Below are 57,363 nucleotides of genomic sequence, written 5' to 3'. Positions count from 1 at the left end.
ATATCCCTCCGGCTTTTTTACGCTCGCTCACGACCTGGGCGAGGCAATCCTCAACGGCGGAAACGACGATCTCGAGGCCGCCTTACGGCAGCACGGTTTCGTAAGGCCCCGGCACGAACTCGATGTCGAGGCCATGGCCAACGCGATAGCACCGTTTCGTGAACTGTTCCTCTCGCCCGAGGCACGCCTGACCCGGGCCTGGTTCGTCGGTCAAGTGAACAGCCTCACCAAACCTCGACTATCCAACGTCGCCCGGCAAGTGGCGTTGTCCGGGGAACTGATCCCGGCTGCCCGCACCCTCATCCTGCTCCTCGGCACCCTCAGCCAGTTGGAGTGCACAGTGCCGCTTCGCGACGAGCTCGCCATCGGATGGCCCGGGCTGGCCGACGTGCTGCGGCGTTACCGGCAACGCACTGGTTCGCTCGCCCGGTAGCAGTGCGAGGCCTGTTTCATCGGAATGATCGAGCGATTGATCGTCGAGAACTCCCGCATCTCGTTGAGCGCCACGGGGCTCTCGGCTAGCTGCGCCAACGATCACGGAACGCCCCGTTGTGGGCATCGCGGGTCGCCTCAGACTACCGCGAGTTATAGGTGTCGATCCTTCCCGCGAGTCCAAAGTCTCTGCGAGGGAGGTAATCTCATGCACCTTTGCTGATGGCCCTACCGAGCGGGCACCCGAACTCCTGAATATTGTGACGGTCGGCGAGTCGCTCAACCACACATGACCAGAACCTCACTGGCGCTGCGCCGGCAACCGCACCCCCGCCCAGCCGCGTCCAGTCCCCCAAATATGGTGCAGTCCAATGAGGGCCGCGTCCAGTCCCATGGTGAAGATCAGGTCGTGCGCGCGCGTTTGTCGCTCACGCACGGAATTGGCGAATGCCTCATAGACTCGGCCCATCTGCGGCGCGTTGGCCGGGTCATACGGCGCGTACACGTCGCTCGGGCCTGGGGAGTCCACCGCGGCCCCGAAGATGAAGGTCTCGAGGATGCTCATCGAGGCGATGATGCTCTCCTCCGGCCAGCCCGCGGCGGCGAAGCCCGCGGTAACCCGTTGGTACATCACGGATGTGAGCGGTGCCTGCGCCAGCGGGACCTCCACGATCAGCGGCAACAGTTCCGGACGTCGGCGCAGCTGATCGAGGTAACTCCACGCCCACCGGGAAAGCGCCTCACGCAGCGGGACCGTTCCGAAGCCGGAGACGTCCAGACCGGCGGTGAATCGCTCCTGCACTGCCGCAAGCAATCCAGCACGCGACGGGACGTGGTTGTACAGCGCGGCGATAGTCACTTCCAGCCGGGCCGCGACCGCCCGCATGGTCAGTTTGCGCAACCCGGAGGCGCGCAGCTCGGCGAGTGCCGCGTCGACAATCCGGTCACGGCTGAGCACCCCGACAGACGGCCGGCCCCGCCCACGGCTCGCAGTGTCGCGGTCCCTCTGCATCGTGGTTCATCCGTTCATCAGTCGCCCATGCCTATACAGAAAATTAACTATCCGCCCGCTGGCGACAGCCAATCTACCGAGGTAACAGCTTCAGAAAATAAAAATTTGCTTGTTCGGCTAGTCGATCGGCACAGCGAAGTTCCTAGCATTGTGACTCACGCCACCATCGGGGATCGCGTACACCACGGTGTAGTCCCGCCCGTTCCGGCGTCAATTCGAGAGGACACTCCGTGACCGAATTTGTCGTACCCACCACCGCCCGCAGCGGACCGACCATCGAGCGCGACGTGGTGGTCATTGGCGCCGGAATCTCCGGCCTGATGACCGCGCGCAGGCTCGTCCAGGCCGGACACACCGCGGCGGTGCTCGAAGCACGGGACCGGGTTGGCGGGCGTACGTGGTCGCAGACCATCGACGGCGAGTTCTTCGAGCTCGGCGGCCAGTGGATCTCGTCAGACCAAGATGCGCTCAAAGACCTGCTCGCAGAGCTCGGCAAATCGACTTTTCCCCGGTACCGCAGGGGCAACTCGGTCTACATCGGCCAAGACGGTGAACGACGTGAGTTCACAGGCGATTTCCCCGTCCCCGACGCGACCCTGCAGCAGGTGAATCAGTTGGTCCACACGCTGGACGCGCTGGCAGCCGAGATCGACCCCGCGGCCCCGTGGGAGCATCCGCACGCCGCCGACCTCGACGCCATCCCGTTTGCGACCTGGCTGGCATCGAACAGCGACGACGAGGAGGCCCGTCGAATCGTCGGGCATTACATCGCGGCCGGCATGTTCACCAAGCAGTCCCACTCATTCTCTGTGTTGCAGGCCATGCTGATGGTCGCCTCCGCGGGGAAATTCGAGCACCTCATCGATGAGGGCATCCTGCTCGACGAGCGCGTGGTCGGCGGCATGCAATCGGTGTCCGAGCAGATCGCCGACGAACTCGGCCCCGGCGTGGTGCACCTGTCGGCCCCGGTTCGGCAAGTGAACTGGTCCGACGCCGGTGAGGGGATGCCATCGATCGTCACTGCGGTCAGTGACCGGGTGACCGTGCGGGCACGCTTCGCGGTGCTGGCAATACCGCCGAACCTCTACAACACCATCAGCTGCCAGCCGCCGCTACCTCGCATCCGGCAGGTCAGCCACCAGCACCAGTCCATGGGGCTGGTGATCAAGGCCCAAGCCGTCTACGAGACGCCCTTTTGGCGCGAAAACGGGCTCTCCGGCACCGGTTTCGCTTCCCATGAACGGGTCTGCGAGGTCTACGACAACACCGTCGCCGATCACCCGCATGGCACCCTGGTCGGCTTCGTGGTCGGCGTGAAGGCCGAGGAGACCTGGGCGCTGCCCGACGACGCGCGCCAGGGCGCCATTCTGGAGTCGTTCGCCGCATACTTCGGGAAAGAGGCCAAACGCCCGCTCGCCGTCTATCTCTCCGATTGGGGCACAGAGGAATTCACCCGCGGCGCCTACGGGGCCAGCTGGAGCCTCGGCGGTCTCAGCCGCTGGGGGCACCTACAGAACCGGCCGGTCGGCCCCATCTTCTTCGCAAGCTCCGACATCCAGGGCGTCGGCTATATGCACGTCGATGGTGGCGTGCGGATCGGCACCGATACCGCGGGCCGGATCCATGCCGCGCTGCTCGCCCCCTCGAACAGCTAGACCCACAGGGCGCGAGTGTGTGCAAGGCTCGAGGAATACCCGAAAATCCCATCCCTGCAAGGAGAATCCCATGACTGAATACGCCGTCACCGATCCCGCCACCGGCGAGGTCGCAGCCATCTACCCCACCGCCACCGACGCCGAGTTGGATGCCGCCCTGACTGCCGCGTCCGGAAGTAGCCGCACCTGGCCCGCGGACACTACCGTCGCCGACCGGGCTGCCCGGATGCGCCGCGTGGCCGAGCTGCACACCGCAAAACGGGAAATGCTCGCCGACATCATCGTGCGGGAGATGGGCAAGCCCCGCGACGAGGCACTGGGCGAGATCGACTTCTGTGCCGCGATCTACGAGTACTACGCCGACAACGCGGAGAAGTTCCTTGCCGACGAGAGCATCGAGCTCCTGGCCGGGCAGGGCACAGCGGTTATCAAGCGTCTCCCGATCGGGGTGCTGCTGGGCATCATGCCGTGGAACTTCCCCTACTATCAGGTGGCCCGGTTCGCCGGCCCGAACCTGTTGGTGGGCAACACCATTCTGCTCAAGCATGCCCCGCAGTGTCCGGAGTCCGCAGAGGCACTGGCGCTGTTGTTCGCCGAGGCAGGCTTGCCGTCCGGCACGTACCTGAACATTCGCGCCACCAACGAGCAGGTCGCCAACCTGATCGCGGACCCCCGTGTCGCCGGGGTTTCCTTCACGGGCTCCGAGCGTGCCGGCGCCGCGGTCGCCGAGATCGCCGGCCGGAACCTGAAGAAGTGCGTACTGGAACTGGGCGGCTCGGATCCCTTCTTGGTGCTCTCATCCGACGACCTGGACGCCACCGTCGCGGCCGCGGCCACGGCCCGGCTGGACAACACCGGGCAGGCCTGCAACGCCGCCAAACGATTCATCGTCGCGGACGAACTGTACGAGGCGTTCGTGGAGAAGTTCACTGCCACACTGCTCGCCGCCGCCGACGGGATCGCTCCGCTCAGCTCGGTGCGCGCCGCAACGACTTTGGAGGCGCAAGTCGCCGCCGCCAAGGCCGGCGGGGCCACCGTCACCGCTGCCGGCGAGCGCCGCGGCGCCTTCCATCCGCCCGCGGTCATCACCGGCCTCACCGCCGATAACCCGGCCTACCACCAGGAGCTGTTCGGCCCGGTCGCGTCGGTGTACCGCGCCAGCAGCGAGGATGAGGCCGTCGCCATCGCCAACGACACCCCCTTTGGTCTCGGCTCCTATGTCTTCACCACCGACCCCGAGCAGGCGCAGCGGGTGGCGAACCGTATCGAGGCCGGAATGGTGTTCGTGAACGGAGTGGGTGCCGACGGTGCCGAGCTGCCCTTCGGCGGCATCAAGCGCTCCGGCTTCGGCCGCGAGCTGGGCCGGTTCGGCATGGAGGAATTCGTCAACAAGAAGCTCATCCGCACCCTGTGAGCCAGAGTATCGACGCCTCGCGTGTCGGCGGCAAAGGCCTGGCGGGCGGCCAGATCGGCACATTCTCGGGCGCGGTGCTGGGGATATCGTCTGTCGCCCCCGGCTACACCCTGACGGCCAGCGTTGGGCTGCTCGTGGCCGCGGTGGGATTGAAGATGCCGGCCATCCTGATCGCCGGTTTCGTCCCGATGTTCCTCACCGCATACGCCTATCGCGAACTCAACTCGAAGAACCCCGATGCCGGGGCATCGTTCACGTGGTCCAGCCGCGCGTTCGGGCCCTACGTCGGGTGGATGACCGGCTGGGGACAGGTAGTCGCCTGCATCATCGTGCTGTCGAATTTGGCGGCGGTGGCGGTGCAGTTCTTCTACCTGTTCATCGCGCAGATCTCACACCAGCCTGCGATCGCGGACCTGCCCTCGAACAAACTCGTGAACATCGCCACGACGTTGGCGATCATGCTGATCGCGACATACGTTGCGTGCCGGGGCATCACCACCGGCGAGCGCGTCCAGTACGCGCTGGTGGGCTTTCAGATGCTGATGCTGTTCGGCTTCGCGGGGGCCGCTTTGTGGAAGGTCGGGACCGGTGCGGCGCCTGGCCACCTCTCCTTCGATATCGATTGGCTCAATCCATTCACCGGGTTGAGCATCGGCGCCTTCGTGGTCGGTGTGACCGGTTCGGTGTTCGCGTTCTGGGGGTGGGATACCTGCCTGACCCTCGGTGAGGAGAGCAAGGACCCGGACCGGGTGCCCGGGCGTGCGGGCCTGCTGTCCGTGATCTCGATCCTGCTGACGTACTTGTTGGTTGCGGTGGCACTGACGATGTACGCCGGGGTGGGCACAACGGGTCTTGGCCTGGGCAACCCGGCGAACGAAGAGAACATCTTTGGCGCCCTAGCCAATCCGGTGTTGGGGGCCTTCTTCGGTCCGTTCCTTTCCCTGGCGGTGCTGGCCTCTTCGGTTGCGGGCTTGCAGACCACCTTCTTGCCTCTTGCCCGTGTGATGCTCGCGATGGGCGTCTACGGCGCCGTCCCCCGGAAGTTCGCGGAGATCAGCCCCCGCTACCTGGTGCCCCGCTTTTCCACCATCATGTCCAGCACGGTGACGGCGGTGTTCTACACCGTGGTGACGGTGTTGTCTGAGCACACTCTCACCGACACCATCGCCGCGCTCGGCATCATGATCTGTTGGTACTACGGCATCACGGCGTTTGCCTGCATCTGGGAGTTCCGGCGCTCGCTCTTCGTCAGCCTCCGCAACGTGGTGTTCCGGTTCCTCTGCCCGCTACTCGGCGGTGTGATGCTCATCGGCATTTTCGTGATCTCGGTACGCGAATCGATGGACCCCGCGAATGGCAGCGGTTCGTCAATCTGCGGCATCGGCCTGGTCTTCTTCCTCGGCTTCGGCATTCTCGTGCTGGGTGCGGTGCTGATGCTCATCCAACGGGTAACGGCCCCAAGGTTCTTCACCGAGAACACCTTGCACCCGCGAGCAAGGAAGGTGCCCGCCCAGACGCTCGAATCCGGACGCCCTAAGCCCGTCAGGGACCTGGTGTAATCACCAAACCGTATGGTGTGTTCTTGGTATGTCAGAACTGCTTCATCAAACTGACCGAGCGATTGGCCTCCGTGAACCCCAACCCCTCATAAAGGGACACGGCACCCGTAGGGCTGTCCGCGTCCACCTCGAGGATGGCCCGCGCAAACCCTTCGTTTTTGTAGGCGCGCATGGCGTGCGTCAACAACGCCTGCGCAAGTTTGCGCCCGCGCCAGTCACGGCGAACACCTAGCAAGTGGATGAATCCGAACGAGCCGCCGTTGGCCTCCCACTCCTCCTCGTTGACATCACTGAGGAGATAGGCGACGACGGTATCGTGTCCCGTGGCATCGCGTGCGACCGCGACGTACGAGAGATCGGCGCGGAAGGCACCGAGCCTGTGGTCCGATTCCCAGTCCTCACGAGTTTCCGGCTGGCTACCCCAATGGTCACGGAACGCCTCGTTGTGCGCGTCTCGGGTCGGTTCGGACCACTCAGGTCCATAGGTCTCGATCCGCACGCCGGGGGAAAGGCCGATCTCCGGGATGGGTTGACCGAGATCGCGCACCAGCTCATACCACCACCTCACCGATTCAAACCCGTTGCGGTGGAACAAATCGGTCGTCCAGACAGCGTGCTCCTCCGCGAAACCGGCGAGCCATCCGGGCAGGCATTCATCCGATTCCGCGAGATGCTGTAGACCCCGCTGCTCCTGCCAGCGGAGCACGCTGGTCCCGATTCCTTCACGACGGCGATCGGGATGCACGGTGCCGTCGAGCGTCACCCATACGACGGTTTCGTTGCTGGACTTCACCGTTGCCGAACCGAATGCCACGGCCCGCCCCGACGGGTCGAGCGCCATCACCGAGTCGAGTTCCGGATCAAAGTCCTCGTCATCGAATTCTTCTTCGAGCTCGTCCATCATGACCAGACTCGTGGGGTGGTCAACGGCGCCTGCTGCTCGCCAGAGCTCGAAGAGGGCGGGTATGTCCTTCTTGCTTGCCCGGCGCCACGTCAAATCGGTGCCAGCCGAGGGCATTTCCACCATCACAGGGGGGTCGACTCGTTCGCTCAGCCGGACCAGGGCAGCTTGCACCTCGGGGGACGCCATAGGTCCAACCTATTTCCCACCCCGAAAAAACCGCAACGGATTAACGGCTACAACTACGCATGACCAGCCTTCGCGGGCTTGGCCGGCGCACTCGGCTTCTTCGCACCGATGTCGCCGAAGGCCTTCTTGACGGCCCCGCCCAACCCACTCATCAGGTTCGGTTGCTTGGTCTTCGTGGACGTACTCGGGTCGGGTTTCGACGCCAGCACCGGGGGCGAGCCCGGTAGCGACGTCTGCTGCTTCGGCTTTGTGTTCGTCTGAACCGCAGTGGTTTTCACCGGAGCCACGGCTGACTTCACGTCAGGTTTTGCGGCCACCGCCGGCGTGATCGGGATCGGCTTGGTCAGCGCGTCACGGATCGGCGCGATCGATTCGGAGACCGTGGTCGAGACCGCTTGCCCCGCCGCCTGCACGGCCTTCCCGACATTCCCGGTGGCGCCCAGTGCCGTCAGGAAGGCGTTGGGCACTCGGGTGACGATCAGTGTGAGCTGTTCTGTGGCATGGAAAGCCACCGCCCAAAAGACCGCCGTCACGCGCACGGCGGCTGCCTCCAATGGCGTATGTACCGCCGGAAACGGCTCCGGGCCCGTGGGATTGTTCAACGCGGCGAACAGATCAGAACGCGCCTGCCCGAGCGCTCCGGGCAGGCTGCCGGGTTGCGTCAGCGCCGCCTCACCGATTTGCACCAGACCCACCGCGATCACCTCGGTGCCGAATTCGGTACGCGGCACCACTTGATCCAGGTCGGTGCGGATAAGGCCGGTCCACACGTCGTTGGCCGCCCCGCTCACCGTCGCGCCGCCCGCACCGAGCGCCTGCACCACGGGCTGCCCCGCCTGCAGCTGGGTCAGGAAGGTCCCTGGTGCCTGCAACAGCGCCGCCGGCACCTGGACGGCACCCTGCGCGACAAAGGGGCAGATCAGCGAACAATTCTGCGCCTGGTTGGCCAAGAACTGCGTGATCAGCGCACCAGGGGCAGGCTGCACCGCCGCCGCCAGGCCGACGTCCAGCCGCGCGCTGCGCTCGGGCACGCCCGGCGGAGCATTCACTCCGACAGAAGTAGCCAGTACCGCTGTCGCACATGCCGCCGCGATGAGCCTCACGCACTAACCACGAACCAACCCTCCCTTGGGTTCGATCGCGGCGAAAACCGGTTAGGCCCCGGCTTCCTCCGGCACATCGTGGCGCACCACGCGGACCTTGCCGCGCGGCAAGCTGGCCACGTATCCGTGGTACTTGCCATAGATCTCCCACGCCGTGTCGAAGTCGTGATGGGGCACGTCGATCACGTGGTCGTCGGAGAACTCCATGTGCAAATCGCCTTTGTCGTTCCACCTGGCCTCGGTACATGTAGAACCCGAGATACTGAAGAGCGGACGCTCCTCATCCAGGATTGCCTTCGGATCGACGCACACGATTTCCCGTGGCCACTTCCCCGCCGGGGGAAGCGTCAGCCACATCGGCACGGCGATAACCACCTCGTTGTAGTCACCCAGGCTGATGACCAATCCGTCACGGAACATGATCCGCTGGACTGGACAGGCCTCAATCCATGCTTCGGACATATCTTCACTCTGAACCCGCCCCCTCAGCTAGCACAAGGGGTTGACGGCACAAGTTTTATTGTCGAAACTAGTCGAAACGTAAACGTTATTTGTGCTGCCCACGGACCCGCGGGCAGCCCTCAGTTCTGCTTGGCTTTCACACCGTTCCCGGGTTCTCCCGCAGCCTTGTCTGCCTTGGCCGATTTGTGCGGGACGGCTTGCACCACCACCGCTTTCGGGGCCAGCACTGGCTGCGAGATCATCTCGATGGCCTTGTCCGTGTAGACGCGATAGCCGAAGTCCGGTTGGTATCCATGGATTTCCGGGGTGTCCAGCGTCCTGATGAAGCTCAGGATCTCTCGGCTGAACACCTGCCCGGGCACCAGCACGGGGAATCCCGGCGGATAGGGCGTCACAAAGGTCGCCGACACCACATCCCCACCGGCGTCGAGCTTTTCCACGATCTGCGCGTCACTGAGGTACTCGCAATTGGTGTCGGTGTACGAGAGGTAGAAGGCCTTGCGCACATCGCCCTCGGGGGTCTGCCCGGAACCGCTGTGGTCCAGGAACGCGGGGTGAAATCCGCTGAAGTTGGGCATCGCCGCGCTCTTGGCGGTCAGCCGGTGCACGCGCTGCTCAAAGCGGGCCCGCTCCTCGATTCCCATCTCCCCGATGCGCTCGTCGAGCTCGCGCGCGATCTTGACCAACACCTCCACCAGGAAGGCCACCGAACTGCGGGTGGTACCGATGTTCGTCATGAACAGCACGGTGTTTCGTGAGGTCTTGTTGATCTGCACCCCGTGCCGGTCCATCAGCTGATCACGCTTGAACTCGTCACCATCGTAGCCGGTGTGCCCGATTGACAGCGTGATGCGCGACGGGTCCAACACGAATTCATCAGCAGCCCAGGCTGATTCCATGTTCTTCAGGCCGGAGCGCAGCGGTTGGGCGATATGCGACGGACGGAAGTCATCGGGGATCAGGTCCGAGGTCCGCAGGCAGGCCATGTACTTGCTGAGCAGCGGGTGGTTGTCGATGGCGTCACGCAGCTGCATGGCATTCTCAATCTGCCGCTGCACCAACTCAACCCCCTCGAGAGCCACCTGCCGGCGGCCCAGATCCAGCGAGGCCAGAATCTGGTAGTTCGGGGAGGTCGAGGTATGCGCCATGTACGCCTCGTGGAATGCCTCGGAGACCTTCTGGTCGAAGTCCTGGTCGTACACATGGATCATCGATCCCTGTCGCAGCGAGGTCAGGGTCTTGTGGGTGGACTGCGTCGCGTACACCCGCACCCTGGCCTTGGCCGGGTCCGCCATGAGCCGCCGGTTCAGCAAGTCCTCATCGGTCGGCGGTGTAGCGATCTCGGCCTTGAGGTATTCCTCATATCGCTTGCCGTAGTCCTTGTCCTGCAATCTTTCCCGGAGTTTGCGCGCCGACGCCATCGCGGTGCGGTTCCGGTACACGGGGTGGAAACGCGCGAATGCGAACCACGCCTCGTCCCACAGGAACACCAGGTCCGGCTTGATGGCCAGACATTCCTCCATCACCCGTTGCACGTCGTAGACGATGCCGTCGAAGGTGCAGTTCGTCAGGGAGATCATCTTGACCCGGTCGAGCTTGCCGGCCCGTTTGAGCGCCAACAGCTTTGACTTGATCTCACGCAGGGGCACCGCACCGTACATCGAATAGTCGACCAGCGGATAGGCCTCCAGGTAGATGACATTGGCGCCGGCCATCATCATCCCGTAGTGATGCGACTGGTGGCAGTTGCGGTCCAGCAGCACGATATCTCCGGGCGCCACCAGGGACTGCGTGACGATCTTGTTGGCGGTCGAGGTGCCGTTGGTGACGAAGAAACTGTGCCGCGAACCGTACGCCTCGGCGGCCAGCTGCTGCGCCTCGCGCAGCGGTCCGGTCGGTTCCAGCAGCGAGTCCAGCCCGCCGCAGGTCGCCGACGTCTCGGCCATGAACACGTCCAGTCCGTAGAAGCTGACCATGTCTTTGATCCAGTGCGAGTTGACAATTGACTTGCCCTGGGAAATCGGCAGCGCGTGGAAGACACCTGTTGGACGGTGGCTGTACTGCTTGAGCGCACTGAAGAACGGCGTCCGATAACGCGCGGCCACACCTTGCAGAATCGACAGGTGCAGTTCGAGCACGCCTTCACGCGCATGGAACACCCGGCGGAAGTACAGGCCCACGCGGCCGGCGATGTCCTCGACCTCGATCTCGGTCATCAGGTAGAGGTCCATCTCGGGCCGCAGGTCGGCCAGTGAAGTCGCCAGAATCTGGGCACGCTCATCGGGTGACTGGTGATCGGCCAGCTCATCGGAGATGTGGGTGTCCACGAACTCCGACAGGGACGACAGGTCGCGGGCTGAGCGGTGCGAGAACCGGCGACGCACCACCGCGGCCTGCAGGTTGACGTTGAGCCGGGCGGCGATCAGCGCCTCATCCCCACTGGACACCACCACCAGCTCGTACACGAACTCGTCGTCCGGGCGGCGCCAGCTGCGTACCTCGTTGCGCAGCGCCCGTTCCTGCGCCTCGGTGAGCGAAGCGACCACGAGAACTTCGAAGTACAGCTGGTCCCGCTTGCCGATGGGCTGCTGCTCGAGCGTGCGGGGATCCACCGGAAACATGTCGGTGTCGTCCAGCCCCGCGTGATCGACGTCCCCGGTTCGATATGACTCGGTGGTCAGCGCCCGGTTGATCCGCGACACCGCCTGCGCAAACTTGTCGTAGGAGCCATTACTGAACAGCCGTTGCACCTTCGCGAACTGCAACGATCCCGGGTACGCCCAATACGGCTCCAGCGGTGTCAGCTTGTCCAGCAGATCTTTGCAGATCGCTGCGTACTGCTCCTTGAGCGCACCGGTGGTGCTGGTCCGGATCAGCCGGTCTGCGGCCTCCTCCAGCCTGCACCACGAGTCTCCGCGGAGCTGCCACACGCTGTTGTATGCACGCGAATTGTCATTCATCGTGGCCCCTTTCGTCGGGGACAAGCCTTGCAGCGCACGACGAACCCTCAGGTGATCTGTGGACGAATGCTGTGCGTCCATCTGGTGACGGCAATCTTGTTGCCTTAGCATTCGCTGTGAGCTAGCAGCGCAGCTAGCACCGTGGCGAAGGGACACTCATGACAGCGGAGCTATCCGAACCCGTGGGACAGCCGCGAATCACCCCGCGACCGGCCCCCACAGCAAGCCCACAGCTGCCCCGCCGCGGCGATCTGACCCTGCGGGAACGCGCGATGATCGAGACCTCAGCTCTCACCGATATCGCACTGCGTACCGTCGGCGCCTTGTCGGTGATGGGCGTCGTGGCGCCGAGCCTCATCGCGGACCGGGAGTTCGTGGCTCGCGAGCGCGACAACCTGGCCTTCTACGGCGAGCTGGCTGCGATGGGCGACGCGGATCTTTCCTTCCCGGAACCGGAGACCACCCCGGTGGTGTTCTCCCGTCCCGCGGGCCCCGTCGCGCAGGCGCTGGCCAAGGGCACCGTGGAGAACTTGGATTTCGAGAGTCCTTACCAGACACGCAATCCCGCCTTTCGGGACTACTGGAAACGCTTCCCGCACAACAGCGTCGCCCGGGCCCAGCATTGGCGTCACGATGACGGCCCCCGCCCCACGCTCTGCGTCATCCACGGCTTCTTCGGATCGCAGTATCTGTTGAACGGGGTGTTCTTCGCCCTCCCCTGGTTCTTCCGCAATGGCTACGACATCTTGTTGTATACCTTGCCTTTTCATGGACGACGAGCCGAGAAGTACTCGCCGTTCAGCGGGGCCGGGTATTTCAGCCACGGATTCACGGGCTTCTCCGAAGCGATGTGTCAGGCCGTGCATGATTTCCGGATCTTCGTGAATTACCTGCGCGGCACCGGCGTGGAGAGGATCGGCCTCACAGGTCTGTCGTTGGGCGGCTACACCACCGGCCTGATCTCTACCGTGGAGCGCCGCATCGATGTGGCTATCCCCAATGTTCCCGTGGTCGATGTGAAATCGCTTCTGCATAGCTGGGTTCCGGCCGAGCCGACAATCAAGCTTGCCGCTAGGCTCGGGCACCTCGATCAGCGCCAGCTGGACGCAGCGCTGTCCTACTCGTCGCCGCTGACGTATCAGCCGGTAGTACCCAAGGAGCGTCGCCTCATCATCACCGGACTCGGCGACCGTCTAGCGCCCCCGGAACAATCCGAAATGCTTTGGGAGCACTGGGATCGCTGCGCGTTGCACTGGTTCCCCGGAAATCACATCCTGCACGTGAATCAGGGTGACTACCTGCATCACATGACCGACTTCCTGGACCGGTATCTGCGCGGCTAAGCCTTGACGGCCGAAACCAGGCTGATCGAGTTGAACATGTACCACGCCGGCTGACTCGGCGCAGGCAATGCGCGACCCGAGAAATTCAGGTAGTCCAACAGCTCGGTGCGCTCCGAATCCCAACCATGGCAACGGAACCAGGTAGCAGCCTCACTGCGTTGCTCGTTGTAGATCAGCGAGAAGAAGTCTGAGTTTGCCTGGTCGCCGCTTTCGTTGGCTCCGGCCACCAGCATGGCGAACACGACGTCGGCATAGGTCGTCATCTGCTCGATGCCCACGAAGCTGCCCGGCGCCGCTAGCTGATCAATCGACTCGAACAGCCGCTCCTGCGCATCTGCCGGTAGGTAGATCAACAGCCCTTCGACAATCCACGCCGACGGCTTCGAAGGATCGAAGCCCTTGTCCTGCAACGCCTTGCCCCAGTCCTCTCGGAGATCGACGGAAATTTCCTGGCGCGCCGCCTTGGGCTCGGCTCCATGCTCCTCGAGCACCTCACGCTTGAACTGATGCACCAAGGGCTGGTCCAGCTCGAAGATTGTGGTCCCCGGGGCCCAGTCGAGCCGGTAGGCCCGTGAGTCCAGTCCAGAGGCCAGGATCACCACCTGTTTGACTCCGGCCTCGATCGCCCTGCCGAAGTACGCATCGAAGTAGCGGGTGCGAGCACCCTGAAAGCTCACGAAGTACTGACCGAATTCCTCCGAACGCAACGGGTGCCCGGGCACACCACCGGCGACCAGCTCGGACCATTCCCCGCCTGCCGCACGACAAAACACCTCCGCATACTGATCTTCCGCCAGCGGTGCGGGTTTCGTGGCCTCGAGAGCCCGGCTGGCCGCTACGAACAAAGCGGTGGAGCCGACGCTTGTGTTGATGTCCCAGTTGTCGCGATCGGTGCGCATGATCGCGACTTTACCCCGCGACTGTGACAACTAGGTTGACATGCATGGGCGTCGGGATGGCGCGCTAGTACGCTCCGTCGCTGCGCACGACCGCGCGGAAGGTGCGCCACAGGATCGACACGTCGGACACCATGGACCAATTCTCGACGTAGGACAGATCCAGGCGCACGGCCTCGTCCCACGGCAGATCGGAACGTCCACTGACCTGCCACAGACCCGTCATACCGGGCTTGACCAGCAGCCGGCGCTTGATCACCTCGGTGTATTCCTCCACCTCACGGCGCAGCGGTGGCCGCGGGCCCACCAGGCTCATCTCGCCGCGCAGCACATTGAACAGCTGGGGCAACTCATCGAGGCTGGTGCGGCGCAGGAACCTGCCCACCGTGGTGACACGCGGATCTTCACGTATCTTGAAAAGTGGTCCGGCACCGTCATTTTGGGCCATCAGCGCGGCCACCATCTGGTCTGCGCCGACCACCATGGAACGGAACTTGATCATGCGGAAGGGCTTGGATCGCACACCGATGCGGTCGGCCGAGTAGAACACCGGTCCGCGCGTTTCCAGCTTCACCGCCAGGGCGCACGCCAACAGAAGGGGGCTGAATCCGATGATGAGCAGAAGCGCGCCGATCCGGTCGAACAACACCTTGTGCAGCCGTGAGGCGCCCTCGTACTGGGGTTCGGCCAGGTGGATCAGCGGCATCGATCCGGCGGGGCGAACCCGCACCCGAGGCTGGTCGACGTCGAATACGCCGGGCGAGACCAGTAAATCGACCCCGATCTCACTGAGGCGCCACGCCAGTTCACGCATCTTCTCCGGACCGAGCTGTTCGGTAGCGGTCACCGCGACGGTGTCGGCGCCGGCCTCCATCACCCCGGCGACGATGCGCTCCTCCGAACCCAGGATGGGAATCACCCGATCGACGACTTCGATGTTCTGTCCCGGCGCCCCCAGATAGCCCGGAACGCAGACGCCGACAACGCGATACCCGAGCGCGGTGTCCCGCCCGAACGCCTCCGCCAGGTTCAGCGCCGCGGTGTCGCCGCCGAGCACCACCACCTTGAAGATCTGCTTTCCACGGGCGCGCTGCCTGTTGAGCCACAGCCGACTGAGCTTTCGGTTGAGCAGCAGGAACACGATTCCGACGATGAGGGACATTCCCAACGCGAAACGCGAGACATTGAACTTGAACAGCACGCTCACGATGGCGAACAGACCGAACATGTGGAAGGTCGCGCGCAGCACCCGCTGGTACTCCTCGCCGCCGCTGCCCATCAGATGGGGATCACGGCTGCGATAGACGCCCAACAGCAGAGCCCAGTAGCCAAAGAAGACGACTCTGACCCAGAGCTCAGCGGGCGTCATCGGGTTCGTGGCGTTACGCAGCTCAATCCACGTCCAGCCGGCGGCTGCCACGATCGTTGAGTCCGTGATCAGTAGCCACCGACCGTAAAGATCTCCCCAGTGGGTCGCGCGGTGTCCTGCCGACATCTGTCCGACCGCGGTGTGCGATCTGCGTGATCGCCGGATGCTGCCAACGCGGCCCCGCAACCGAGTGGGCGCTGAGGATCCCTCATCCACCGCGACCACAGGCACGTCCTCCATCACCAAACAACATCAGCAAATCAGCAGAACAGCTCGTGTCATGGCGTTCAGGACGCGGAAGACTCTGCGCAGTCCTGCTATGACAACCCTCGCGCGAACACTCCGGACGAGCGGCGACGTCAAAGATGTAACGCCCGTTACCCAGTTTGTTCGAAAGGGAATCTATCCAGAGAATCATCGACTGGCAACACGAGAATCCCAACGGCCTGCAATTGTGACCAGACTCACGGAGGCGGTGGGTAAATGTACAGATTGTTCTTAACTGGCGACGACCCCACGCCCACTTCAATGCCTTTGAACTGCATAAACAGTGCAAGGGCCGCGAACGCAACAAAACTTCACCCTGTACAAATTAGCTACTACAGGCGTCGTGCTGCGATCTTCCAGCAATGGAAATACCTACGGATGGACGCATCCGTGCAACATCCTCGACACAATGGGGCTGGCCTCAACCGACGACCGGAACACCAGCAGACGGCCAGCACGTGGTTCAAGCAGGTTTTGCCCAGAAGTGGCAGATGATTCCAATACGTCTGGTAACACACATTAATCACATGGTCACAGATGGAATGTGGACTGTGTCACACCGCTAACTGGATACGTTTGTTAGCCCAATATGGCTCAGACCAGCGGGCGGCCGGTGCGGATACGCCAGTCGAGATCGAGCATCAAGGCGTTGAACGGGAAGCGGCGCAAACCGTTGGGCAGCAGACGGCTGGCCAACCCGAGCAGCGCGACGAGTCCCCGGAACATTCGCTCGCGAGCAGGGCTCCACGGCAGTCTCATCTCGTCCCGGAACCGTTGCGGCAAGAATCCCGTGGAGATCAACCGCGAGAAGGCACCCACCGGCCGACGCATGAACTTCGGCACCGCGATGGATGCCGAGATGATCCGATACAGGTACGGCCGCACATGATCGTCGATGTGCACCAGTTCCAATGACTGCTGCCAATACTCGTCGAACTCGGTACACGACTTCGGCCACATCGCCAGCGGCATCTGCAAGGTGGTGCCCATAACGGCCCCGTCCTGTAAGCACCGTTCGGCCATCTCGCCGGTCAACGGTCCCACGAATGCCTCGTACACGTCGACGAATCCCTTGTAGAGGCAGATCGCCACCCACTTCTGCAGCTCCGGATCAAAGGCGTTGTACTGCACCTTGTCCCCCCGCTCCGAATGCACCCGCGCATGAGAGCGATTGGTCGCCTTTCGGAACGCCGCCTTCTGCTCTGGACTGCCCAGTGCCGACACCGCCAAGAAGGTGAAGGTGGTCCTGGCTCGCTTGATGGGATGCACATCGGCACGGCCACTTTCCACCTTGCTATCGACCACGCCGTATCCGACACCCGGACGTGCCAGCTGCATGACGATATTGGCCGGGCCCGCCAATAGGGCCAAGCCCATCAGGTTGTCGCCCATGGTGGGCTGCCGTCGCCAGGACCACCAGGGCGACAAACCCGCCGCGGGCGGGACCGGCTCGTTACGACGGCTCCGCGTGCCGGGACCCCCGTCGTCCGATAGCTGCCCTTCGACTCCCGGCACCTGCTCGATAGTCACCATTGACCCCTTGTATTTGCGAACGCTTGTTCTCAAATATCGTTCAACGGACGGCTACCTGTCAAGATGTTCTGGTGACGTCATCGCGGGTATACGGAGGCGTCCAGGCCCCTGACCGCCAGGCAGAACGGCGGAATCGACTCCTGGACGCCGGCCTGGACCTGCTCACCTCTGGTCCGGCACCTAATCTGACGGTCCGCGGCCTGTGCAAGCACGCGGGCGTGGTCGCCCGATACTTCTACGAGAGCTTCACCGATCTCGATCAGCTCAGCGCCGAGGTATTCGACAGGGCCATCGGCCACGTCGCGTCGACCACCCAGCAGGCTGTCGACACCGCACCCCTGCGCGACAAGACCGCGGCCGGTATCGCCAACCTCGTCCACATCATCGAAGCGGACCCGCGCATCGGGTCGCTGATGTTCGGCCACAATCCGGCCAATTCGGTGATTGCCGACAGGCGCTACGCGGCCTGGGACCTCTTCGCAGGCCTGTCGGGGCAGCACATGAACAAGACCTATCAGGCGGCCGCGGATGAATCCCTGCGGGCCGCTTCCTACTTCACAGTCGGCGGTGTGGGGCACACGCTTGCCGCCTGGGTCTCCGGGCAGCTCAAGCTCACCAGCACCGAACTCGTCCGGGTCCTCACCGAGCTGCTGGAGCCAGTCAGGCGGTAGCCACCTCGCGCGGGCTGCGCTCCGCCGCGGTCTTCGGCGCAACGCTTACGTCCGCTGCCGTAAACTCCTTTGTCCAACAAGCAAACTCGAGGGTAATTCCATCGGGGTCCAGGAAGTAGAACGAGCGCACGTACACGCCCGGGTGCAGTTCCCTCGATACCTGAAACTCACTCTCGTCATGATTGAGGATGGGCCCCACCCGCACGCCCTTGGCCTTGAGCTTGACGCGGTACTCGTCGAACTTCTCAGCAGGTACGTGCAGCGAGATGTGGTTCATGGAGCTCACAGCGCTCACAATGTCGCCGATCCCCGGAATCGCCTCCGGGGCCGATATCCCGGGCACACCGTCCGGAGCATCCTTGAACCAGAAGAAGGCCAAGCAGTCGCCGCCGCCGGCATCGAAGAAGAAGTGCTGCCCCTGCCCCATCGGCAGATCGAGCGACTTGATGAGCGGCATGCCCAGCACGTTGGAGTAGAAGTCCACAGTGCGTGCCATATCCGAACACACAAGCGCCACATGGTTAAACCCGCCGAACTCAAATTCAGAGTTGGGGTTGTTCGGCTTGATCATCGTCATGGGGAGCCTCCTTGATCCGACCGCATGACTACCTTGCGTTGTACGCTAATCTGAATCTAACATCAGATTCAGAAACGGGTCAATACCCATCGGCAACGTGAGCGCGAGCATGCTCGCCAGAGGGAGGTGAGCGTGGTCCAACCCACCGTGCGGGGCCGTCAAACCCAGGCCGCCATCGACGAAGCCGCACGAACGGTGATCGCCCGCAAAGGAATTCTTGCCACCACCGTCGCCGATATCGCCGCCGAAGCAGGCCGGTCCACGGCGTCGTTCTACAACTACTACGACTCAAAAGAGGCGATGGTCGCGCAATGGGCCATGCGATTTCGCACCGAGGCGCAGGAGCGCGTCTCTTCGCTGGTCGCGGAGCCACGAGCCCAGACGGATAAGCAGCGCGCACGCGATATCGCCACCGCGCACTGGCTCACCTGGCGCCATCAACTGGCCGAGATGATCAGCGTGTCGCAGATGGCCATGATCAGTGCCGAGTTCGCTGATTTCTGGAACCAAATATGTTCCGAACCAATCGATTTCCTCACCACCACCATCAAACGTGCACAACGTGACGGATACAGCCCCGGCAATGATCCGCACCTCATGGCGACCGCGATCGTCTCGATGATGAACCAATTCGCCTACAACCAGCTCAGCCAGGGCAATGCCGCCACCGTCGACGACGATGCCTGCATCGACACCCTGGCCGGAATCTGTTACCGCGCCATCTATTCCAAGGAGGTCTGCTGAATGCCCACCGAAGTGACCGTCGAGCGAGAGTTCATCGGACTGCCCTCGCCGACCGCGGGGCGTAACGGCGCCGGCGGGCATCCATGCCAGGGCCTGTATCACCGGGCCGCAGGCACCAAACCCAAGATCGCCTTCATCGCCACCCACTACCAAATCGACTTCTCCGAGCACTACATCGCCGAATACCTGGCCCGGCACGGGTATGGATTCCTGGGCTGGAACACCCGATTCCGGGGATTCGAAAGCCAGTTCCTGCTCGATCACGCCCTAGTCGACGTCGGCGCCGGTGTGCGTTGGCTGCACGAACGAGCCGGAGTGGAAACCGTACTCCTGCTGGGTAATTCGGGAGGAGGGTCACTCATGGCGGCCTATCAGTCTCAAGCGTCCGCACCCAAGGTGACACCGCTGGACGGCATGCGCCCCGCGGAGGGGCTGGACAGCCTGCCCGCCGCCGCCGGGTACGTCGCCACGGCCGCGCACCTGGGACGCCCCGACGTACTCACGGACTGGATGGACGCCTCGGTGATCGACGAAAGCGATCCGGCCTCCACCGACCCCGCCCTCGATCTGTTCAACGAGGCGAACGGACCGGCCTACTCCCCCGAATTCGTCGCCAAATACCGTGCGGGACAGGCGGCACGCAATCACCGGATCACCGCGTGGGCGCTCGACGAGCTCGCACGCGTACGCGCGGCGGGGTTCAGCGACCGGGCCTTCACCGTGCACCGCACCTGGGCCGACCCACGCATGGTCGACCCCACGCTGGAGCCCACCAAGCGTCCCGCGAACCTGTGCTACGCCGGTGTTCCGGTGAAGGCCAACCGCTCCACGTTCGGGATCGGTTGCGCCACCACGCTGAAGAACTGGCTCGGCATGTGGAGCCTGTCGCACGCACAGACCCGTGCCGAACCACACCTGGCCGACGTCACCGTCCCGGCACTGGTCATCAACGCCGACGGTGACACCGGGGTCTTCCCCTCGGACGCACGGCGGATCTACGACGCACTGGGCTCGGCCGACAAGTCTCAGGCGACCGTCGATGCCGACCACTACTTCCAGAACCCCGGGGCCCGCCAGGAGCAGGCCGATACCATCGCGGAATGGGCAAGCACACGGTGGTGAGAGTTCTCGCCCATTTTCCCGGCGGTCCTCGGGTCCGTGAACAGCTTGCACCGCATGCCGATTGGCTCGACGTGCACTTTTGCGCCGAAGATGACGACGACACCTTCTACGCCGAACTGCCGCAGGCCGAGGTGCTGTGGCATGTGCTGCGTCCGCTGTCCGCGGACGACGTGGCGCGGGGCGAACGGCTACGGCTGATCCACAAGTTCGGCGCGGGGGTCAACACCATCGCCCTGGAGGCCGCAGGGGAGCACGGGGTGGCCGTCGCCAACATGCCGGGCGCCAACGCGCCCTCGGTCGCCGAGGGCGCACTGCTGCTGATGTTGGCGGCACTGCGGCAGCTGCCACGACTGGACCGCGAGATTCGCACCGGTCACGGCTGGCCCACCGACCAGTCCCTCGGCGAGACGGTGCGCGATATCGGCTCGTGCACAGTCGGATTGGTGGGATACGGCAACATCGCCAAGACACTCGAGCGCATCCTGTTGGCGATGGGCTCCACCGTGCTGCACACCAGCACCCGCAACGACGGCACCGACGGCTGGCGCAGCCTGGAAGATCTGCTGACCAGCAGCGATATCGTCTCGCTGCATCTGCCGCTGACCGAGTCCAGCACCAACCTGCTCGATGCCACGGCGCTATCCCAGATGAGGCCCGGATCGGTGTTGGTGAATACCTCACGCGGAGCCGTTGTCGACGAGGCGGCGCTGGTCAATGCGCTCCGGCAGGGTCCACTCGGCGCGGCCGGTCTCGATGTCTTTGCACAAGAGCCCGTTTCATCGGACAACCCGCTGCTCTCGCTGCCGAATGTGGTGCTCACGCCGCACGTCACCTGGTTCACCGCGGACACCATGACGCGCTACCTGGACCACGCGATCGACAACTGTCGGCGTATACAAGAGGGGATGCCGCTAGCTGACCGCGTGCGTTAGGCTAGCGCCCGAAGATTTACACTAGGCGGAATTCGTAAAGATTCGTACAACGGATACCACAATGGCGTGGGAGGACGAATGGGAACAGCCGTACAGCTCGCAGGCAAGGTCGTCGCCATCACCGGCGGAGCCCGGGGAATCGGTCGGGCCATCGCCACGGCATTCGCAGCCGAAGGTGCGAAGGTCGCGATCGGCGATATCGACAAGAAGCTGTGTGAGAACACCGCAGCCGAGATCGGCAATGGCACCATCGGCCTGCCGCTGGATGTGACCGACCACGGCAGCTTCGAGGCCTTCCTCGACACCATCGCGGCCACCATCGGCCCCGTCGACGTGATCGTGAACAACGCGGGCATCATGCCCATCACACCGTTCGGGGAAGAATCCCTGGAATCCATCCAGCGCCAGCTCGATATCAACGTGCGCGGCGTCATCTGGGGCAGTCAGCTCGCCGTCGCACGGATGAAGCCGCGTGGCGGTGGCGTGATCGTCAACATCGCGTCAGCGGCGGGCAAGATGGGCGTGCCCGGACTCGCCACCTATTGCGCGACGAAGTGGGCCGTGGTTGGCCTCTGTGAATCACTGACCCTCGAGCTCAAAGATGACAACATCTCCGTTGTCTGTGTGATGCCCGGCGTGGTCAACACCGAACTGGTGGCCGGCCTGGAAAAGCACTGGCTGCTGGGAATCGTTCAGCCCGAAGATATTGCGGCCGGCGTGTTGAAAGCCGTACGCAAGGGAAAGTTCCCCGTCATGGTGCCCAAGAAACTCGGCCCCCTGCTACGGACCACCGCCATGCTGCCCCGATCGCTGTACGGCCCTGCCGCGCGATCACTGGGGATGGACCACTTCATGCTCGACGCCCATGGCACCTCGGCCCGTGCCGCCTACGAAGACCGCGCCAGCCACAGCGAGCCCAGCTCCGAATAGTTAGGAAGCAATCCCATGCCGATCGCCATCAACAGTGAGCATGTAGCACTTGCGGATTCGGCGCATGCGTTCGTCGAGCGCGTTGTGCCCTCCGAGCTGCTCCACGAGACGCTCGAGACACCGTTGCCGTGGCCGCCGCCGTTCTGGAAGGCCGCTGCCGATCAGGGTCTTACCTCCGTTCATCTCGCTGAATCGATTGGTGGCCAGGGGTTTGGCGCGCTTGAACTTGCCATTGTGGTGGCCGAGTTCGGGCGGGGCGCCGTGCCCGGCCCGTTTGTCCCCTCGGTGATCGCGAGTGCGCTCATCAGCGCTCACGACCCTGGCCATCCCCTGCTGAATGATCTGGCCTCTGGCGTGTCCATCGCCACCTTCTCTGCTGGATCATCTTTCACGGCAACGGATTCCGATGGCACTCTGACCGTCGACGGACAAGCGCGTTCAGTGCTGTCCGCCGCATCGGCCGCCTACGTGGTGGCGCCGGCCTCCATCGGCACCGACCGAGTGTGGGTGGTGCTCAGCGCCGATGACGTCACTCTCGACCCGCAACAGAGTGTGGACCCGCTGCGGCCGGTGGCGCATGTGTCGGCACGCGGCGTACAGGTTCGGCCCGATCACGTGCTGACCAACCTCACCGATGCCCGCGCCACGGCCATCATCTCGACGATCATGTCCGCCGAGGCTGTCGGCGTCGCCCGCTGGGCCACGGACTCCGCATCCGAATATGCCAAGGTACGTGAGCAATTCGGGCGCCCCATCGGGCAATTCCAGGCCATCAAACACAAGTGCGCCACCATGGCCGCCGTCACCGAGCGGGCCACCGCCGCCGTGTGGGACGCCGCGCGTGCCCTGGACGATGCCGACGAGGCCGCGGGCGTCGTCGAGTTCGCGGCCGCGGTGGCCGCGACACTGGCGCCGGCAGCAGCCCAGCAGTGCGCGCAGGATTGCATTCAGGTGCACGGCGGTATCGGCTACACCTGGGAGCACGACGCCCACATCTACTACCGAAGGGCACTGGGTCTCAGTGCGGCCCTGGGCCGTTCCGGCGGTGCGCCGGCGACCGTGGTGCGCTCCGCCGTCGAGCACGGACTGCGCAAGGTGGACATCGATCTGGCACCGGAAACCGAGGCCCTCCGCGAGGAGATTCGCGCCGAGGTCGCCGCTCTCAAGGACATCCCGTCAGGGAAACGCAACGCCGCCATTGCCGAAGGCGGATGGGTGTTGCCCTACCTGCCCACGCCGTGGGGGCGCTCCGCGTCTCCCATCGAGCAGGTGATCATCTCCCAGGAGTTCCTCACCGGAAAAGTGCGCCGGCCACAGCTCGGCATCGCGACCTGGCTGGTGCCTTCCATCGTCGCGTATGGCACCGAGGAGCAGAAGGAACGGTTCCTGCCGCCCACATTCCGTGGCGAAATGATGTGGTGCCAGCTGTTTTCCGAGCCCGGCGCCGGATCGGATCTCGCAGGTCTATCCACCAAGGCGGTCAAGGTGGACGGCGGTTGGCGGCTCACCGGTCAGAAGATCTGGACCTCGGTGGCCCAATTCGCCGACTGGGGTGCCTGCCTGGCGCGGACAGACCCCAGCGCCCCTAAACACAACGGCATCACCTACTTCCTCGTCGACATGAAGAGCGAGGGTGTCACCGTTCGACCGCTACGCGAAATGACCGGCGGTGCCCTGTTCAACGAGGTCTTCATCGACGACGTGTTCGTGCCCGATGAGCTGGTAGTGGGCGAGGTCAACCGCGGCTGGGAGGTCAGCCGCAATACGTTGACGGCGGAACGGGTTTCGATCGGCAGTTCCGACCTGCCGTTCCTGGCCAGCCTGGATGACCTGGTGGCCTTCGTCGGCGGGCACGAGCTCAGCGAGGTCGCGCGTGACCGGGCGGGGCAGCTGATCGCCGAGGGGCACGGGGTCAAACTACTGAATCTGCGCTCCACCCTGCTGACCCTCGCCGGTGGCGACCCGATGCCGTCGGCCGCGGTGTCCAAGCTGCTCGGCATGCGCACCGGGCAGGGCTACGCCGAATTCGTGGTGAACCACTTTGGACAAGATGGCGCCATCGGCGATTCCGAGCAGGAGCAGGGCCGGTGGGCGGACTATCTTCTAGCTAGCCGTGCTACCACCATCTACGGCGGCACCTCCGAGGTGCAGCTAAATATCATTGCCGAGCGACTGTTAGGACTGCCGCGTGACCCGTAATTCCGCCACCGAGACCGCGTGGCGTCAGCGCGAAGATTTTTTCACCGCTGCTGACGGCACCCGAATCGGATTCTCCGACACCGGTAACCGCGCGGCCGGCGGTGCAGGCCTGCGCACGGGCGGCTCATCAGCCGTCACCGTGCTGTTCCTGCACGGATGGACCCAGAATCGCGAGGCGTGGGACGACGTGGCGGGTCCGCTGCACGAGCGCCACCCCGAACTGCGGATCATCGCCCTCGACCACCGCGGCCACGGCAAGTCCGATCCGGCGCCCGGGGGCACCGTGAACGTTCGGCAGCTGGCCGCGGACGCTGCCGACTTCATCAACACCGAGATCCCCACGGGGCAGATCGTGATCGTCGGTCACTCGATGGGCGGTATGACCATGATGGGCCTCGGCGAATACCATCCGGACCTGGTGGCCCAGCGGATTTCCGCTGCGGTCTTCGTCGCCACCTCAGCCGGACGGCTCCTGCACCGGCTCCGGGTGGTTCCCCCGGTGTTCACGATCGTCAAGGCGGTCATCCTGGGCGTCGTCGCGCAAGGCTGGTTCCTGCAGCAGGGTTATCTCATGCGCCCCATCATCTCGACGCTGGTATTCGGGCGTGACCCCCGGCCGTATGACGTCGGCCGGGTATGGGACCAGATCCGCTCGGGTACCCCGCGCAGCTACAAGGATGCCGCCGAGAGCATGGTGCTCCATGAGGACCTGACCGAAGGGTTGAGCGCCTACCGTGGCAAGCCCTCCGCGGTACTGGCCGGCGCCCGCGACTTCCTCACTCCGGCGGGCGATTCCCGGATCATCGCGTCCGCCCTGCAGACCAACGAACTGCGCACCTACCCGGGCTCGGGCCACATGCTGCCCAACGAGCGTGCCAGCGAGGTCATCAACGAAGTCGTGACGGTGCTGGAGGCGATCAGCCAGGAGCCGGCCGCGCGGGTTACCAGGGAGTCCGCCGGCTAGCTGTACCGGTTTTGGAGTCGCTGCAAAGTGGCCTCGATCCCACGGGTGTTCGCCTTGATGAAGCCGGGCAATTTGTAGTTCACCAGATTTTGGATCGGCCCGGCATTGCGGAAGTCGAACGTCTCGGTGACGCGGGTGCTGTTCGGCGACAGTGCGACAAACTCCCAGCGCCACCGGTGACCCAGCGGATGGCGCCATTCAACGACCTTGTCGGGATCGAATTCCGTCACGACGCTGGTGATGCGGTACGGAAGACCGAACATCCGCATCCCGGTGGAAAAACGCGACCCCACCTCGAGATGATCAGGCGTACGGATGTTCTGGCCCACAGTGCCCGACCCGTCGAGCTCATGGTGACGCCGCGGGTCCGCGACGATGGCGAACAACTCCGTTACCGGAGCAGACACTTCGACTGACCGGCTGACCTGCTGAGGCCCCGCCTCTACCACCGATACGGACATATACCCACTCCAATCTTTCAGCGGAGAAAACCTAGAGCCGTTCGACTTCGACCGTGACACCTCGGGCCGCACGGAGCCGTTTCAGCAGCGGGTCACCCATGGCAGCCGCAGGTGTCAAAACCCCTAGCCGGTCTGGTAATTCGCTGCGATCCAGCGCCAGCGTCAGGCCGCTCTCGCCGAGCAACACGGCGGTCGCCTTGTAGCCGGGGTCGCCTTCCTGGGCGATGATCGCCCGGTACCGCACACCCTCGGTTGTGGTGGTGTAGGTCTCGACGCGGTAGTGGCCCCGTTCGCGGGTACGTTCACTCGGTCCGGTTCCCGGCTTCGGAAGCAGCCTTTGGGCAATGAATTTGGGCATCGGAACGCGAGTGCCCAGTCCGAAACCAACCGTCAGCGCTCCGGTCACGGCCGCCGCGGCGACGGGGGCAATCACCGAGCTACCCAAACTCATCGTCTCGCGGTACCGCATCCGGGTTCCGTACGCCCAGTCCAACAGCGCATTGCTACGCCGCACGATCCGGGTGTTGACGGGCCCCATGAAGAACGCGCCGAGCCACTTGCCCGACAGCTCGGGTGCGATGGATTCACCTCGGAGTGTTTGGAATTCACGCTGGTGCCCCACCTCGGGTTCGGCCGGACGATCGGGGCTCAGCGAGTAGGGGTCCTGCGCGTTGCGGCGCACCTCAGGATCTTCGGCGCTGGCCTCCATCACCTCGACCATCGACGCGGCCGTGCCACCACTGACACCACCGCGGAACTTGCTCAGCACATAGGTGGTGTTGAGCAGCTCGCCGGTACCGTCGTCCTGCGCCTGCCGGTACAGCGCGTACACGCTCAAATCCGATGGAATGGAATCGAATCCGCAGCAGTGAACGATCCGAGCACCCGTATCTGCGGCCTGCTTGCCGTATACGTCGATGCTCTCCCGGACGAAGTTGACCTCGCCGGTCAGGTCCGCGTAGTCGGTGCCTGCCTCGGCGCACGCCGCTACCAACGGCAGCCCGTACTTGGTGTACGGCCCGACGGTGGTCAGGACCACCCGCGTGGACGCCGCCATCGCCGCCAGCGTCGACGGACGGCTGGTATCGGCTTCGATCAGCGGCCAGTCGCGCGCCGCCGGACCGCAGGTATCACGCACGGCGGCAAGCTTGTCGGTGCTGCGACCGGCCAGTGCGATCCGCGCACCGGTGGCCTCCACCCGTCCGGCCAGGTACAGCGCCGTCAGTTTCCCGACGTATCCCGTCGCCCCGTAAAGCACGATGTCGTGGTCCCGAGACGCGGATGAGCCGTTTACGTGAAGACCATCGGACACGGTCGCCTATACCTCCAGCTCGCGCAGCTGACGCTTGAGAATCTTTCCGGATGGGTTGCGCGGCAAGATGTCCAGGAAGACGACATCGCGCGGGACCTTGTACCGGGCCAGGTTGTCGCGCACGTAGGCACGGATACCGTCGGCGTCCACCGTGGACTCGGGGTGGCGAACCACGAAGGCCCGCAACCGCGCTCCCCACTCCGGGTCATCGACACCCAGCGCGGTCGCCTCGACCACCTCGGGATGACCGCTGATGAGGTCCTCGACCTCGGCGGGGAAGACATTCTCACCGCCCGAGACGATCATCTCGTCGTCGCGGCCGGACACGTAGAGCAGCCCGTGCTGGTCGAAGTAGCCGACGTCGCCGCTGGACATGAGTCCGTCGATGATCTGCTTGTGGCCACCGCCGGTGTAGCCGTCGAACGGGATCGCGTTGCTGACGAAGATTCTGCCGACGGTGCCCTGCGAGACGGGTTTGCCTTCGTCGTCAAGGATTTTCACGGTCGCACCCTTGACGACGGGACCCACCGTGGACGGGTTGATGGCCAGATCCTGCGGCCGCGCGATGGTGGCGAAGGCGACCTCGGTGGATCCGTACAGGTTGTAGATGACCGGGCCCAGAGTGTCCAGGGCGCGGGACGCGAGCTCGCCGCCGAGCTGCGATCCCGACACGAAAACGATACGCAGCGAGGACAAGTCGGGTTTGGCGGGCAGCTCGTCGAGAGCGTTGAGGAGGCGGTTCAGCATCACCGGCACCACCACGATCGCGGTCACCTTGAACTTCTCGATATCGGTAAGCACGTTCTCGGGCTTGAACTTCCGGTGCAGGATGAGCGTGCATCCCAACGTCAACGCCAGGCTCTGGTGTAGGTAACCCAGTGCGTGGAACATCGGCGCGGGTACCGAGGTCACCTCCCCCGAGCGGAACGGCACATGCGAGAACATGCCGCCGACGGGCGCCAGGGTCAGCGCCAACTTGCGCGGGGCACCCTTCGGCGTGCCGGTGGTGCCGCTGGTGAGAATCACCAACGACGAGTACTTCGACGGGCGCGGCGCCGGCGAGGTGCTGTTGCGCTTGATCACCGACGCAATGGTCTCGTCATCGGAGGCCGGCTGGTCGGGATTTTCCGGGTTAGTCGGCAAGGCCATGATCCGGCCCAGCTCGGGGCTGTACCCGTCCAGGAACTCGGCGTACTCGGCGTCGTAGAGGAGGACGCGGGCGCCTTCACGCTCGGCGACTTCCTTGGTCTGCGGGCCGGAGAAGTCTGTGTTGAGCAGGATCACCCGCGCACCGGCACGGTGAGCGGCGTAGTTGGCGATGATGAACCAGCGGTGGTTGCGCGCCAGGATCGCAACCCCGTCTCCGCCCTTGATACCGAGCCGATTCAGGCCGTGTGCCAGGGCGTTGACAGCGTCATTCAGCTCGGCATAGGTGAGCGAGCCCTCGTCGTCGATGATCGCGGTCCGCGACGGGCTGCGGTGGGCGCCAAACGCCGGTACCGCGCCGATTTCACCGAAGCGATAGAAGTCGCGGACGATGCCGGCGAGCACGTTCGGCGGGTCCAGTTTGAGCATGCCCGCCTCGATGACTTTGCGGAGATAATGCAGCTCAGCGCCACCGCGCTTCGCAAGAGTCTGAAGTTTCGAGAAGAGCGGCCGTTCGGCGGTGATCGACATGATCAACAGCCTATGTGACCTCCCTCTCAGTGGTACACCCAACCGGTCGGTCGGGGGCCTGTCACCAAGTACGCCCAGGAAAGTCGGTCTGCAGCCCTACGATGACGCCATGCCGGATGGTCTTCGCGTGAGCGGCTCATCCAAAGCCGACCTCGTGCTGCAGGTCGCGGGACGCGATGTCACCATCACGCACCCGGACAAGGTTGTTTTTCCCGATACGGGCATCACCAAGGCCGACCTCGTCGGCTATTACCTGGATGTCGCCGACGGGGTGCTGCGCGGGGTGCGGGACCGGCCAATGATCCTGAAGAGATTCGTCAAGGGCATCTCGCAGGAGGCGATTTTCCAGAAGCGTGTGCCCGAGAAGCGTCCGGATTGGATCGCCTCCGCCGAACTGCACTACGCGCGCGGGACGTCCGCCCGGGAAGCCGTCGTCACCGAGGCGGCGTCGCTGGCATGGGTGGTCAACCTGGGGTGCGTGGATCTCAATCCGCATCCGGTGCGTGTCGACGACCTGGACCATCCCGATGAACTGCGTATCGATCTCGATCCGGTGCCCGGGGTGCCGTGGAGCCAGATCCTCGATGTCGCGTTCGTGGTGCGCGAAGTACTGGAGGATCACGGGCTCACGGCCTGGCCGAAGACGTCCGGTTCGCGCGGCTTTCATATCTATGCTCCGGTGGCCCCGCGGTGGACGTTCCGGGAGCTGCGGTTGGCCGCCGAGACGGTGGCCCGCGAGGTGGAGCGCCGCGCCCCGGAGCTGGCGACCAGCCGGTGGTGGAAGGAGGAACGCCACGGAGTGTTCGTCGACTTCAACCAGAACGCGAAGGACCGCACCGTCGCCTCGGCCTATTCGGTGCGGGCGACCCCGGACGCCCGGGTGTCGACGCCACTGCGCTGGGACGAGGTGGCGAGTTGCCGCCCTTCGGAATTCACGCTGCACACGGTCCGGGAGCGGTTCGCCGATATCGGCGATCCGTGGGAGGGCATGGATGTGGAGAGGGAGGCCGCCACCGGGACGCTGGATCGGCTACTGGAGTTGGCCGCCGAGCTGGGGCCCGCCGAGAAGGCACCGAAGGGCGTCTCCCGAGATGGGCACCGTCAGTCGACGATGCCGCTCATCGAAATCGCGCGGACCAAGACCAAGCCGGAAGCCCAGGCAGCACTTGACGTCTGGCGTGACCGCTACCCGAATGTGACTGAATTCCTTGAACCACAAGATATTCTGATCGACGGCATGCGCGGACCGAGTTCGGTCTGGTACCGGGTGCGGATCAACCTGGTGCATGTTCCCGACGCGCAGCGGCCGGAGCAGGAAGAACTGATCGCGGACTACTCGCCGTGGGGCTAGGCTTCGGGCACCGGTAGGGCTGCCAACGAAGCGGCCCCCATCACGACAGCCGAAAGGGCCACCGCGGTGCCGAGGGTCGCGGTGGTCTTACTGAGCTCGCCTCGACGGCCGGCCGCGACCAGGACCGCCGCATCAACGGCATCGGTCAGCACGTTCAGCTTCAGAAACGTGGTGGCGTCGGTGAATGCGCCAAGACGCGACAAACCAAGCGCCAGCATCGCGTTCCGAATGCCAAACATGCGGCCCATGGGTATGGCAGGCGTTCCGGAGGCCTCCATGCGGAAAACGCGAGCGAACACGTTCGGCGTAAGGAGACTGCCCGAAGCGACGAGCGAGCGCCCCACAATCAAAAGCTTCAAGGGCAGCGGGTAGTCCGCAAATCGTGTTGCCATGGAATCCTCCTCGTTGAGTTCCGCCCATAACGCCCTGCAGTGCAAGGCAATCAGCACATCGGGCAGATGTATACCGATTGGTATACTAGGTCGAAGCCACGGGCCGCGCAAGAGCTGTCGGCCATCACTACCAGCCGTGGTCACGTCCCCGTGCGCGGTACCAGTCGATGAGGTCGGGGTCGTCGATCGACCGGGGATCCAGTGACACGTCGGCGCGCCCGGCCAGCACACCGCAGATGGGGACCTCAAGCTTTTTACCGGTTCGGGTGTGCGGAATCCCGGGAGCCTCGATCACCTCGTCGGGAACATGCCGGGGCGACAAACGAGTACGTATCTCCCGCGCGATCCGCGCTCCCAGATCCTCATCGAAGGTGTGGCCTGGTGCCATGGTGACGAACAGCGGCATCCAGTAGGCGCCGTCAGGACCGTCGACACCGAGCACGAATCCCTCGGCGATCTCGTCCATCGATTCCACGACCTCGTAGATATCTGCCGAGCCCATCCGGATTCCGTTGCGGTTCAAGGTCGCATCGCTGCGACCGTGGATCACCAGCGATCCCCGCTCGGTGACGGTCACCCAGTCGCCGTGCCGCCAGACTCCGGGCGCGCGCCCATCGGCCCATTCGTGCTCGAAATAGGCGGCCCGATAACGCGAGCCGTCGGGATCGCCCCAGAATCGAATCGGCATGCACGGCATGGGCTGCAGGATCACCATCTCGCCGACCTCCGCGATGAGGGACCGACGATCGGGTGACCAGCTGCGCAGGTCCACCCCCAGGTAGCGGGCGGGTAGCTCACCGGGGTGCGCGGGCACTCCCGGCGTACCGCCGGCGAATGCCGTGCAGACGTCGGTGCCGCCCGATAACGAGGACACCGTGACCCCGATATTCCGGCCTGCCCAGTCGAACAGATCGGAAGAGAGCGGAGACCCGCTGCTGCCCAACGTCTTCAGCGCACTCAGGTCATGCCTGGACGACGGCTCCAGTCCCGCCTTCTTGGTCGCCTGCAGGTGCCCGGGGCTGGTACCGAAGTAGCTGACCTTCTCCGCTTCCAGTAGCTCCCACAACCGATCTGCGTTGGGGTACAGCGGGTGCCCGCTGTAGCAGACGACGGTGGCCCCCACCAGAAGCCCGGCCAGCCGAAAGTTCCACATCATCCACGACAGCGCGGTCTGCCAGAAGAACACATCGCCCGGGCCCAGATCACAGTGCAGCCCCACGCCCTTGAGATGTTCCAGCAGCATGCCCCCGTGGCCGTGCACAATCCCCTTGGGCCTGCCCGTGGTGCCGGAGCTGAACAAAACCCAGATCGGATGATCGAACGGCACCATCTCGACCACCGGGTCATCACTGCCCGTGGGCAATTCGACCATCAGCGCGGGGTCCCCAGGTAGCAGACGGTGCAACTCGGCGGTGTCGGCTTCCTTGTCCACCCAACGACCGTTGTATCGGTATCCGGAGCCGGAAATGAGCACCTTGGGATTGAGCTGCCCCAGCCGCGCGGCGGCCCCCGCAGGGGCGTAGTCCTGGCCGCATCCCGCCCACACCGCGCCGACAGCCGCCGTGGCCAGGAAGGCCACCAACGCATCGGGCACGTCCGGCAGATAGGCGGCCACGCAGTCGCCGCGGCCCACACCGAGACGACGCAGCTCCGCGGCCACCGCACCAATCCGGCCCGGCAACTCCCGCCAACTAATCTCGGTGCGCTCCCCCGCCTCGTCCACACCCACGATCGCGGGCCCGTCTTGATGCGTGTGGCGCAGCACCAGATCCACATAGTTCAGCTCGGTGCCCGGAAACCATTGCGCCCCAGGCATCACGGGATGGACCAGCACGCCCTCATCACCGTCACGCAATCCGTGCCCCGGCACCTCGAAGAACTCCCACAGTGCGCGCCAGAACTGCGGAACAGACTCGACCGACCAGCGCCACACATCTTCGTAGCCGTTGTGTGGCAACGTATACCGCTGCGCCACATGCTCGACAAATCGTTCGTAGGTGCTACTGCCCATGTGTCCGGCCCGGCTCTCGCAATCCCAGAAGTTCCATGGCCTGCTCTCGTATGTCGATCTTGCGTACCTTTCCGGTCACGGTCATCGGGAAGCTGTCGACGACGTGCACGTAGCGCGGAATCTTGTAGTGGGCGAGGCGCCCCGACGCGAAGGCGCGGATGGTGGCGGCGTCGAGCACCACGCGGTCCGCACGCGTCCGGACCCACGCGCACAGCTCCTCGCCGTACTTCTCGTCGGGTACCCCGACAACCTGGACATCCTCGATGTCCGGGTGGGTGAGCAGGAACTCTTCAATCTCGCGCGGGTAGATGTTCTCGCCGCCGCGTATCACCATGTCCTTGATCCGCCCAATGATGGTGCAGTATCCGTCTTCTCGCATCACCGCGAGGTCTCCGGTGTGCATCCAGCCGTCAGCGTCGAGCACCTCACGGGTGTGCTCCTCGTCGTTCCAGTACCCGAGCATCACGGAGTAACCGCGGGTGCACAGCTCACCGGACTGCCCGCGCTCCACCGTTTCCCCGGTGTCGGGATCGACGATCTTGACCTCGACATGCGGATGCACACGTCCGACGGTCGCGGTACGGCGATCCAGATCGTCATCGAAGAGCGTCTGGCAGGAGACCGGCGAGGTTTCCGTCATGCCGTACGCGATGGCGACTCCCGTCATATGCATTTCGTCGATGCACCGCTTCATCACTTCCACGGGGCATACCGAACCCGCCATGATGCCCGTCTGCAGCGAGGACAGGTCGCGCCCCGCGAATTCGGGGTCCGCGAGCATCGCGATGAACATGGTCGGTACCCCGTACACCCCGACGCAACGCTCGCGTTCAATGGCGTCGAGAGTGCGCGCGGAATCGAATCCCGGTGCCGGCATCACGATGGTGGCACCGTGGGTCGTACAGCCGAGGTTGCCCATCACCATCCCGAAACAGTGGTAGAAGGGCACCGGGATGCACAGTCGGTCACCGGCTTTGAGATGGATCGACTCGGTCACGAAGTAGCCATTATTGAGCACATTGCGGTGTGACAGGGTCGCACCCTTGGGATATCCCGTTGTCCCCGAGGTGTATTGAATGTTGATGGGATCGGTGTTGGACAGCTGCGACATCCTGCGACGCAGCGCGTCCTCGGAGACCCGGTCGGCTCCCGTCACCAGGTCCGTCCAATCGGAGGTGCCGATGAACAGGACGTCCCGCAGGGCCGGGACATCCGGGCGTACCTGGCTCACCATGGCCACGAAGTCGGAGGACTTGAACGCGGTGGCGCAGATCAGCGTGCGGACGCCCGACTGATTGAGCGCATAGGCCAGCTCGTGGGTCCGGTAGGCCGGATTGATGTTGACCAGAATCGCCCCGATCTTGGCCGTGGCGTACTGCACCTGCACCCATTCGGCGCAATTCGGCGCCCAGATTCCGACCCGGTCACCCGCGGCGACATCCAGCGCCATGAGTCCGCGTGCCACGCGATTGATCTCGGCGTCGAGCTCGCGATAGGTCCATCTGCGGTCGCCCGAGACGTCGACGAGGGCATCCACATCGGAGTGGGTACGGGCTATCCGCTCGAAGTTTTCCCCGATCGTCTCCTCGAGGATCTGGCACGCCGACGACCCGGCGTCATGGGACTTCATCGTCTCGTTTCACCACCTGCACTGCTGCTTACCCGGCACCGATAGACGGGACGGATCGAGGAAAACTCTAGTGAGCGCACCGAGCCGACACTCTGGATTCCGGTGCGCGGTAACCGAATGTTTCTCACCCGGGCTGGCCACCGGTCAGGGCATTCAACTGAACGATTCGCTCCGCGCGGCGCAGCACAGGCGCATCGATCATCGCACCCTCGAACTGGAAGACCCCACGTTCCCGCGCGGCCAGCTCAAGCACCCCTCGGGCCCACCGCACCTGCTTATCGGTCGGCTTGTACGCCTCACGAATGACGCTCACCTGGGTGGGATGGATGGCCACCTTGGCGTCGAACCCGACGGCGACGGCGTCATCGGCCTCCGCGCGCAGCCCGTCGAGCCCCTTGATGTCCAGGTACACCGAGTCCAGCGCCATACGCCCGAATGCCTTTGCCGCCAAAAAAGTCTGAGAACGCACGTGCTGGGCGACATCGCGGTAGCTGCCATCTGGCCACCTGTTGTTGGTACCCCACGTCGCGGCGAACAGATCCTCCGCACCCCACATCGCGGCGACGACGTTCGCGGGCCGCATCAGTTCGGCGACGTTGAGCGCACCGAGCGGAGTTTCGACGAGCACCACCACGTTCAGCGGGGCCAGTGCCGCGACGTGATCGGCGTGCTCACTCTTGGCCAGCATCACCGTCGTATACGCGGTCTGTGCGACGGCCTCCAGGTCCAGCGGGTGGTCCGCGGTGGAAGCGGGGTTGAGCCGAACCACCGTCCGAGCGGGATCGAGCGGGGTACTGATCAGCGCATCGCGCGCGGCCGGCCTATCCGCCACGGCCACCCCGTCTTCAAGATCGAGAATCACCACATCGGCTGCCGCGGCTGCCTTTTCAAAGCGCTCCGGGCGGTCTGCGGGGCAGAAAAGCCAGCCGGGCCCGGCCTGTAGCAGCGTCATGACTGCTGCCCTGCGGGGCGCTTGCGCACCATCGTTGTGCGCGAGGCCGCGGCCACCACGTCACCGTGCTGGTTTCTGCCGGTATGCGCGAACGTGACGATGCCTTCACCGGGTCGGCTCCTGGATTCGCGCTTGTCGATCACCTCGGACTCCGCGTACAGGGTGTCACCGTGGAACAGCGGTTTAGGGAACGCGATCTCGGAGAATCCCAGGTTGCCGACGATGGTGCCCTGGGTCAGCTGCGCGACCGACAACCCGACCAACGTCGACAGGGTGAACATCGAGTTCACCAGGCGCTGATTGAACGGTGGTAACGCCTCCGAGAACGCGGCGTCGAGATGCAGGGCCTGGGTGTTCATGGTCAACGTGGTGAACAGAACGTTGTCGGCCTCGGTGATCGTCCGACCCGGTCGGTGCAGATACAGCACGTCGGTCTCGAACTCCTCGAACCACAGGCCACGCTGCTCGACGGTCCGTCTCTCGCCCACAACCACCTCCATGCTCAGTTTGGCGTCCACTTAACGGTGACCCCACCATGGAGTAAAGCTGCACTGCAGAGCAAGGAAGCCGACGACAATTCCCGCCGGATGAACACTAAGACACTCAAACGTCCATTCAGTGGACGCGTACTGTGGGGTGCGTGACCGAGGCCCTCAGCGTGGTACATCGCACGGCGGCGCTGCTGCGTGCGGTCTCGGCAGATACCGGAACCGGCGTGAGCACCACGGAACTCTCCCGCCGCACCGACATCCCGCGGGCCACCGCGCATCGCCTGCTGGAGTCGCTCGCCGCCGAAGGCCTCGTGGAACGCGACGCACGCTCGGGCCAGTGGTTCCTGGGGCCGGAGATCTACGTGTTAGGTGCGGCATCGGCACCCCGCTACAACATCACCGAGAAGGCAGCGGCCGACGTGACGGCACTGGCACGCGAAACCGGCGAGAGCGCTTTCTTCTCCCTACGTCGCGGTGATCACACCGTCGTGCTGCTGGGAGAGGACGGGGACTTTCCGATCCGCTCGCATGTGCTGTACGAGGGTGCACGCTTTCCGCTCGGTGTCGTCTCGTCGGGCATGGCCGTCTTGGCCTACCTGCCCGACGAGGCGATCCACGCCTACCTGGAACGAGCGGATCTGCAGTCCGAGTGGGGCAACGGTTTTCGTACCGACGTCGTCTGGGAGCGCATCGCGGTCACCCGAAAGACCGGCTGGGCCATCAACCCCGGTCAGGTGGTCGAAGGTTCCTGGGGCATGGCCGCCGCCGTGTTCGATACCAGGCAAAACCCCATCGGCGCACTGACTTTGACCGGAATCGAGACCCGGTTCAACCCCGAGCGGCAACCGGTGCTGGGACAACTGCTGCTCCGGCGCGCACACCGGCTCAGCCGCGCCGTGCGGCGCTAGGGGCCACGGTGTAGTGCGGCAGCCGCCTCACGTACCGCAGTCGTGATCGCGTTCAGCGTCGACGATTCGAATTTCCAGTGCTGCCAGTACAACGGCACGTCGAGATACTGTCCCGGAGCCATATCGATGAGCCCGTCACGGTCCAATTGCTCGGGCATCATTCCCCAGCCCAGCCCCACCCTAAGCGCCTCCGTGTTCCCCTCGGTGGTCGGCACGTAGTGTTCCGGAACAACGATATCCCGGCGAAAGAGCCTGCGCAGGAACTGATTCTGGAGGGCGTCGCGTCTGTCCCACCGCATCATCGGCGCCCGCCGCACGGCATCGACTCCCGAGTCGAGCAACCCTCCGGGCAGGTAGCGCTCCGCATACGCGGGCGACGCCATCCCGAAATAGCGCATGGCACCTAATGATTCGGAACGACATCCGGCGATAGGCTTCGGCTCGGTGGTCACCGCCGCCATCACGACACCCGCGCGCAGCAGCTCCGCCGAGTGGTCCTGATCCTCGATCCGGATGTCGATCAGCACCCCATCGGGAATCCGCGTGAGCACCGATCGCAACCAGGTTCCGAACGAGTCGGCGTTCACTGCGATCGCCACCCGTATCGGCGCGCCGTCGCCCATCTCCCGTAACGCCTCACGCTCCAATGTGCCGATCTGGGCGGCAAGCCTCATCAGTGAGGCACCTGCATCGGTTGCCACACAGGGCTTTTCCCGACGAACCAATACCTGGCCCACCGATTGTTCCAGGGCCTTGACCCGTTGACTCACCGCGGAAGGGGTAATGACCAGCCGCCGGGCGGCGGCATCAAAGCTGCCCTCCTCGATGACGGCGGCGAAGGCAACGAGCTGCTGCGAGTCCAGACCCACATTAGGAATTCTAATGCAGACTAAGAATCATTAGCTGGACTGCACAGCGCAGCGATCTTAACGTCGTCTTCGTGACCGTCCTTTTTCTCGGCTTTCTGACCGGGATGTCCCTGATAGCCGCCATCGGCGCCCAGAATGCGTTCGTGCTCCGCCAGGGCATCCGCAGTGAGCACGTCCTGCCGGTGATCGCCGTGTGCATCACCGGCGACTTCCTGCTCATCACGGCGGGGATCGGCGGACTCGGAGGCCTGATCGCCGCGACTCCGAGCCTGCTCACGGTCACCAAAGTGGGCGGCGCGGCGTTTTTGATCGGCTACGGGTTGATGGCCGCCTGTCGTGCCGCACGCCCCGGCACTCTGGTGCCGGCCGAATCCAATCCGGCCCGGCTCGGCGCAGTGTTGTTGACCGCGTTGGCCATTACCTTCCTGAACCCACACGTCTACCTCGACACCGTGGTGTTGCTCGGCTCCCTCGCCAATGCGCACCAGGATGCGCGCTGGGTGTTCGGCGCGGGCGCCCTCACCGCGAGTGTCACCTGGTTTGTCGGACTCGGATACGGCGCGCGGCATCTCGCCGGAGTGTTCCAGCGACCAGGAACATGGCGGGTGCTTGACGGCGGGATCGCCGTGGTGATGACCGCATTGGGCGCCTCATTGCTGCTCAGCTAGGCAAAACTCATCCTTGCCGAACCATTTGGTTCGGTGTTAGCGTCCTTCCCAAACCAACTGACTTGGGAGAGACACGGACGTCGACAAGGCACGCACTCGTTTCGCCGAACTCCGTGGTCAGCGGGACGTCAACCCCGCCGATCTCGACGAGATCTGGGCGGTGCTCGACACCGTCCGCCCCGGCGACATGCTGGGCAGCTGGAAGGGCGATGAGTTCCACACCGGGCACAAGATGAACGGCCAACTGGCGGCGGTGCGCTGGTACGGAAAGATCTTCACGTCCATCGACGACGTCGAACCCATCGTCTGTTACGACGACGACGGAAACCTGTTTTCCAACAACGCCTTGAGCCTGGGTGGCGCGACACTCTGGGATATCGAGTTCCGCGGCGAGGTCACCGGCACCATGGTCTATGACGGTCAGCCCACCTTCGATCACTTCAAGTGGGTCGACGAGAACACGCTGATGGGCATCATGAACGGCAAGCGCCAGCGGGCCAGCGGCAACTACCTCTACTTCCTTCTCGAACGCGATCAGTGAAAGTCACCGCAGCACTGAGCCGCTCGGCCCAGTCCCCGTTCACGCTGGAACAGGTCGAACTCGATGAGCCGCGCGCCGATGAAGTGCTCGTCAAGGTCCACGCCACCGGTCTGTGCCATACGGATCTGACCTTCAAGGCACAGGTTCCGATACCGGCGGTGCTGGGCCACGAGGGCGCGGGAGTCGTTGAAGCGGTGGGCAATCAGGTGATCGGCATCAAACCGGGCGATCATGTGGTCTTGAGCTACCGCAGCTGCGGTCAGTGCCGGCAGTGCGGCGTGGGCGAGCCTGCGTACTGCTCGCGGGCCGCCCGACTCAACCTCTCCGGCTCCCGGCTCGATGGGTCATCGACACTTTCCCAGGACGGAACCACCCTGTTCGGCTCGTTTTTCGGGCAGTCCAGCTTCGCCCAGTACGCACTGGCCGCAGCAGACAACACCGTCGTGATAGATCCGTCTACCGATCTCGCCGTCGCCGCGCCGCTGGGGTGTGGTCTGCAAACCGGTGCCGGTGCGGTGCTCAATGTGCTCGCACCCGAACCTGATTCACGTCTCGTGGTGTTCGGCGCAGGCGGCGTGGGCCTGGCCGCGGTGATGGCCGCCAAGGCGATCGGGGTGCAGACGATCATCGCCGTCGACCCGGTGGCCTCGCGCCGCGATAAGGCCGTCGAGCTGGGCGCGACTCTCACCGTCGATCCGGTGGCCGAGGACGTATCCGCCGTCGCCCGCGGGGCCACGCACGCCCTCGATACGACGGCGAATCCCGATGTCATCGCGACCGCACTCGGCCTGCTGCGACAGCGCGGTGTGCTAGTTCTGGTTGGACTCGGCGCCTCACGCGGAACGATCGACCTCACCGATCTCATGTTCGGCGGCAAGGTGATCCGTGGATGCATCGAGGGCGACGCCAACCCGCACGAGTTCATCCCCGAACTGTTGCGGCTGCACGCACAGGGTCGCTTTCCTATCGAATCACTCATCAGCACCTACCAGGCACGCGATATCGATCACGCCGTCACGGACGCGCGATCCGGTAGCGCCATCAAACCGGTGCTGCTCTGGTGAGCGCCATGCGAGCCGCGGGCCAAGCGACGCACGACAGGATCATGACCGCCGCCAAGGCCGAGTTCACCGAGTACGGCTTCGCCGGCGCACGGCTGAACCGCATCGCCACCAACGCGAACGCGAGCAAGGAGCGGTTGTACAGCTACTTCGAGAGCAAGGAACAACTGTTTGAAGCCGTTGTGGCGCAATGGATCGATGACGCACCGTACAAGGTGCCGCTGCGCGCCGACGACATTCCCGGCTACGTCGCGGGCCTGTTCGACAACATCATCGCTGACCCTCACGGCGCACGGCTACAGCGCTGGATCGAGCTGGAGTCCCCCGAGGGGATGTTCGACAACCACGTATTGCGCCGCATCTTCCAAGCCAAGCTCGCTGAGGTCCGCAAGGGGCAGCAGACCGGGCTCATCGATCCCACATGGGAGCCGAGGAGTCTGCTCATGATGCTGATCGATATCGCCTATTCCATGGCGGCGAGCGGATTCGGCATCGACCGGATTGTCGGCGAACCCTTGGGCGAGGAGATGCTCGCGGATCGTCGCGCGGCCGCCGCCGAGGCGGCACGGCGGCTGGTCTGCCGTTCGTAGGACAATGCCGCGAATCGCAACAGCACCTGGGTTGCGCGCGCCAGCTACTCTCGATGTGTGCCACCTGGGATGATCACTCGCCGCGGACTTCTTGCCGCCGGTGCCGCCCTTGCCGCGGGCAGTGCGCTGGCCGCCTGCTCCAAGGACTCAACCCCCACATCGGAGCGCGACGGCACCGCCGTCATCACGCACGCATTCGGTAAGACTGAGGTCAAGGCCCCGCCGAAGCGCATCGTCAGCGCCGGTTACACCGGCCACGACTACCTGCTGGCGCTGGGAATCATCCCGATAGCGGTTACCGACTGGTATGGCGGCTTCCCCTTCGCAACCTGGCCATGGGCCACAGCGCGGCTCGGTGACGCCACACCCGAAGTGCTCACCCTCACCGACGGGCTGATGGTCGACAAGATCACATCCCTGAAGCCCGACCTCATCCTCGCCGCCGACGCCGGGCTCGACCAGGACACCTACACCAAACTCTCGGAGATCGCTCCGACCATCGCCCAGTCCGGTCGATACGCGTTCTTCGAACCCTGGAAGGACCAGGCCAAGGCCATTGGCCAGGCGGTGTTCAAGCCCGCGGAGATGGACGCCGTGGTTCAGGCCGTCGATAGCAAGTTCGGCTCCGCCACATCCGCACACGCCGGGTTCAAGGACAAGAAGGTGATCTACCTGCAGGGCGAATTGCTCGACGGACAGGCCATCGCCTACCGGTCCGGACCACGCACCGGATTCCTCGCCGGCCTCGGGCTGACCACGCCTGCCGAGTTGGAGACCTACGCCAAGGGCGATCAGCTCGCGCATCTTCCGACCGATCAGCTCTCCACCGTGCTCGGCCAGGCCGACGTGCTGCTGTGGGGTACCGAATCCGATGAGCAGACCGCTGCGCTCAAGACCGATCCCGTGATCACCAAGCTGGGCCCCTCGCTGCTGGATCGCAGCATCTTCACCACCAAGGAGCTGGCCGGGGCCATCAACTTCAGCTCACCGCTGAGCCTGACCTACGTGGTCGACAACCTGGTTCCTCAGCTGGCCCGAATTTCGGGGTGATGACCTACCCACCCGCGCGCCCGCAGCCGTATTGGGCTGACGTCGCGATTCGCGTGGTGGGCGGTGTCATCGGCGCCACCGCCCTCGGCTTCTTCGGGCTGGCGGCATTCATGGTGTTGTCGTCCCGGCTGTCTTCGGATCCGTTCGCCGATCCGCACGGCTACGGCCTGATCTTAGGGATGATGCTCGCCATCCCGTTCGGGCTGCTGGCCGCGGGCACCTTGCCGCTGGCGTTTGCCCGCGGACAGCGGCTGCGCGCCGTGATGATCGCCTTCATCGTGTATCTGGCCGCGGCGGCACTGCTGATCTACTTGGCTGCCACTATGCCCAACCGCCCGCGGCCCTGCGCGACAAATCCACCCGCACCTCAGTGCAAGCACGCACCTTAGACTTCGCGGAATGGCGACAAGCGACATCGAGAAGAGTCCGCAAGAGCAGGTGGTCTTCGCCCAGGTAGGCCGCAGCTACTATCCGTTACTGTCCGCCGTCTTTGTCGGAGTCGTACTTATCTCGAACGTGGCTGCCACCAAGGCAATTGGTTTCGGGCCCGTCGTCGGCAGTTGGTCGCTGATCACCGATGGCGCGTTTGTGCTGTTTCCCCTTAGCTACGTGATCGGCGATGTGCTCAGTGAGGTCTACGGGTATCGCGCCACCAACCGGGTGATCCTGCTCGGGTTCGCGATGGAGGCACTCGCGTGCCTGGTGTTGTGGACTGCCAAAATACTGCCGGCCGCCGAGTTTTACCCCAATCAAGAGGCCTTCGCCACCATCGTGGAAAGCATCACCACACTCATGGTTGCCGGGCTCGCCGGATACCTTGTTGGACAAACACTTAACGCGCTCGTCGTGGTGCGGATGAAGAAGCGCTCCAAGGAACGGCATCTCTGGGCGCGGTTGGTGGGCTCGACCGTCGTCGGCGAGTTCGCGGATTCGCTGGTGTTCTGCTCCATTGCGGCCACCGCGCTCGGTATTCACACCTTCGGCCAGCTGGCCACGTACACGGCGTTGGGCTGGGTCTTCAAGTCGGTGGTGGAGATCGTGATGCTTCCCGTTACCTATCGAGTGATCGCCTACATCAAGCGGAACGAGCCGACTTATACACAGGCGGAATAAATGCGCCCCTAGGCGCAGCCACGGGGGTACCGTCGAAATATGAGTACCGCAACGGATTTGAAGGTGCGGGATCACGGGGATCGGGCGTTACTGCTCGAATGCGCATCCGTGCAGGAAGTGCTGGCGTGGACGTCAGCACTGAATGCCGACCCTATCGACGGCGTCACCGACATCGTTCCCGCCTCCCGCACCGTCCTCCTCAAGCTCCGCGCGCCAGCTGACCAGGCCATAGTTCGTCACCGGCTGACACAGCGCACGGCACCACCCGGCACGCCGGACGACACCGCAGCGCCACCGGTGACCATCCCGGTCCGGTATGACGGTCTCGATCTCGAGGAGGTCGCCGAGCGCACCGGGTTGAGTGTCGACGGTGTCATCGCGGCGCACACCGGAACGGTCTGGACGGTCGGATTCTGTGGATTCTCACCGGGATTCGCGTATCTCGTGGGAGGTGATCCCCGCCTTGCCATCCCCCGCCGCGCCGACCCGCGTACCAAAGTGCCCGCCGGCGCGGTGGCACTCGCCGGTGAATTCAGCGGGATCTACCCACGCGAGTCCCCCGGCGGCTGGCAGCTGATCGGCACCACCGACGCCGTCGTCTGGGATCTCGACCGCAACCCGCCCGCCCTGCTCACCCCGGGCACTCGTGTCCAGTTTCGGGAGGTGACGTCATGAGGCCCACCCTGGAAGTGATGCGCACCGGCCCACTCGCCCTGGTCCAGGACCTCGGCCGCGTCGGCAAGGCGGCCATGGGTGTCGGACGCTCGGGGGCGGCGGACCGCCGTTCGCATTCCCTGGCCAACCGGCTGGTGGCCAATCCCGACAACCTGGCGACCATCGAGGTGACCCTGGGCGGTATGTCATTTCGGGTATCCGGCGACGATGTGGTGGTGGCGGTCACCGGCGCCAATACCGACCCATCCGTCAACGGAATTCCCTTCGGCACCAACAGCATCGTCATGGTCCAGCACGGGGATGTGGTGTCCCTGGGCGCACCACGCAGCGGGTTACGCAGCTACGTGGCGGTGCGCGGCGGGGTCAGTGTGGCGCCGGTGATGGGCTCACGCAGCTTCGACATCATGTCCGGTATCGGCCCCAAGCCGCTGCAGGCCGGCGACAGACTGCCCGTCGGGCCACGATCCCCCTCCTTCCCGGAGGTAGAGCAGGCTCCCGTGGCGACGATCTCCGATGACGTCGTTGAGCTCAAGGTGGTGCCCGGCCCGCGTGACGATTGGTTCGCCGACCCCGATGCGCTGATCCACGGGAACTGGATCGTCTCCGACCGCAGCGACAGGGTGGGTACCCGGCTGATTGGCAAGCCGTTGGAACTGCGCGACCCGGCGCGGCAGCTGCCTAGCGAAGGCGTGGTGCGCGGTGCCATCCAGGTGCCACCCGGCGGCCAGCCCGTCATCCTGGGCCCCGACCATCCGGTGACCGGAGGCTATCCGGTGATCGGAGTGATCACCGATCACGACGTGGATCTGGCGGCCCAGGTGCGGCCAGGACAGTCCGTCCGGTTCTATTGGTCACGACCGCGCATAACTTAGGAGATGTGTGCTGTGTCCAATATGCCAACCGTCCCCGTCATCCGGACGCACACCGCGCGGCTGATTCACACCGCCGATCTGGATAGCGAAACACGTTGCGCGGCACGCGAATTACTCGTAGACGCATTCGAGGGCGACTTCACCGAGGAAGACTGGGAGCATTGCCTCGGCGGAATGCATGCACTCATCTGGTACCACGGCATACTCATCGCCCATGCCGCGGTGATCCAGCGCCGGCTGCTGCACCAGGGGCGCGCACTACGCGCCGGGTATGTGGAAGGCGTTGCGGTAGATAGCGACTGGCGCGGACATGGACTTGGCGCCGCGATCATGGACGCGGCCGAACAAGTCTTGCGGGGCGCCTACGAACTGGGCGCGCTGAGCGCCGGCGACGACGTCGCCGCGTTCTATCGTGCGCGTGGCTGGGTGCCCTGGGTGGGCACTACGCCTGTGATGACCGCCGAAGGCATCGTGCCCGCCACGGACGAGGGCGTGCACGTACTGCCGATGAGCTCCGGAGTCGATCCATCCGGCTCGCTGACCTGCGATTGGCGTAGCGGCGACGGCTGGTGATGGCCGCGGCGGCGCAGGAAGATCCAGATCATCGCGATCACGAACGCCAGCCGCGCGGCACTGCCCACGGCCGCCATGAGCCCGTTGGCCGCCTGCGCGATATCCACCGGGTACCGCAAGATCACGCCCGCCATCACGGCAGCCTGCACCAATTCCAGCGAGCCGACGATCACGCAGAGCCGCACATGCATCCGGTGGTAGGCACGCAAGTCCGCGTCGCTCCAGTGGTGACGTGCCACCCAGCCCGGGCGAATCATGTCGACGATGACCTCGGTGAGCGGTCGTTTCGTCAGGCAGCTACCGACATAGAACAAGCCGAACAGCACCACTGGGACCACGTGAGTGAGCTGTGCCAGCTGCGGTGAGCTGGTCAGCAGCGCGACCACAAGTGTCGCACCGTGCATCAGCATGATGAATCCCGCGACAATGTCGAAGCGCTTGTCCCGCAATGCGGTGTAGATGACGCGTAGCGCCGACACCACCGCCGCGGCCATCAGGGCATGCAACTCCGAAGCGCCCAGCAGGCGCATGCCGTAGTACGTTCCCAGTCCGAGCCCTGCGCTGACCAATGCATGGCCAAGTGTGAATTTCCCTGCACCCTTACCCAACCCACTCACCACAGCGACGGTACCGACGCAATCTGAGAGAGTCTGAGAAAGATCCGCCTACCGGCCGGACAGCGCTCGTTCCTTGCGGCGCAGGTACATCCGGATCGCAACGACAACGCCCACGATGAGTCCCCCGGTCGTAAGCATGGACACCACAGGGTTCACGGCCTGCACCACGTCGACGGAGAAGCTGTAGATGATCACGACCATCAGGGCACAGAACAGCAGGCTGAAGATCCCGCACCAGAAACTGACAAGTACATGCAGCCGGTGGTACGAGCGTTGGTCCTCGTCGGTCCAGCCCTGTTCCGCTGCAAGTTTCTCGACACCGCCGGGCCACAGCTTGGTGACCAGCAGCTCGGTCAGTGGTTTACCGATGAGTGCGCTGACCAGGAAGTACGTAGCCAGCAGCATGCCGGGTACCTCGTTGGTGACCTGCGACAAGCGTGGGTCGCGGGTCAGCCACGCCATGATGAGGCTGACTCCGAAGATCGGCACCACCAGTAGCGAAACCGGGTCGAGTGCCCGCTTCCACGCCATCTTCACCAATGCCTGGGTGGCCGACACCGCGGTCGCGGCCATCAGCGCATGCAGCTCCGAGAATCCGACCAGGCGCAGCCCGAAATAGGCGCACAGCGCCGGTCCGACATTGAGCAGTCCCTCGATCAGCAGCTGCCGGGGCGAGACCCCGCTCTCGGTACCGGGCTGCTCGGTGGTCAAGGACACCGCGCGACTGTATCCGTTCGTTACGCCGCAGGCGAGTCGTACATCACCCGCTGCAGGTAGCGACGGATAACCACAATCATGCCGATGATCAGGCCAATCGTGGTCACCAGGGAGAAGATTTGGTTCACCGCCTGGGCCACATCGACCGAGAAGCTGTAGATGATGACGATCGAGATGGCCGACAGCAGCAGGCTGATGACACCGCACCACAACGTCACGTGCACATGCATCCGGTGATAGGACGTGAAGTCCTTATCGGACCAGTGGTGTTCGGCCGCGATCTCGTCGATTCGCCCGGGCCGAGCTTTGGCGATCATCAACTCGGTGAGCGGTTTACCGACCAGCGCGCTGCCTATCAGAAACAGCGAAAGCAAGATCCCGGGAATGGTGTTGGACACCTGAGCCATGCGCGCGTCAGAAGTGACCAGTGCGATGACCAGGCTGAGCCCGAAGTTGAACATCAGAAAGCCCGACAGCACGTCGAACTTGCGGTTCTTGGCGACCTTGAACAGCACCTGGATGCCGGAAACCACGGTGGCCGCGATCAACGCGTGGATCTCGGGTTGCCCTGCCGCACGCAAGAGGTAGTAGGTCCCGAGGGACGGTCCCACGCTGGCCAGGGCGTGCCGCAGGACGACGCGCGCTGACGCCTTCTGGTTCTCTGCTGGCTGCTCGGGCACGCGGCGAGGCTACCGGGCCAACCTTGGAATTGGCCTCCGGCGCGCAATACCGAAACACCTTGCCTATCGAGGCCTATCGAGATCACCGCACCACTCGACAGGTGGCTCACCGATACTTCCGCGGGCCACGCATAAACCCCGTTCGCCCTGGGCGTACCGAAAATGGAACTTAAGCGCGCGGCGCTCAAGTTTGAAGGAGTGACGGCCGGTCCGAAATTCCGGCCCCGCAGATGAGGAGAGAGCTATGAGCAATCTGGTATGGACACGTCGCGGCCCGTTCGCCGAGTTCGACGCCCTGGTACGCCAGTCCTTCGGCCCGGCGACGAGCTGGCCCACCCCCGGTTTCGTCCCGTCCGCCGAAGTGGTGAAGGACGGAGATGACGCCCTGGTACGCCTCGATCTTCCCGGTGTTGACGTCGAGAAGGACGTCACGGTCGAGGTCGAGCGCGGGAAGCTGGTGGTGTCCGGTGAGCGTCGTGACGAGCGCGCCGAACAAACAGAAGGACGCGTGCTGCGCGAGGTCCGGTACGGGAAGTTCCGCCGTAGCTTCACCCTGCCCAACCATGTGACGGGTGACGCGATCTCGGCGAGCTACGACGCGGGCATCCTGACCATCAAGGTCGCCGGCGCCCACGCCAATGCCGAGGTGCAGAAAATCGAGATCACCAAGTAATCGGAGACGCCAGACGAGGAGCCCGCGCTATCCGGCGTGGGCTTCTCGCTTCTTGGCCTCGCGGGCGAGCATGCGATCGCGCTGTTCTTCGAACTTGACCACTTGGCATTTCAGGTCTTCCACGTAGGCGGCCAACTGGTCGCGACGTGCTTCGCCCTTGGCGGTGAAGTCGTTGCGATCGAAAATGCGCCACTTGCGCAGGTTCGGCGTGACCACCTCTTCGAGATGCTGACGCGGGTCGTAGATGCCGTGCTTGGCCATCAGCACACCGTTACGACGGAAGTTGGGCATGCCCTGCCCGGGCATCCGGAAGTTCTCGATCACCGCGCCGATCGCTTCCAATGCCTGATCCGGAACGAGATCCAGTGCGGCACTGCACATATTGCGATAGAAGATCATGTGCAGGTTCTCGTCGGCGGCCACACGCTGCAACATCCGGTCGGCGACGGGGTCATTACACACCTTGCCGGTGTTGCGATGGCTGACTCGGGTCGCCAGTTCCTGCAGCGTGGTGTAAGCGACCGACAACAGGAAATCGGTTTTGTGTACCGATTCCTCTTCGTCGGTGGCGTCGAAGCCCGCGGTCATGTGCTCCATGCGTGCGCGTTCCAGGGCCACCGGATCCACCCCACGCGTCACGACGAGGTAATCGCGGATGACGATGCCGTGCCGGTTCTCCTCCGCGGTCCAGCGGCCCACCCAGGTCCCCCAGGCGCCATCCAGACCGAAGTATTTGGCCGCCTGACGGTGATAGGACGGCAGGTTGTCCTCGGTGAGCAGATTGGTGATCATCGCCGCTTTTGCGAGCTCGCTCAGCTGCGACTGCTCGGGTTCCCAGTCTTCGCCGCCCATTTGCGCGAAATTGCGGCCCCGATCCCAGGGAACATAGTCGTGCGGATGCCACTCCGTGGTCACAGACAAATGCCGGTTGAGGTTGGCTTCAGCAACGGGTTCCAACTCGCTGAGCATCTCAAGGTCGGTCAACTCTCTTGACATTTCACCTTGTCTTTCGCGTTGGAACCCCGAGCCCACGAACAGGGTAACTTATCTGAGCAATGCCTTGACGTGCTCGTATGTTGCAAGTGATGACAGGCAACTTCCACCCCGACCCCACCGCCGGACGGGCCACCATGCCTGTTTCCGCCGCCACAACTGGGCAACCGCTTGCTACAGACCCGATATTCGAACCGGCTTATCAGCACCATATCCCGGTGAGAGCAACATCACTAATTCGGCCGTGTCGCAACCCCGTCACATATTCGAGCCACTGAGTAGCCAATTCGGGCGCTCGGTACGTTGGATTGGACGAATAGCGCGATTGTCCACGCAGTCCACCACGAAAGGCATAGCGAGTGCGAACCGCAATGTGTCGGGCGGCAGCTGCCGTCGCTGCATTCCCCATCCTGTTCGGCGGCTATGCAATGCAGTCACCGGCGCCGGCACACGCATCGAGCTGCGCCGATATCGACCTGGCATTCGCGCGCGGTACCAACGAGCCGGCGGGACTCGGCGATGTCGGCAAGTCCTTCACCGATGCGGTGAAGAAGCAGCTGCGGGGCGCCAAGGGAATGAGCATCGACACGTACGGGGTCGACTACCCCGCGAGCATCGACTTCCTCCAGGCCGGCAAGGGGTCCGACGACCTGAGCAAGCACATTCAGAAGACGGCCGCCGACTGCCCGAAGATGAAGTTCGTCGTCGGTGGGTATGCCCAGGGCGCGGCGGTGGTAGACGTGCTGCTGGGCAACACCCCGCCGGGGACCTACACCTTCACCAATCCTCTGCCGGCCGGACTGGAAGACCGCATCGTCTCCATCGTGCTCTTCGGGGATCCCAAGAACGTCCGGCCACCCGGCCTCGACCAGAGCCCTTCGATCCGTGAAGACCTGCTGCACAAGGTGATTGACGTGTGCAACCCAGGTGACTTCTTCTGTGACCCACAAGGTGGAGACATCGTCTCGCACACCACCTACGCCAAGGACAAGCTGACCGACGGCGCAGCCGAGACGGTGGTCCAGCGACTGGTCGCGCTACTGGGACACCGCTGCAAGGGTTCCGACGGTCAGGCAACTGACAGCGCCACAACCTGCTCACCCAGCGCGTAACCGGCAGTTTCCCGAAACCCGGTAACTCCCGCCACGAGATTTCACCGGTATCACATGCGCGAACGCCCAGGCGCAGGACAATCGAACTACCCCTAATTCCCTGTCACATCGGGGCTGTAGTCGTATGTGTACAGTGATGGCCGAAGCATGATGTAGACATTTGACTACACCGCCGGAAACGAAGGGTGGACACACATGAGCCGCGATATTCGAGTGGTGGAGCCGGGCGAATACACATCGCCCGCGCTCCCCCCAGAAATCGACGGGATTCCCTGCGCCGACGGACGAACACTGCCACCCGGCCCGCTGCCCGGCCGACCGTACGCACTGCCCGCAGATCTGCTTGTCGAAGAGCTCGGACCGCTTTTCTACGCGGACTTCGGGGTTTCGCGGCGGCTGTACGCCTGTTCGCTGGATCTGGTCGAGGAGCTCTGCGACGAGACCCGATTCATCAAGGGCATCACCGACCGATTGGATCGGTTCCGTCCCCTTGCGGGCGACGGGCTGTTCACCGCCTACCCGGGCGAGCCGAATTGGCAGAAGGCCCACGATGTCCTGCTCCCCGGCTTCAGCTACAGCGGTCTGCGCAACTATCACCCCGCCATGCTCGATATCAACCGCCAACTCCTCGCCCGCTGGGACGCGAGCACCGACGGCCCGCTTGTGGATGTCGCCGAGGATCTGGCAAAACTGGCCATGGATACCGTCGGCCTGGCCGGGTTCGGCACACGGTTCGATTCCTACCAGCGAGAGGGGCTCGCGCCCGTCCCGCTGAGCTTTGCCCTTGCACTGCAACAGATGCTGGCCCCGGGAGGCGGCGACCAGGATCTGTTCACGGCGGAACAGCAGAAACTACATACCTTCATCGACGCGCTCATCGCTCAGCACGGCAACGATGCTGCCGAGCATGAAAATCTACTGGGGCTCATGCTCGCACCCGGTTCTGAGACACGACCGGCGCTGGAACTGAGCAGCATCCACTCGCAGGTCCTCACGTTCTTGATCGCCGGACAGGACACCACGTCCACGGTGATGCCCACCGCGCTCTACAGCCTGGTCAAAAACCCTGCCGTGCTTCACCGGGCGCAGGCGGAGGTGGACGCGCTGTTCGGGCCGGAAGACGAACACACGCCCACGTTCGACGAGATCGGCAAGCTTCGCTACATCCGCCAAATCGTGGACGAGACATTGAGGCTCTCACCACCGGTCCGCGAATTCGACCGCATGGCCACCGAAGACACCCTGCTCGCGGGGCGTTATCCGGTGCGACAGGGCGAGGTTGTCACCGTCCTCACCACCTCGTTGCACCGGCAGCCGCAATGGGGTGACAACGTGGAAACCTTCGATCCTGACCGGTTCTCACCGGAAAGATCAGCCGGGCGGCCGGTAAACCTGTTCAAGCCCTTTGGCACCGGAGCCCGATCCTGTATCGGACGGCAATTCGCACTGCACGAGGCGACCATGGCGATCGCCACACTGGTACACCGATACCGCTTCATCGACTCCGAGCACTACCAGTTGCGTACCCACAGCGATCTCCTTCGGAAACCCGTCGGCTTCCGAATTGGCTTGGTGCGACGCAGTTCCCAGGACCGCCGGCATGAGCCAACCGCCGCCGCTACCGCCGCACCGCACGAGACGCGACAACCGACGGCCACCGCCAAGCCGGGCTCGACACTGACCGTCTTCCATGGCTCAAATCTCGGTACCTGCCGGGCACTGGCACACCAACTGGCCGATGAAGCCACCGATCTTGGATACCGGACGACCGTCGCTCCCCTGGATGACGCGGTAGAAGCCCTACCCACCGGGGGCGCGATGGTCGTGGTCGCCGCGTCCTACAACGGTCAACCGACCGACGATGCCCGACGGTTTCTCGCCTGGCTCGATAGCGTAAAACCTCACCCGGACAACGGGTTGCGCTACGCAGTCCTCGGAATCGGCGACCGGAACTGGGCTGAGACCTACCAAGCAATACCCAGGAGGATCGACGAAGGTCTCGCCGCATACGGCGGCGCACCGATCCTCCCCCGAGGTGAAGCAGACACCTCCGGCGATTTCGCGGGCACCGTCGAGGCATTTTCGCAAGCCCTGTGGACTTCGTTGGGCAGTGTCACCGGCGCGGACGCGTTCACCGCCCCGCCCGAGGGGCCTCTCTACGAACTACGCGCCATCGACGGGCCCGTGACGGCGGCGATCGATGCCCGGTTCGAGGTGGTGCCGATGACCGTCCTGGACAACCGCGAATTGGTCAGCGCCGACAATTCTCTGGGGCAGGCCAAGCGGCTGGTACGTATCGCACTGCCCGACGACATCGATTACCGCACAGGCGATCATCTCACCGTCCTCGCAGACAACCAGCCCGAGATAGTGGATAAGGCCGCAGAACTGCTCGGTCTCGTACTCGACCGACGGATATCGGTCAATGCCCGGCGTAGCACCCGCCGGGCGATCGCCCTGGACCGTGAGGTGAGCGTGCGGGAGCTACTGACCCACTTCCTCGAGCTACGCAAACCGGCCACGAGAACCCAACTGCTTCGGCTAGCGGCGGCGAATCCCTGCCCGCCGGAACGGGCCGCGCTGGAGGCACTCGCCACACATCCGGAAACTCGCTCGCTCGGTATCGCAGGGTGTCTACTCGAGTTCCCCGCCACCAAGTTGTCACGGGCCGAACTGCTTGAACTACTCGAACCGATGACCCCACGGCACTATTCGATCGCTTCCTCAAACCGGCAAAGTCCGAGAGTCGTCGAGCTGGTCGTCAGCGTGCTCGACGCCCCAGCCAGGTCAGGGTTCGGAGATTTTCAGGGGGTCGCCTCCAACTATCTGGCCAACGTCCAACCGGGGCAACATATCCGGGCTCGGGTTGACCAAGCCCGGCAAGCCTTCCGGGCAGGGGCCGCCCCCTCCCGGAATGTCATCCTCGTCAGCGCCGGTACCGGAGTCGCACCGTTCCGTGGCTTTGTCGGTGACCGGCTGGCCGCGCTGGACGCCGGTGAGCCGTTCGCCCCGGCACTGTGCTTCTTCGGCATTCGACACCCCGAGGTGGACTATCTCTTCCGCGAGGAGTTCGAGGCCGCGGAGCGGTCCGGCGTGGTCCAGATGCGCCCGGCCTTCTCCCGCGCATCTGAGAACGGTGTCAAGTACGTACAAGACCGGATTGCCGCCGACGCGGACGACATCTGGGATCTGCTCGGCGATCCGGCCAAACAGACGCATGTGTACGTCTGTGGTGATGGCGGCAAGATGGCCCCCGCCGTCCGAGATGCGTTCTTGCATATCTACCGGGAACACACTGGTGCGGACGAGTCGCAGGCCCGGGACTGGCTCATCGAACTCGTCGAAACCGATCGCTATGTCGAGGATGTCTGGACAGAGTGAGGCGTACGCCGGTCTCCTAGCCCCGCCCCGACCCGGCGTGTGCTCCTTGCCATTCCCACCACCCGCGTTCAAGTGGGAGAGTAGCTCGATGCGCAGACGCACCTTCCTTCGTTCGAGCTCTGTGGCACTACCGGCCGCAGCACTGGGTCTCGGCATGCCCGCGAGCGCACATGCCGACGTCCGGCCTACCGGGTCAATCACATACCCGTTCAGCGCAATCCACGTGCCGGCCACCAGCGCGCCCTGGACGCTCGAACCGGATCGCGCAGTGCTGCTGGTCCACGACATGCAGCACTACTTCATCAAGGCGTATGCGCCGCAGTCTGATCCCATCGTGACAGTGCTCGAGAACATCAAGAGCCTGCTCGATACCGCACACACGCACCAGGTACCGGTGTACTACTCGGCACAACCCGGAGGCATGACGAAAGAGCAACGCGGGCTCTTCGGCCAGCTCTACGGCCCCGGCATGCCGGACGACGACGCCGAGCGGGCCATCGTCGATCCGCTCGAGCCGACGGCCGCCGATACCGTTCTCACCAAATGGAAGTACAGCGAGTTCTTTCGTTCCGATCTCCTGGACATCCTGCGCAACGCCAACCGGGACCAGTTGATCATCGCGGGCGTCTACGCCTTCTCGGGGATCACCGCTACGTCCACCGATGCCATCCAGAACGACATCCAGGCCTTCATCGTCTCCGACGCGGTGGCGGACTACACCTCAACGGGACACAACCAGGCGCTGGCCTGGTGCGCGGAGCGGACGGCGAGAATCTTGACCACACGGTCAGCGCTGGGCGCACTGAACAATTCGTGATCTCCCGCCGATATGACAAAGGCCGCCTGCACACTCATGCAGGCGGCCTTCATGACGTTACTTAGACGAGCGCGGGCACCGTGGCCAGCGCCTGTGCGACACCGGCAACAATCGCCGCGATCTTGAGGGCCTCGAGCACCTGCTCGCGGGTCAGCCCGGCCTCGCGCAGCACCTTCTCGTGTGAACTGACGCAGAAGTGGCAGCCGTTGATGGTCGACACCGCGAAGGACCACAGCTCGAACTCGGCCTTGTCAACACCGGGGTTACCGATGATGTTCATCCGCAGCCCCGGGCGCAGGTCGTCATAGGCGCCATCGAGGAAACCACGACCGCGGTAGAACACGTTGGTCATCGCCATGATGGATGCGGCGCCCAACGCCGCATCGAGAGCCTCGGGGGCCAAGATGCCCGCCGCCTCCTCGCGAATCTCCTTGAACACCTGCTCGTTCCGGGTGGCAGCCGCCGTGGCGACGAGGGTGCCCCAGAGCTGGCTCGGGGACAGCACGGTGCCACGGGCGACCGTACCCAAGTTGAGCTTGAGGTCCTTGGCGTACTCCGGCAGCGCTTCCTTCAGGTTGTCAATGCCCATGCTCAGACACCCGCGCTCATCAGCTCGCCCGCGTCAATCGTCGGGTCGCCCTTGCGCCAGTTGCAGGCGCACAGCTCGTCGGACTGCAGTGCGTCCAGCACACGGAGGACCTCTTCCACATTGCGGCCCACCGAACCGGCTGTGACAGAGACGAACTGGATGATGTTGTCGGGGTCGACGATGAAGGTGGCGCGGTCGGCGACACCATCGGAGTTCAGCACGCCCGCGGCCTCGGCCAGCTCGCGCTTGAGGTCGCTGAGCATCGGGAACGGGAGGGTCTTGAGGTCCTCGTGCTGCGCGCGCCACTGGAAGTGCACGAACTCGTTGTCCACGGAGGCGCCCAGCACCTGGGTGTCGCGGTCGGCGAACTCGTCGTTCAGACGACCGAACGCGGCGATCTCGGTGGGGCACACAAAGGTGAAGTCCTTGGGCCAGAAGAAGATCACGCGCCACTTGCCGGGGTGGTCGTCGCTGGTGACAGTGGTGAAGTAGTCGTCGGGCTGCTGCGCGTTCACCTTCGACAGATCGCCGCCGATGACCGCAGTCAGGTTGTAGGCCGGGAATTCATCGCCGATGGTCCGCAGAGTCACGATTCTCCTTCATGTATTCGCTGAATGCTTACTGGCACCATCGTGCCGGAAATTCTTCCAAAACAAAACGTGATTGTTGGCACTATATTGATAGGTATGTCCGATCGTAGTTATCAGCCGACAGTGGTCGGCCTGCGCGCTTTTGTGGCTATCGCACGTAAACGCCATTTCGGAAGCGCGGCCGCCGAGCTTGGCGTGAGCCAGCCCTCGCTATCGCAGGCCCTGTCCATGCTCGAAGAAGGACTCGGCGTGCGGCTTGTTGAACGCAACACCCGCAAGGTGCTGCTCACCCCCGAGGGCGAGGCGCTCCTGGAGAAGGCCATCGCCGCGCTTACCGCGGTGGACGAATTCACCTCTGCGGCAAGCGGCGTGCGCGACCCGTTTGCCCAGACGCTGCGACTGGGCCTGATCCCCACGGTGGCGCCCTACGTGCTGCCCATGGTGCTCAGCGGTCTGGCCCGCGAGTTCCCCGAGATGTCACTGCGGGTCACCGAGGACCAGACCGGACGGCTACTGCGGTCGCTCACCGATGGATCCCTGGACGTGGCGGTGATGGCCTTGCCCGCGCAAACCCAGGGCATGGCCGAAATTCCGATGTACCGGGAGGACTTCGTCCTTGCCCTACCGTCCGGACATCCGCTCGCCGGCAGCCGCGCGGTCAATCCCGCGGTGCTTGCCGACATGCCGTTGTTGTTGCTGGATGAGGGTCATTGCCTACGCGATCAGGCCCTGGAGGTGTGCCAGCTCGCCGGGGTGCGTCCCGATCTCGGCCACACCCGCGCCGCCTCCCTGGCCACCGCCGTGCAATGTGTCGAGGGCGGCCTCGGGGTCACCCTGATCCCCGGCACCGCCGTCACCGCGGAAACCGCGAGCGGCGGACTGGCGACGGCCACCTTCGCCGATCCGGTGCCGGGCCGCCGAATCGGTTTGGTGTACCGGGCGACCAGTGGGCGTGAGGACGCCTATCAGCGCCTCGCCGAACTGCTCACACAGTTGGTCTCGGCGGTACACCCGGTGACGGCCGATATGGCCTAACGCCAGCGTCCGAGGATCTCCTCGGCCCGCGTCGACAGCGCTCGCTGAAGGAACGGGCCGAAGCTGATCCGTCCGACCCCCAGCGGGCCAAACGACGCCGGATCGTCAACGTCCGGGAGCGCGATGGCGTTCACCGGAAGAGGCAGTTCAGATGTCAAGCGCCGCTGCACATCCGGCTCATGACGACCCACCGGATACAGGGAGTCGGCGCCCGCATCGGCGGCCAACTTCAGTCGCGCGATGGCCCGATCCACCCGATCCGACTCGTCGCCGATCTGCCGAAGGAGGATGTCGGTACGCGCATTGATCACCACCGGGACACCCGCCTGGTCGGCCGCGACCCGAAGCGCGGCAACAAGATCCGCATGCTCCTGGGGCTCACGAATCCGTCCGCCCTCGCTGTGCACGGAGTCCTCGATGTTCAGGCCGACGGCGCCCGCTTCGATCAGTCCTTCGATGAGACGCTGCGGCGTCTGCGCATAGCCGGACTCGATATCCACCGACACCGGCAGATCCACCGCCGCCGTGATCTGCGAGACCCGCGCCACCACATCGTCGAACGACATGCCCTCCGCGTCCGCCTTGCCCACAGAATCGGCCAGCGGATGCGAGCCCACCGTCAGCGCGGAGAATCCGGCATCCGCGGCCAGCTTGGCCGACCACGCATCCCACACCGTCGGCAGAAATACCGGATCACCGGGAACATGCAGAGACTTCAGCAGGGCGGCCTTGGCAGCGAGATCGTTGGACATGCCTACATCCAACCGCGCCCGGCTCGGATTTACTCCACCAATCCGCCCGCGGAGCCACGGCGTGCCATGAGATGCACGACCGCATCCCGCATGTGCTCCTCGATCAGTCGATAGGCGGCCGGTGTGTCCCCGGCACCGATCGCCGCGCAGAGCACCTCGTGCTCACGAACCTGCTCTCCGAGGTCCGCATAGGTGCCCTGTAACTCACCCAGCAGCATCCGCGTCTCCAACAGCAACGTGCGCATGGCGCGGCGCAGCCGTGGGCTTCCCGAGCAGTCGACCAGGACCTCGTGAAACTCCTGATCAGCGTCGGTGACGGCGACGACGTCGCCGCGAGCGGCGGCCTCGGTCATCACGGCCACCGGCACGAGCAGACGCCGGTACGCGGTGACGGTATCGCCGGACATGATGCACTCCAGCGCCGCGCGCTCGATAGCGGCCCGCGACCGGTAGACGTCGTGCACGTCTTCGTCGGTGAGCTCGATGACGAAGATGCCGCGATTGCGTTCACTGCGCAACAAACCCTCGGACACCAGGCGCTGCATCGCTTCACGTAGCGGCCCACGAGACACCGCGAACTGCGCCGCCAGTGATGCCTCGCCCAATTGGGCGCCGGGCGCCAGGACACCGCGCATGATCGCGATCCGCAACCGCTCCGCGATCAGCTCCGCGGTCGACTGCCGTTCCAGGGGTGCGAACTCCTCAGGTACCAGCGTCGTCATGTCGTCTCCTGAAAAGCCGCCCCAAACCCGGGAAATCGGGCACCTCTTTGATTAATCGCAAACCTTCCCACACCGTCACCTGGTTCGCGGTCAATACCACCTTGCCCAGCCGCGACTCGAGCCGCTCGACATGCGCGATGGTGTGCATGGCGGTGTCCGGGATCAGCAGCGCCTCCGCATCTGCGTGATCGTTGGCATCGGCCAGCTCGTCGACCTGGTCGGAGGTAAGCCGGCCTACCTCCGCGGCGGTGTCG

General features: G+C 64.3%; 54 protein-coding genes and 2 pseudogenes (2 of these 56 cut by a window edge). 29 read left to right on the top strand and 27 right to left on the bottom strand.

Going from position 1 to position 57,363, the window contains the following annotated elements; all coding sequences use genetic code 11:
- Positions 1-433, top strand: partial view of an ABC1 kinase family protein gene (locus tag BKG76_RS13750; RefSeq protein ID WP_070938123.1) — the 3' portion only. It extends 977 nt beyond the left edge of the window; the window shows 433 of its 1,410 coding nt (coding positions 978-1,410); the start codon falls outside the window, past its left edge; it ends in the stop codon at positions 431-433.
- A gap of 300 nt (positions 434-733) precedes the next feature.
- Here the strand turns inward: BKG76_RS13750 and BKG76_RS13745 are convergent, their stop codons facing one another.
- A complete protein-coding gene (locus tag BKG76_RS13745) occupies positions 734-1,444 on the bottom strand; it encodes a TetR/AcrR family transcriptional regulator (RefSeq protein WP_070938122.1) in 711 nt (236 codons plus the stop codon).
- Between the two features lie 230 nt (positions 1,445-1,674).
- Between BKG76_RS13745 and BKG76_RS13740 the strand changes: the two genes are divergently transcribed.
- From BKG76_RS13740 to BKG76_RS13730, 3 genes are all read left to right on the top strand, one after another.
- Positions 1,675-3,099, top strand: a complete 1,425-nt coding sequence (locus BKG76_RS13740; RefSeq protein WP_070938121.1) for a flavin monoamine oxidase family protein — start codon at positions 1,675-1,677, stop codon at positions 3,097-3,099.
- Between the two features lie 70 nt (positions 3,100-3,169).
- On the top strand, positions 3,170-4,513 hold the full coding sequence (locus BKG76_RS13735; protein WP_070938120.1) for an NAD-dependent succinate-semialdehyde dehydrogenase: 1,344 nt from the start codon (positions 3,170-3,172) through the stop codon (positions 4,511-4,513).
- Positions 4,510-6,072: an APC family permease gene (locus BKG76_RS13730; RefSeq protein WP_083338037.1), complete on the top strand. Its 1,563-nt coding sequence runs from the start codon at positions 4,510-4,512 to the stop codon at positions 6,070-6,072. Before BKG76_RS13735 ends, BKG76_RS13730 begins: the two co-directional genes overlap by 4 nt.
- Before the next feature lie 31 nt (positions 6,073-6,103).
- Here BKG76_RS13730 and BKG76_RS13725 read toward each other — a convergent pair whose 3' ends face one another.
- From BKG76_RS13725 to BKG76_RS13710, 4 genes are all read right to left on the bottom strand, one after another.
- Positions 6,104-7,099 carry a GNAT family N-acetyltransferase gene (locus tag BKG76_RS13725; protein ID WP_236737598.1) on the bottom strand — a complete coding sequence of 332 codons (996 nt, stop codon included), beginning with the start codon at positions 7,097-7,099 and terminating at the stop codon, positions 6,104-6,106.
- A 116-nt stretch (positions 7,100-7,215) separates the two neighbouring features.
- Entirely contained in the window at positions 7,216-8,211 is a 996-nt protein-coding gene (locus BKG76_RS13720; RefSeq protein WP_407937660.1) for a hypothetical protein, read from the bottom strand.
- Positions 8,212-8,316: 105 nt separating this feature from the next.
- Positions 8,317-8,727, bottom strand: coding sequence for a DUF6188 family protein (locus BKG76_RS13715; protein WP_070938117.1), 411 nt, complete (start codon positions 8,725-8,727; stop codon positions 8,317-8,319).
- 119 nt (positions 8,728-8,846) lie between these two features.
- Entirely contained in the window at positions 8,847-11,687 is a 2,841-nt protein-coding gene (locus BKG76_RS13710; protein WP_083338036.1) for an aminotransferase class I/II-fold pyridoxal phosphate-dependent enzyme, read from the bottom strand.
- Positions 11,688-11,845: 158 nt separating this feature from the next.
- Between BKG76_RS13710 and BKG76_RS13705 the strand changes: the two genes are divergently transcribed.
- Positions 11,846-13,030 (top strand): alpha/beta hydrolase family protein, encoded by a 1,185-nt coding sequence (locus BKG76_RS13705; RefSeq protein WP_070938116.1) that lies wholly within the window; start codon positions 11,846-11,848, stop codon positions 13,028-13,030.
- On the opposite strand, the gene BKG76_RS13700 is transcribed toward BKG76_RS13705, so the two are convergent.
- From BKG76_RS13700 to BKG76_RS13690, 3 genes are all read right to left on the bottom strand, one after another.
- Positions 13,027-13,929, bottom strand: coding sequence for a class I SAM-dependent methyltransferase (locus BKG76_RS13700; protein WP_070938115.1), 903 nt, complete (start codon positions 13,927-13,929; stop codon positions 13,027-13,029). The two genes, BKG76_RS13705 and BKG76_RS13700, sit on opposite strands and share 4 nt — an antisense overlap.
- 64 nt (positions 13,930-13,993) lie before the next feature.
- Positions 13,994-15,535, bottom strand: a complete 1,542-nt coding sequence (locus BKG76_RS13695; RefSeq protein ID WP_236737572.1) for a sugar transferase — start codon at positions 15,533-15,535, stop codon at positions 13,994-13,996.
- Positions 15,536-16,156: 621 nt separating this feature from the next.
- Positions 16,157-17,095, bottom strand: coding sequence for an oxygenase MpaB family protein (locus tag BKG76_RS13690; RefSeq protein WP_070938114.1), 939 nt, complete (start codon positions 17,093-17,095; stop codon positions 16,157-16,159).
- A gap of 68 nt (positions 17,096-17,163) precedes the next feature.
- Between BKG76_RS13690 and BKG76_RS13685 the strand changes: the two genes are divergently transcribed.
- Positions 17,164-17,766, top strand: a complete 603-nt coding sequence (locus BKG76_RS13685; RefSeq protein WP_070939217.1) for a TetR/AcrR family transcriptional regulator — start codon at positions 17,164-17,166, stop codon at positions 17,764-17,766.
- Here the strand turns inward: BKG76_RS13685 and BKG76_RS13680 are convergent.
- Positions 17,756-18,337 carry a VOC family protein gene (locus BKG76_RS13680; RefSeq protein ID WP_070939216.1) on the bottom strand — a complete coding sequence of 194 codons (582 nt, stop codon included), beginning with the start codon at positions 18,335-18,337 and terminating at the stop codon, positions 17,756-17,758. The two genes, BKG76_RS13685 and BKG76_RS13680, sit on opposite strands and share 11 nt — an antisense overlap.
- A gap of 138 nt (positions 18,338-18,475) precedes the next feature.
- On the opposite strand from BKG76_RS13680, the gene BKG76_RS13675 reads away from it, so the two are divergent.
- The 6 genes from BKG76_RS13675 (at position 18,476) to BKG76_RS13650 (ending at position 25,234) form a co-directional block, all read left to right on the top strand.
- Positions 18,476-19,087 carry a TetR/AcrR family transcriptional regulator gene (locus BKG76_RS13675; protein WP_070939215.1) on the top strand — a complete coding sequence of 204 codons (612 nt, stop codon included), beginning with the start codon at positions 18,476-18,478 and terminating at the stop codon, positions 19,085-19,087.
- Complete coding sequence (locus tag BKG76_RS13670) at positions 19,088-20,209, top strand: alpha/beta hydrolase (protein WP_070938113.1); 1,122 nt, start codon at positions 19,088-19,090, stop codon at positions 20,207-20,209. It begins immediately after the preceding gene.
- Entirely contained in the window at positions 20,188-21,141 is a 954-nt protein-coding gene (locus BKG76_RS13665) for a 2-hydroxyacid dehydrogenase (RefSeq protein WP_070938112.1), read from the top strand. The genes BKG76_RS13670 and BKG76_RS13665 overlap by 22 nt, the downstream gene beginning before the upstream one ends.
- Before the next feature lie 78 nt (positions 21,142-21,219).
- Entirely contained in the window at positions 21,220-22,071 is an 852-nt protein-coding gene (locus BKG76_RS13660; RefSeq protein WP_070938111.1) for an SDR family oxidoreductase, read from the top strand.
- Between the two features lie 15 nt (positions 22,072-22,086).
- A complete protein-coding gene (locus BKG76_RS13655) occupies positions 22,087-24,270 on the top strand; it encodes an acyl-CoA dehydrogenase (protein WP_070938110.1) in 2,184 nt (727 codons plus the stop codon).
- Entirely contained in the window at positions 24,260-25,234 is a 975-nt protein-coding gene (locus BKG76_RS13650) for an alpha/beta fold hydrolase (protein ID WP_070938109.1), read from the top strand. The genes BKG76_RS13655 and BKG76_RS13650 overlap by 11 nt, the downstream gene beginning before the upstream one ends.
- Here BKG76_RS13650 and BKG76_RS13645 read toward each other — a convergent pair.
- From BKG76_RS13645 to fadD2, 3 genes are read right to left on the bottom strand one after another with little or no spacing between them, the layout of a single operon-like run.
- Positions 25,231-25,695, bottom strand: coding sequence for an SRPBCC family protein (locus tag BKG76_RS13645; RefSeq protein WP_070938108.1), 465 nt, complete (start codon positions 25,693-25,695; stop codon positions 25,231-25,233). The two genes, BKG76_RS13650 and BKG76_RS13645, sit on opposite strands and share 4 nt — an antisense overlap.
- Positions 25,696-25,726: 31 nt before the next feature.
- Positions 25,727-27,007, bottom strand: coding sequence for a saccharopine dehydrogenase family protein (locus BKG76_RS13640; RefSeq protein ID WP_070938107.1), 1,281 nt, complete (start codon positions 27,005-27,007; stop codon positions 25,727-25,729).
- A gap of 6 nt (positions 27,008-27,013) precedes the next feature.
- Positions 27,014-28,684 (bottom strand): long-chain-fatty-acid--CoA ligase FadD2, encoded by a 1,671-nt coding sequence (gene fadD2, locus BKG76_RS13635; RefSeq protein ID WP_070938106.1) that lies wholly within the window; start codon positions 28,682-28,684, stop codon positions 27,014-27,016.
- Between the two features lie 154 nt (positions 28,685-28,838).
- Between fadD2 and ligD the strand changes: the two genes are divergently transcribed.
- Positions 28,839-30,035 carry a non-homologous end-joining DNA ligase gene (gene ligD, locus BKG76_RS13630; RefSeq protein ID WP_083338114.1) on the top strand — a complete coding sequence of 399 codons (1,197 nt, stop codon included), beginning with the start codon at positions 28,839-28,841 and terminating at the stop codon, positions 30,033-30,035.
- Here ligD and BKG76_RS13625 read toward each other — a convergent pair.
- The 5 genes from BKG76_RS13625 to BKG76_RS13605 all read right to left on the bottom strand — a co-directional run bounded on the left by BKG76_RS13625 (position 30,032) and on the right by BKG76_RS13605 (position 35,508).
- Positions 30,032-30,427: a hypothetical protein gene (locus tag BKG76_RS13625; protein WP_070939214.1), complete on the bottom strand. Its 396-nt coding sequence runs from the start codon at positions 30,425-30,427 to the stop codon at positions 30,032-30,034. The two genes, ligD and BKG76_RS13625, sit on opposite strands and share 4 nt — an antisense overlap.
- A 127-nt stretch (positions 30,428-30,554) precedes the next feature.
- Positions 30,555-32,438: an acetoacetate--CoA ligase gene (locus tag BKG76_RS13620; protein ID WP_070938105.1), complete on the bottom strand. Its 1,884-nt coding sequence runs from the start codon at positions 32,436-32,438 to the stop codon at positions 30,555-30,557.
- The gene (locus BKG76_RS13615; RefSeq protein ID WP_070938104.1) at positions 32,428-34,068 is read right to left on the bottom strand and encodes an AMP-binding protein; all 1,641 of its coding nucleotides are present in this window, start codon (positions 34,066-34,068) and stop codon (positions 32,428-32,430) included. The genes BKG76_RS13620 and BKG76_RS13615 overlap by 11 nt, the downstream gene beginning before the upstream one ends.
- 124 nt (positions 34,069-34,192) lie before the next feature.
- Entirely contained in the window at positions 34,193-35,020 is an 828-nt protein-coding gene (locus BKG76_RS13610; protein ID WP_070938103.1) for an HpcH/HpaI aldolase/citrate lyase family protein, read from the bottom strand.
- Complete coding sequence (locus tag BKG76_RS13605; RefSeq protein ID WP_070939212.1) at positions 35,017-35,508, bottom strand: MaoC family dehydratase; 492 nt, start codon at positions 35,506-35,508, stop codon at positions 35,017-35,019. The genes BKG76_RS13610 and BKG76_RS13605 overlap by 4 nt, the downstream gene beginning before the upstream one ends.
- Positions 35,509-35,660: 152 nt before the next feature.
- Between BKG76_RS13605 and BKG76_RS13600 the strand changes: the two genes are divergently transcribed.
- Positions 35,661-36,419, top strand: coding sequence for an IclR family transcriptional regulator (locus BKG76_RS13600; RefSeq protein ID WP_070938102.1), 759 nt, complete (start codon positions 35,661-35,663; stop codon positions 36,417-36,419).
- Here the strand turns inward: BKG76_RS13600 and BKG76_RS13595 are convergent.
- On the bottom strand, positions 36,416-37,288 hold the full coding sequence (locus BKG76_RS13595) for a LysR family transcriptional regulator ArgP (protein ID WP_070938101.1): 873 nt from the start codon (positions 37,286-37,288) through the stop codon (positions 36,416-36,418). The genes BKG76_RS13600 and BKG76_RS13595 overlap by 4 nt on opposite strands.
- Before the next feature lie 71 nt (positions 37,289-37,359).
- On the opposite strand from BKG76_RS13595, the gene BKG76_RS13590 reads away from it, so the two are divergent.
- The 10 genes and pseudogenes from BKG76_RS13590 to BKG76_RS13545 all read left to right on the top strand — a co-directional run bounded on the left by BKG76_RS13590 (position 37,360) and on the right by BKG76_RS13545 (position 44,431).
- Positions 37,360-37,956 carry a LysE/ArgO family amino acid transporter gene (locus tag BKG76_RS13590; protein ID WP_083338035.1) on the top strand — a complete coding sequence of 199 codons (597 nt, stop codon included), beginning with the start codon at positions 37,360-37,362 and terminating at the stop codon, positions 37,954-37,956.
- A gap of 76 nt (positions 37,957-38,032) precedes the next feature.
- A pseudogene (locus BKG76_RS13585) lies at positions 38,033-38,497 on the top strand (DUF4334 domain-containing protein); the annotation flags it as partial.
- Positions 38,494-39,561: an NAD(P)-dependent alcohol dehydrogenase gene (locus BKG76_RS13580; RefSeq protein ID WP_070938100.1), complete on the top strand. Its 1,068-nt coding sequence runs from the start codon at positions 38,494-38,496 to the stop codon at positions 39,559-39,561. The pseudogene BKG76_RS13585 and the gene BKG76_RS13580, both read left to right, overlap by 4 nt.
- Before the next feature lie 41 nt (positions 39,562-39,602).
- Complete coding sequence (locus BKG76_RS13575) at positions 39,603-40,148, top strand: TetR family transcriptional regulator (RefSeq protein ID WP_165611535.1); 546 nt, start codon at positions 39,603-39,605, stop codon at positions 40,146-40,148.
- A gap of 69 nt (positions 40,149-40,217) precedes the next feature.
- Entirely contained in the window at positions 40,218-41,198 is a 981-nt protein-coding gene (locus BKG76_RS13570) for an ABC transporter substrate-binding protein (RefSeq protein WP_070938099.1), read from the top strand.
- Complete coding sequence (locus tag BKG76_RS13565; protein ID WP_070939209.1) at positions 41,198-41,587, top strand: hypothetical protein; 390 nt, start codon at positions 41,198-41,200, stop codon at positions 41,585-41,587. The genes BKG76_RS13570 and BKG76_RS13565 overlap by 1 nt, the downstream gene beginning before the upstream one ends.
- 10 nt (positions 41,588-41,597) lie before the next feature.
- Positions 41,598-42,311: a queuosine precursor transporter gene (locus BKG76_RS13560; RefSeq protein WP_070938098.1), complete on the top strand. Its 714-nt coding sequence runs from the start codon at positions 41,598-41,600 to the stop codon at positions 42,309-42,311.
- A gap of 39 nt (positions 42,312-42,350) precedes the next feature.
- Complete coding sequence (locus BKG76_RS13555) at positions 42,351-42,986, top strand: 5-oxoprolinase subunit B family protein (RefSeq protein WP_070938097.1); 636 nt, start codon at positions 42,351-42,353, stop codon at positions 42,984-42,986.
- Positions 42,983-43,858: a 5-oxoprolinase subunit C family protein gene (locus BKG76_RS13550; protein ID WP_070938096.1), complete on the top strand. Its 876-nt coding sequence runs from the start codon at positions 42,983-42,985 to the stop codon at positions 43,856-43,858. The genes BKG76_RS13555 and BKG76_RS13550 overlap by 4 nt, the downstream gene beginning before the upstream one ends.
- A gap of 21 nt (positions 43,859-43,879) precedes the next feature.
- The gene (locus BKG76_RS13545) at positions 43,880-44,431 is read left to right on the top strand and encodes a GNAT family N-acetyltransferase (RefSeq protein WP_070939208.1); all 552 of its coding nucleotides are present in this window, start codon (positions 43,880-43,882) and stop codon (positions 44,429-44,431) included.
- Positions 44,432-44,484: 53 nt separating this feature from the next.
- Here the strand turns inward: BKG76_RS13545 and BKG76_RS25450 are convergent.
- From BKG76_RS25450 to BKG76_RS13535, 3 genes and pseudogenes are all read right to left on the bottom strand, one after another.
- Positions 44,485-45,048, bottom strand: a pseudogene (locus BKG76_RS25450) (VC0807 family protein); the annotation flags it as partial.
- 48 nt (positions 45,049-45,096) lie between these two features.
- Positions 45,097-45,765 carry a VC0807 family protein gene (locus tag BKG76_RS13540; RefSeq protein WP_070938095.1) on the bottom strand — a complete coding sequence of 223 codons (669 nt, stop codon included), beginning with the start codon at positions 45,763-45,765 and terminating at the stop codon, positions 45,097-45,099.
- A 20-nt stretch (positions 45,766-45,785) separates the two neighbouring features.
- The gene (locus BKG76_RS13535; protein ID WP_070938094.1) at positions 45,786-46,445 is read right to left on the bottom strand and encodes a VC0807 family protein; all 660 of its coding nucleotides are present in this window, start codon (positions 46,443-46,445) and stop codon (positions 45,786-45,788) included.
- Between the two features lie 244 nt (positions 46,446-46,689).
- Between BKG76_RS13535 and BKG76_RS13530 the strand changes: the two genes are divergently transcribed.
- Positions 46,690-47,118 carry an Hsp20/alpha crystallin family protein gene (locus BKG76_RS13530; RefSeq protein ID WP_070938093.1) on the top strand — a complete coding sequence of 143 codons (429 nt, stop codon included), beginning with the start codon at positions 46,690-46,692 and terminating at the stop codon, positions 47,116-47,118.
- Between the two features lie 27 nt (positions 47,119-47,145).
- On the opposite strand, the gene BKG76_RS13525 is transcribed toward BKG76_RS13530, so the two are convergent.
- Positions 47,146-48,114, bottom strand: coding sequence for an acyl-ACP desaturase (locus BKG76_RS13525; RefSeq protein WP_070938092.1), 969 nt, complete (start codon positions 48,112-48,114; stop codon positions 47,146-47,148).
- 356 nt (positions 48,115-48,470) lie between these two features.
- On the opposite strand from BKG76_RS13525, the gene BKG76_RS13520 reads away from it, so the two are divergent.
- The 3 genes from BKG76_RS13520 (at position 48,471) to BKG76_RS13510 (ending at position 53,421) form a co-directional block, all read left to right on the top strand.
- Positions 48,471-49,223, top strand: coding sequence for a cutinase family protein (locus BKG76_RS13520; RefSeq protein ID WP_407937651.1), 753 nt, complete (start codon positions 48,471-48,473; stop codon positions 49,221-49,223).
- Between the two features lie 195 nt (positions 49,224-49,418).
- A complete protein-coding gene (locus BKG76_RS13515) occupies positions 49,419-52,604 on the top strand; it encodes a bifunctional cytochrome P450/NADPH--P450 reductase (protein WP_070938091.1) in 3,186 nt (1,061 codons plus the stop codon).
- A gap of 88 nt (positions 52,605-52,692) precedes the next feature.
- Complete coding sequence (locus BKG76_RS13510) at positions 52,693-53,421, top strand: isochorismatase family protein (protein ID WP_070938090.1); 729 nt, start codon at positions 52,693-52,695, stop codon at positions 53,419-53,421.
- Between the two features lie 61 nt (positions 53,422-53,482).
- Here BKG76_RS13510 and BKG76_RS13505 read toward each other — a convergent pair whose 3' ends face one another.
- Positions 53,483-54,010 (bottom strand): carboxymuconolactone decarboxylase family protein, encoded by a 528-nt coding sequence (locus BKG76_RS13505; RefSeq protein WP_070938089.1) that lies wholly within the window; start codon positions 54,008-54,010, stop codon positions 53,483-53,485.
- 2 nt (positions 54,011-54,012) lie between these two features.
- The gene (locus BKG76_RS13500; protein WP_070938088.1) at positions 54,013-54,600 is read right to left on the bottom strand and encodes a peroxiredoxin; all 588 of its coding nucleotides are present in this window, start codon (positions 54,598-54,600) and stop codon (positions 54,013-54,015) included.
- A 96-nt stretch (positions 54,601-54,696) separates the two neighbouring features.
- On the opposite strand from BKG76_RS13500, the gene BKG76_RS13495 reads away from it, so the two are divergent.
- Positions 54,697-55,635 (top strand): hydrogen peroxide-inducible genes activator, encoded by a 939-nt coding sequence (locus BKG76_RS13495; RefSeq protein ID WP_070938087.1) that lies wholly within the window; start codon positions 54,697-54,699, stop codon positions 55,633-55,635.
- On the opposite strand, the gene BKG76_RS13490 is transcribed toward BKG76_RS13495, so the two are convergent.
- The 3 genes in view from BKG76_RS13490 to BKG76_RS13480 are tightly spaced (at most 29 nt apart) and all read right to left on the bottom strand, a layout consistent with a single transcriptional unit that may run on beyond the window.
- A complete protein-coding gene (locus tag BKG76_RS13490) occupies positions 55,632-56,387 on the bottom strand; it encodes an isocitrate lyase/PEP mutase family protein (RefSeq protein WP_070938086.1) in 756 nt (251 codons plus the stop codon). The genes BKG76_RS13495 and BKG76_RS13490 overlap by 4 nt on opposite strands.
- A gap of 29 nt (positions 56,388-56,416) precedes the next feature.
- Entirely contained in the window at positions 56,417-57,109 is a 693-nt protein-coding gene (locus BKG76_RS13485; protein WP_070938085.1) for a GntR family transcriptional regulator, read from the bottom strand.
- Positions 57,090-57,363 carry the final stretch of a maleate cis-trans isomerase family protein gene (locus BKG76_RS13480; protein ID WP_070938084.1) on the bottom strand. 476 nt of this gene lie beyond the right edge of the window, so 274 of the gene's 750 nt are visible here — the last part of the coding sequence; its start codon lies beyond the right edge, outside the window; the stop codon is at positions 57,090-57,092. The genes BKG76_RS13485 and BKG76_RS13480 overlap by 20 nt, the downstream gene beginning before the upstream one ends.

It is taken from the genome of Mycobacteroides franklinii, from assembly GCF_001853795.1.
Taxonomy (GTDB): Bacteria; Actinomycetota; Actinomycetes; order Mycobacteriales; family Mycobacteriaceae; genus Mycobacterium; species Mycobacterium franklinii.
Note: the sequence above shows the minus strand (reverse complement) of the source record. Positions and strands in the feature narration are given on the sequence as shown.

What these genes read in the sequence shown, in the direction of transcription:
- BKG76_RS13550 (WP_070938096.1), top strand. Translation starts at nt 42,983, where the DNA reads ATGAGGCCCACCCTGGAAGTGATGCGCACCGGCCCACTCGCCCTGGTC.
- BKG76_RS13485 (WP_070938085.1), bottom strand. Translation starts at nt 57,109, where the DNA reads ATGACGACGCTGGTACCTGAGGAGTTCGCACCCCTGGAACGGCAGTCG.
- BKG76_RS13615 (WP_070938104.1), bottom strand. Translation starts at nt 34,068, where the DNA reads ATGAAGTCCCATGACGCCGGGTCGTCGGCGTGCCAGATCCTCGAGGAG.
- BKG76_RS13545 (WP_070939208.1), top strand. Translation starts at nt 43,880, where the DNA reads ATGCCAACCGTCCCCGTCATCCGGACGCACACCGCGCGGCTGATTCAC.
- BKG76_RS13490 (WP_070938086.1), bottom strand. Translation starts at nt 56,387, where the DNA reads ATGTCCAACGATCTCGCTGCCAAGGCCGCCCTGCTGAAGTCTCTGCAT.
- BKG76_RS13700 (WP_070938115.1), bottom strand. Translation starts at nt 13,929, where the DNA reads ATGCGCACCGATCGCGACAACTGGGACATCAACACAAGCGTCGGCTCC.
- fadD2 (WP_070938106.1), bottom strand. Translation starts at nt 28,684, where the DNA reads ATGTCGATCACCGCCGAACGGCCGCTCTTCTCGAAACTTCAGACTCTT.
- BKG76_RS13565 (WP_070939209.1), top strand. Translation starts at nt 41,198, where the DNA reads ATGACCTACCCACCCGCGCGCCCGCAGCCGTATTGGGCTGACGTCGCG.
- BKG76_RS13560 (WP_070938098.1), top strand. Translation starts at nt 41,598, where the DNA reads ATGGCGACAAGCGACATCGAGAAGAGTCCGCAAGAGCAGGTGGTCTTC.
- BKG76_RS13670 (WP_070938113.1), top strand. Translation starts at nt 19,088, where the DNA reads ATGCCCACCGAAGTGACCGTCGAGCGAGAGTTCATCGGACTGCCCTCG.
- BKG76_RS13570 (WP_070938099.1), top strand. Translation starts at nt 40,218, where the DNA reads ATGATCACTCGCCGCGGACTTCTTGCCGCCGGTGCCGCCCTTGCCGCG.
- BKG76_RS13505 (WP_070938089.1), bottom strand. Translation starts at nt 54,010, where the DNA reads ATGGGCATTGACAACCTGAAGGAAGCGCTGCCGGAGTACGCCAAGGAC.
- BKG76_RS13510 (WP_070938090.1), top strand. Translation starts at nt 52,693, where the DNA reads ATGCGCAGACGCACCTTCCTTCGTTCGAGCTCTGTGGCACTACCGGCC.
- BKG76_RS13495 (WP_070938087.1), top strand. Translation starts at nt 54,697, where the DNA reads ATGTCCGATCGTAGTTATCAGCCGACAGTGGTCGGCCTGCGCGCTTTT.
- BKG76_RS13660 (WP_070938111.1), top strand. Translation starts at nt 21,220, where the DNA reads ATGGGAACAGCCGTACAGCTCGCAGGCAAGGTCGTCGCCATCACCGGC.
- BKG76_RS13715 (WP_070938117.1), bottom strand. Translation starts at nt 8,727, where the DNA reads ATGTCCGAAGCATGGATTGAGGCCTGTCCAGTCCAGCGGATCATGTTC.
- BKG76_RS13710 (WP_083338036.1), bottom strand. Translation starts at nt 11,687, where the DNA reads ATGAATGACAATTCGCGTGCATACAACAGCGTGTGGCAGCTCCGCGGA.
- BKG76_RS13655 (WP_070938110.1), top strand. Translation starts at nt 22,087, where the DNA reads ATGCCGATCGCCATCAACAGTGAGCATGTAGCACTTGCGGATTCGGCG.
- BKG76_RS13725 (WP_236737598.1), bottom strand. Translation starts at nt 7,099, where the DNA reads ATGGTGGAAATGCCCTCGGCTGGCACCGATTTGACGTGGCGCCGGGCA.
- BKG76_RS13625 (WP_070939214.1), bottom strand. Translation starts at nt 30,427, where the DNA reads ATGGCAACACGATTTGCGGACTACCCGCTGCCCTTGAAGCTTTTGATT.
- BKG76_RS13665 (WP_070938112.1), top strand. Translation starts at nt 20,188, where the DNA reads ATGGGCAAGCACACGGTGGTGAGAGTTCTCGCCCATTTTCCCGGCGGT.
- BKG76_RS13695 (WP_236737572.1), bottom strand. Translation starts at nt 15,535, where the DNA reads ATGGAGGACGTGCCTGTGGTCGCGGTGGATGAGGGATCCTCAGCGCCC.
- BKG76_RS13515 (WP_070938091.1), top strand. Translation starts at nt 49,419, where the DNA reads ATGAGCCGCGATATTCGAGTGGTGGAGCCGGGCGAATACACATCGCCC.
- BKG76_RS13525 (WP_070938092.1), bottom strand. Translation starts at nt 48,114, where the DNA reads ATGTCAAGAGAGTTGACCGACCTTGAGATGCTCAGCGAGTTGGAACCC.
- BKG76_RS13745 (WP_070938122.1), bottom strand. Translation starts at nt 1,444, where the DNA reads ATGCAGAGGGACCGCGACACTGCGAGCCGTGGGCGGGGCCGGCCGTCT.
- BKG76_RS13645 (WP_070938108.1), bottom strand. Translation starts at nt 25,695, where the DNA reads ATGTCCGTATCGGTGGTAGAGGCGGGGCCTCAGCAGGTCAGCCGGTCA.
- BKG76_RS13680 (WP_070939216.1), bottom strand. Translation starts at nt 18,337, where the DNA reads ATGATCAAGCCGAACAACCCCAACTCTGAATTTGAGTTCGGCGGGTTT.
- BKG76_RS13690 (WP_070938114.1), bottom strand. Translation starts at nt 17,095, where the DNA reads ATGGTGACTATCGAGCAGGTGCCGGGAGTCGAAGGGCAGCTATCGGAC.
- BKG76_RS13610 (WP_070938103.1), bottom strand. Translation starts at nt 35,020, where the DNA reads ATGACGCTGCTACAGGCCGGGCCCGGCTGGCTTTTCTGCCCCGCAGAC.
- BKG76_RS13620 (WP_070938105.1), bottom strand. Translation starts at nt 32,438, where the DNA reads ATGGGCAGTAGCACCTACGAACGATTTGTCGAGCATGTGGCGCAGCGG.
- BKG76_RS13555 (WP_070938097.1), top strand. Translation starts at nt 42,351, where the DNA reads ATGAGTACCGCAACGGATTTGAAGGTGCGGGATCACGGGGATCGGGCG.
- BKG76_RS13530 (WP_070938093.1), top strand. Translation starts at nt 46,690, where the DNA reads ATGAGCAATCTGGTATGGACACGTCGCGGCCCGTTCGCCGAGTTCGAC.
- BKG76_RS13735 (WP_070938120.1), top strand. Translation starts at nt 3,170, where the DNA reads ATGACTGAATACGCCGTCACCGATCCCGCCACCGGCGAGGTCGCAGCC.
- BKG76_RS13705 (WP_070938116.1), top strand. Translation starts at nt 11,846, where the DNA reads ATGACAGCGGAGCTATCCGAACCCGTGGGACAGCCGCGAATCACCCCG.
- BKG76_RS13575 (WP_165611535.1), top strand. Translation starts at nt 39,603, where the DNA reads ATGACCGCCGCCAAGGCCGAGTTCACCGAGTACGGCTTCGCCGGCGCA.